This is a genomic window from Pseudomonas sp. P4_C4, assembly GCF_056402055.1.
Window position 1 is genome coordinate 1 of record NZ_JBFUID010000052.1, and the last position, 43506, is coordinate 43506.

Annotated in this window: 39 protein-coding genes and 2 pseudogenes; 20 read left to right on the plus strand and 21 right to left on the minus strand. The window is 56.1% G+C overall.

Features of this window, described 5'->3' with window-relative positions; genetic code table 11:
* The first annotated feature begins 545 nt into the window (after positions 1–545).
* Entirely contained in the window at positions 546–800 is a 255-nt protein-coding gene (locus tag AC1DXW_RS23460) for a DUF1652 domain-containing protein (RefSeq protein WP_477755228.1), read from the plus strand.
* A gap of 89 nt (positions 801–889) precedes the next feature.
* On the opposite strand, the gene AC1DXW_RS23465 is transcribed toward AC1DXW_RS23460, so the two are convergent.
* Both AC1DXW_RS23465 and AC1DXW_RS23470 read right to left on the minus strand, forming a co-directional pair.
* Complete coding sequence (locus AC1DXW_RS23465; protein ID WP_477755229.1) at positions 890–1798, minus strand: carbohydrate kinase family protein; 909 nt, start codon at positions 1796–1798, stop codon at positions 890–892.
* A 78-nt stretch (positions 1799–1876) separates the two neighbouring features.
* The gene (locus tag AC1DXW_RS23470; protein ID WP_477760515.1) at positions 1877–3442 is read right to left on the minus strand and encodes a carbohydrate porin; all 1566 of its coding nucleotides are present in this window, start codon (positions 3440–3442) and stop codon (positions 1877–1879) included.
* Between the two features lie 167 nt (positions 3443–3609).
* On the opposite strand from AC1DXW_RS23470, the gene AC1DXW_RS23475 reads away from it, so the two are divergent.
* The 6 genes from AC1DXW_RS23475 (at position 3610) to AC1DXW_RS23500 (ending at position 10464) form a co-directional block, all read left to right on the plus strand.
* Positions 3610–4884, plus strand: coding sequence for an ABC transporter substrate-binding protein (locus AC1DXW_RS23475; protein WP_477755236.1), 1275 nt, complete (start codon positions 3610–3612; stop codon positions 4882–4884).
* 21 nt (positions 4885–4905) lie between these two features.
* The gene (locus AC1DXW_RS23480) at positions 4906–5868 is read left to right on the plus strand and encodes a carbohydrate ABC transporter permease (RefSeq protein ID WP_477755231.1); all 963 of its coding nucleotides are present in this window, start codon (positions 4906–4908) and stop codon (positions 5866–5868) included.
* The gene (locus AC1DXW_RS23485; RefSeq protein WP_108228924.1) at positions 5865–6707 is read left to right on the plus strand and encodes a carbohydrate ABC transporter permease; all 843 of its coding nucleotides are present in this window, start codon (positions 5865–5867) and stop codon (positions 6705–6707) included. The genes AC1DXW_RS23480 and AC1DXW_RS23485 overlap by 4 nt, the downstream gene beginning before the upstream one ends.
* 27 nt (positions 6708–6734) lie before the next feature.
* A complete protein-coding gene (locus AC1DXW_RS23490) occupies positions 6735–7880 on the plus strand; it encodes an ABC transporter ATP-binding protein (protein WP_477755232.1) in 1146 nt (381 codons plus the stop codon).
* Positions 7877–9379: a glycoside hydrolase family 32 protein gene (locus AC1DXW_RS23495; protein ID WP_477755233.1), complete on the plus strand. Its 1503-nt coding sequence runs from the start codon at positions 7877–7879 to the stop codon at positions 9377–9379. Before AC1DXW_RS23490 ends, AC1DXW_RS23495 begins: the two co-directional genes overlap by 4 nt.
* 92 nt (positions 9380–9471) lie before the next feature.
* Positions 9472–10464, plus strand: a complete 993-nt coding sequence (locus tag AC1DXW_RS23500) for a LacI family DNA-binding transcriptional regulator (RefSeq protein ID WP_477755234.1) — start codon at positions 9472–9474, stop codon at positions 10462–10464.
* A gap of 261 nt (positions 10465–10725) precedes the next feature.
* Here AC1DXW_RS23500 and AC1DXW_RS23505 read toward each other — a convergent pair whose 3' ends face one another.
* Together AC1DXW_RS23505 and AC1DXW_RS23510 are read right to left on the minus strand one after the other, a co-directional pair.
* Positions 10726–12081, minus strand: a complete 1356-nt coding sequence (locus tag AC1DXW_RS23505) for a dicarboxylate/amino acid:cation symporter (RefSeq protein WP_477760516.1) — start codon at positions 12079–12081, stop codon at positions 10726–10728.
* 107 nt (positions 12082–12188) lie between these two features.
* Positions 12189–13244 carry a tartrate dehydrogenase gene (locus AC1DXW_RS23510; RefSeq protein WP_477756403.1) on the minus strand — a complete coding sequence of 352 codons (1056 nt, stop codon included), beginning with the start codon at positions 13242–13244 and terminating at the stop codon, positions 12189–12191.
* A gap of 136 nt (positions 13245–13380) precedes the next feature.
* Here AC1DXW_RS23510 and AC1DXW_RS23515 point away from each other — a divergent pair, with 136 nt between their 5' ends.
* Positions 13381–14304, plus strand: a complete 924-nt coding sequence (locus AC1DXW_RS23515; RefSeq protein ID WP_477756404.1) for a LysR family transcriptional regulator — start codon at positions 13381–13383, stop codon at positions 14302–14304.
* An 83-nt stretch (positions 14305–14387) separates the two neighbouring features.
* On the opposite strand, the gene AC1DXW_RS23520 is transcribed toward AC1DXW_RS23515, so the two are convergent.
* The 4 genes from AC1DXW_RS23520 to AC1DXW_RS23535 all read right to left on the minus strand — a co-directional run bounded on the left by AC1DXW_RS23520 (position 14388) and on the right by AC1DXW_RS23535 (position 17662).
* The gene (locus AC1DXW_RS23520) at positions 14388–15149 is read right to left on the minus strand and encodes an NADPH-dependent F420 reductase (RefSeq protein ID WP_477760517.1); all 762 of its coding nucleotides are present in this window, start codon (positions 15147–15149) and stop codon (positions 14388–14390) included.
* A gap of 108 nt (positions 15150–15257) precedes the next feature.
* Positions 15258–15974 carry a nitroreductase gene (locus AC1DXW_RS23525; RefSeq protein WP_477760518.1) on the minus strand — a complete coding sequence of 239 codons (717 nt, stop codon included), beginning with the start codon at positions 15972–15974 and terminating at the stop codon, positions 15258–15260.
* A 30-nt stretch (positions 15975–16004) separates the two neighbouring features.
* On the minus strand, positions 16005–16436 hold the full coding sequence (locus AC1DXW_RS23530) for a MarR family winged helix-turn-helix transcriptional regulator (protein WP_477756653.1): 432 nt from the start codon (positions 16434–16436) through the stop codon (positions 16005–16007).
* Between the two features lie 467 nt (positions 16437–16903).
* Positions 16904–17662, minus strand: a complete 759-nt coding sequence (locus AC1DXW_RS23535; protein WP_477756654.1) for an SDR family oxidoreductase — start codon at positions 17660–17662, stop codon at positions 16904–16906.
* Positions 17663–17762: 100 nt separating this feature from the next.
* On the opposite strand from AC1DXW_RS23535, the gene AC1DXW_RS23540 reads away from it, so the two are divergent.
* The 3 genes from AC1DXW_RS23540 to AC1DXW_RS23550 all read left to right on the plus strand — a co-directional run bounded on the left by AC1DXW_RS23540 (position 17763) and on the right by AC1DXW_RS23550 (position 19762).
* Positions 17763–18356 (plus strand): TetR/AcrR family transcriptional regulator, encoded by a 594-nt coding sequence (locus AC1DXW_RS23540; protein ID WP_477756655.1) that lies wholly within the window; start codon positions 17763–17765, stop codon positions 18354–18356.
* A gap of 319 nt (positions 18357–18675) precedes the next feature.
* Positions 18676–19206, plus strand: a complete 531-nt coding sequence (locus AC1DXW_RS23545; protein WP_477760519.1) for a cysteine hydrolase family protein — start codon at positions 18676–18678, stop codon at positions 19204–19206.
* A 319-nt stretch (positions 19207–19525) separates the two neighbouring features.
* Complete coding sequence (locus AC1DXW_RS23550) at positions 19526–19762, plus strand: DUF1059 domain-containing protein (protein ID WP_477757065.1); 237 nt, start codon at positions 19526–19528, stop codon at positions 19760–19762.
* A gap of 415 nt (positions 19763–20177) precedes the next feature.
* On the opposite strand, the gene AC1DXW_RS23555 is transcribed toward AC1DXW_RS23550, so the two are convergent.
* Positions 20178–20894: a class I SAM-dependent methyltransferase gene (locus AC1DXW_RS23555; RefSeq protein ID WP_477760520.1), complete on the minus strand. Its 717-nt coding sequence runs from the start codon at positions 20892–20894 to the stop codon at positions 20178–20180.
* Positions 20895–21134: 240 nt separating this feature from the next.
* Between AC1DXW_RS23555 and AC1DXW_RS23560 the strand changes: the two genes are divergently transcribed.
* A complete protein-coding gene (locus AC1DXW_RS23560; RefSeq protein ID WP_477760521.1) occupies positions 21135–21911 on the plus strand; it encodes a nucleotidyltransferase domain-containing protein in 777 nt (258 codons plus the stop codon).
* Between the two features lie 99 nt (positions 21912–22010).
* Here AC1DXW_RS23560 and AC1DXW_RS23565 read toward each other — a convergent pair whose 3' ends face one another.
* The gene (locus AC1DXW_RS23565; protein ID WP_477757120.1) at positions 22011–22286 is read right to left on the minus strand and encodes a DUF2798 domain-containing protein; all 276 of its coding nucleotides are present in this window, start codon (positions 22284–22286) and stop codon (positions 22011–22013) included.
* 131 nt (positions 22287–22417) lie between these two features.
* On the opposite strand from AC1DXW_RS23565, the gene AC1DXW_RS23570 reads away from it, so the two are divergent.
* Entirely contained in the window at positions 22418–23359 is a 942-nt protein-coding gene (locus tag AC1DXW_RS23570) for a LysR family transcriptional regulator (protein ID WP_477760522.1), read from the plus strand.
* Positions 23360–23539: 180 nt separating this feature from the next.
* Here AC1DXW_RS23570 and AC1DXW_RS23575 read toward each other — a convergent pair.
* The 4 genes and pseudogenes from AC1DXW_RS23575 to AC1DXW_RS23590 all read right to left on the minus strand — a co-directional run.
* Positions 23540–24385: pseudogene (locus AC1DXW_RS23575) on the minus strand (2-hydroxyacid dehydrogenase); the annotation flags it as partial.
* Between the two features lie 26 nt (positions 24386–24411).
* The gene (locus tag AC1DXW_RS23580; RefSeq protein WP_477760523.1) at positions 24412–25284 is read right to left on the minus strand and encodes an isocitrate lyase/PEP mutase family protein; all 873 of its coding nucleotides are present in this window, start codon (positions 25282–25284) and stop codon (positions 24412–24414) included.
* A 124-nt stretch (positions 25285–25408) separates the two neighbouring features.
* The gene (gene dctA, locus AC1DXW_RS23585; RefSeq protein WP_477760524.1) at positions 25409–26716 is read right to left on the minus strand and encodes a C4-dicarboxylate transporter DctA; all 1308 of its coding nucleotides are present in this window, start codon (positions 26714–26716) and stop codon (positions 25409–25411) included.
* 102 nt (positions 26717–26818) lie between these two features.
* On the minus strand, positions 26819–27988 hold the full coding sequence (locus AC1DXW_RS23590; RefSeq protein WP_477755766.1) for a mandelate racemase/muconate lactonizing enzyme family protein: 1170 nt from the start codon (positions 27986–27988) through the stop codon (positions 26819–26821).
* Positions 27989–28087: 99 nt separating this feature from the next.
* Between AC1DXW_RS23590 and AC1DXW_RS23595 the strand changes: the two genes are divergently transcribed.
* Positions 28088–28963: a LysR family transcriptional regulator gene (locus AC1DXW_RS23595; protein ID WP_477755767.1), complete on the plus strand. Its 876-nt coding sequence runs from the start codon at positions 28088–28090 to the stop codon at positions 28961–28963.
* 349 nt (positions 28964–29312) lie between these two features.
* Here AC1DXW_RS23595 and AC1DXW_RS23600 read toward each other — a convergent pair whose 3' ends face one another.
* Both AC1DXW_RS23600 and AC1DXW_RS23605 read right to left on the minus strand, forming a co-directional pair.
* Entirely contained in the window at positions 29313–30725 is a 1413-nt protein-coding gene (locus AC1DXW_RS23600) for an aldehyde dehydrogenase family protein (protein ID WP_477755768.1), read from the minus strand.
* A gap of 4 nt (positions 30726–30729) precedes the next feature.
* Complete coding sequence (locus AC1DXW_RS23605; RefSeq protein WP_477755769.1) at positions 30730–31779, minus strand: homoserine dehydrogenase; 1050 nt, start codon at positions 31777–31779, stop codon at positions 30730–30732.
* Positions 31780–32481: 702 nt separating this feature from the next.
* Here AC1DXW_RS23605 and AC1DXW_RS23610 point away from each other — a divergent pair.
* Together AC1DXW_RS23610 and AC1DXW_RS23615 are read left to right on the plus strand one after the other, a co-directional pair.
* Positions 32482–33504 (plus strand): IS110 family RNA-guided transposase, encoded by a 1023-nt coding sequence (locus AC1DXW_RS23610; RefSeq protein WP_477755770.1) that lies wholly within the window; start codon positions 32482–32484, stop codon positions 33502–33504.
* Positions 33505–33793: 289 nt separating this feature from the next.
* A complete protein-coding gene (locus tag AC1DXW_RS23615) occupies positions 33794–34156 on the plus strand; it encodes a DUF6124 family protein (RefSeq protein WP_477755771.1) in 363 nt (120 codons plus the stop codon).
* A gap of 329 nt (positions 34157–34485) precedes the next feature.
* On the opposite strand, the gene AC1DXW_RS23620 is transcribed toward AC1DXW_RS23615, so the two are convergent.
* From AC1DXW_RS23620 to AC1DXW_RS23640, 5 genes are all read right to left on the minus strand, one after another.
* Positions 34486–34923 (minus strand): Lrp/AsnC family transcriptional regulator, encoded by a 438-nt coding sequence (locus AC1DXW_RS23620; protein ID WP_008003746.1) that lies wholly within the window; start codon positions 34921–34923, stop codon positions 34486–34488.
* A 22-nt stretch (positions 34924–34945) separates the two neighbouring features.
* A complete protein-coding gene (gene thrC / locus AC1DXW_RS23625; protein WP_477760525.1) occupies positions 34946–36325 on the minus strand; it encodes a threonine synthase in 1380 nt (459 codons plus the stop codon).
* A 16-nt stretch (positions 36326–36341) separates the two neighbouring features.
* Positions 36342–37232 carry a LysR substrate-binding domain-containing protein gene (locus AC1DXW_RS23630; protein WP_477760526.1) on the minus strand — a complete coding sequence of 297 codons (891 nt, stop codon included), beginning with the start codon at positions 37230–37232 and terminating at the stop codon, positions 36342–36344.
* A 60-nt stretch (positions 37233–37292) separates the two neighbouring features.
* Complete coding sequence (locus AC1DXW_RS23635; protein WP_477755514.1) at positions 37293–38723, minus strand: amino acid permease; 1431 nt, start codon at positions 38721–38723, stop codon at positions 37293–37295.
* Positions 38724–38873: 150 nt separating this feature from the next.
* Positions 38874–40151, minus strand: coding sequence for a cystathionine gamma-synthase family protein (locus AC1DXW_RS23640; protein ID WP_477755515.1), 1278 nt, complete (start codon positions 40149–40151; stop codon positions 38874–38876).
* Between the two features lie 121 nt (positions 40152–40272).
* Between AC1DXW_RS23640 and AC1DXW_RS23645 the strand changes: the two genes are divergently transcribed.
* The 4 genes and pseudogenes from AC1DXW_RS23645 to AC1DXW_RS23660 all read left to right on the plus strand — a co-directional run.
* Positions 40273–40530 carry a hypothetical protein gene (locus AC1DXW_RS23645; protein WP_477755516.1) on the plus strand — a complete coding sequence of 86 codons (258 nt, stop codon included), beginning with the start codon at positions 40273–40275 and terminating at the stop codon, positions 40528–40530.
* Positions 40531–40649: 119 nt separating this feature from the next.
* Positions 40650–42050, plus strand: coding sequence for a GABA permease (gene gabP / locus AC1DXW_RS23650; RefSeq protein ID WP_477755517.1), 1401 nt, complete (start codon positions 40650–40652; stop codon positions 42048–42050).
* A 114-nt stretch (positions 42051–42164) separates the two neighbouring features.
* Complete coding sequence (gene gbdR, locus AC1DXW_RS23655) at positions 42165–43280, plus strand: choline metabolism transcriptional regulator GbdR (protein ID WP_477755518.1); 1116 nt, start codon at positions 42165–42167, stop codon at positions 43278–43280.
* A gap of 72 nt (positions 43281–43352) precedes the next feature.
* Positions 43353–43506: pseudogene (locus tag AC1DXW_RS23660) on the plus strand (NAD(P)(+) transhydrogenase (Re/Si-specific) subunit alpha); the annotation flags it as partial.

Consider the following 43506-nt stretch of genomic DNA (forward strand, 5'->3'; position numbering starts at 1 on the left):
ATGGTGGCCTGACTGGATAGATCCAGCGCAGACGCTACCCACTCAATCGGGATGTTTTGGGTGAAGGTGCTCAGGTCGCAAAAGTTGAAAAGGTCGCCGAGGTCGAGCAGGTCCTGTTGAACAGACATAAAAAATCCGATGCCAGAGGTCTGGCATCGGATTTTCGGGGAAGCCCGGCTGGGACTCAAATACTTAAGTGAACAGCATTACGCTCAGTGGCGGGCTTTCTGTACGGGGTCAAATCCTTTTGTTCGTTCAATCTGCACTCCATTCCGTGAGCGTTTCGTGAAAAGCATGTCGCAGATACGAAAAGCCCCGCGCGGGTGTGATCAGGCGCATATTGCACCCCCTGATGATTCTGTCTAGCCGATTGCAGGCTGCTGCCAAACGATCTAACGGTCGGTGCCGGATAAAGCATAGACTGAAAAGTAACCTTCTCCGCCAAGGTCAAGGGTAAGGTGATCTAGCGTGTAATCGTTACACGCTCCTGATTTTACGCGCTATAGCATGAGTCTCTTGGTTGGCTCCTGTTGAGGGTAGCCACCATGCTTTCCAGTCTAGAGCTTCGATACCTGGTCGAGAGAAGCTTTCTCCCGATGTATTGCGCATGCTCAGTTTCATCTGACAACTGTCTTACTGTTCGTATCTACAGTCCAGAGACAGGCCGGATAGATCTTTTCTCTACCGGCATCTCCTGTTCCGAGCTCAACAGCAATCGTGCAATAGAGAGTATGCTCGCCAACCTGCGCAATGATCTCAACGCACATACCGAGCAACTTTCGCTCGTGCGTAATCATTGAGCCCCAGAACCCCGAGCCAGCAACGCTTATGGTCAGGGGCGGTGCCGCGTCTTTTTACTTAGACAGCTCCTCGGCGCCGGCAACCATGGTCAAGTATGTTTCAGCAGCTGCAGCAAACCCTCCACATCAGCTAGCGCTGGAGCATGGGCTCCGGCATGGCGGCAAGATATGGATGCGCAAGCCGCTGAAAATTGCAGGCGTTCTCTCAAGTCCGCGATCCCCAGCAACTGCGCAGCCAGCCAACCAGCCATACAAGCGTCTCCTGCTCCAACCGTGTCTTCCACCTTCACGGCAATCGCCGGCTGATCGAGTTGGCTGTCCGGGGTGTGGAGAATCATCCCGTGTTCTCCTCGGGTAAAAAGGATCTGCGCCTGAGGATTAAGAGCGCGAAGCTCATCCATTGCCTGGTGTTCTGTCAGCCCTGGATAAATTTGCCGAAGGTCTTCATCGGAAAGCTTGATCATGTCAGCAAGGGTGGTCATCGTAGGGAAGGTCTGCTCCCGATAATGGCTATCCATTAAATTGCGCCAGTTCGGATCATAGCTAATCCGTTTACCGGCTTTTTTGGCCTGCTGAGCAATTTTAACCAGCTTGTCTGCGAGTGGCTGTCGGGCCAAACTGATGCAGCTGAAATGACACAGCTCTGCTTGGTTGATCCATCCTTCGGGCATCAGATCCGGATCAAAAAACAGATCGGCATCTCCAGCAAAAAAGTATCTTGGAGGACGGCTCGATGGAACGATGGCGACCAAAGGATCTCGGTCTACCCGTTGGATAAACCTCATATCCAATGCTGCCGCTTCCGACTGCGAAACTATCTCGTCACCCAGAGAATCCATACTCACCGCCCCAGCAAAAGCGCTGCTGACACCCAAGCGACTTAGCGCTCGTGCAACGTTCCAGGGAGCACCACCCGGGTAGCCCTTCCACTGTCCAGGAGTGCCTTGGACAAGATCGGTCAGGGCTTCGCCAAACACTACTGCGCGAGGCAATACCATCGTCATTTCCTCAATATTTTGTCGTAGGGAACTGCCGACAGGTGCGCTGAAGGCGTGTTGGCCGGACCCGTTCAAATATTAAAACCAGGTTTCCATCTGTATACCGTATTGCCATACACCTCCGGCTTTGAAGTCCGTCATGCCAAAGGAGTCTGTGGTACTGAACTTGTCCAGATCCGAAGACCAGTTCATGAAGCTTGCGAACACTCGCAATTCGGGACGTGTGAGAAGATCTCCAACGTCAGGTTTGAATGTCGGGGCGACAGTGAATTTCCAAAAGTTACCGTCGACCGCATTACGCTGTAGATAGTCCTTCGGGTCGAGGTTCATGGTTTGCCAGCTTATTTCGTAGGCCATCTCGAAGTTGCTGTTGATTTTATTGGCCAATCGCACGTTCAGGGTCAGCCAGCGGTAGTCGTCACCCTTGACGTATCTATCCTTGCTCTGTTCGGCCAGCAAGCTGGGGCCGATACGCCAGTCAGGCGCAAGGGGTGTCTCACCGTAAAGTGCCAGACGCAGAGCGCGGGCATCATCAATCAGTTCACCATCCGAGCCGACGTTCTTGACCTCGGCTCCCAGACCTTGCCCATAGAGCAGCGCCGTTTTGAAGAAGCCTTCTCTGCCGAAAAAGTTTTTCTGGTGATTGGCCAGCATGCTGTGCAAGCCGGAATCCGCAGGCGTCAAACCCGCCGCATTGGTGCGGGTAGCGAAATCGTTTTTCTTTGCGCCGATGGCATTGAACATCCACTGCCACTGACCATCCTCGAAGAACTGGTTGGAGGTCAGGATGTAGCTTTCCACATCGGCACTAAGATCGCCTTGACTGAAATCCCCGTAGTTACGCCCGATCAAAGAGTAGTTCGAACGCCAATTCTTGTTCATCTGCATATCGTAGATTCCACCCCCGGTGCCGGCCAGATAGACAACGTCCGAGTCCAGCCAGTGGATATCGAAATTATCTCTATCGAATCGCTTGCCTGCCCACAGGGTGGCGTTCTCGAACACTGAATTGCCCTTGAACGCAGCGACATGGTCAAGCGCTGTGAATACCTGGCGCACGTTCAGTTTGCTTTCGTCGGCCGTCCAGTCATTGGAACTTTCCACACCATCGGCGATGGAGACCGTGAATTTGGAACGGGTGCCGTTTTGCGCATAGATTTCTTTCGACAGGTCTATACGCATGTAGGTGTCGTCCTCGTTACCGAGTCGCCCGACTGCACCACCGACTGAACCGGCAGGAGTTTCATAAGGGCCGCCACGACCACCACCCAGCCGATCGTTGATCAGCAATCCGGAGCGGGCGTAGCCGTTGAAGCTGAACCCATCAGTGAGGTGTCCGGTACTGCCCTCTTTCTCCAGGCTTTGCTGACGGGCTTCGAGTTTTGCCACTCGGGTATCCAAAGCGGGCGCCGAAATTACTGCCGCAGTAGACGCGGCGGGCGGCAAGGGAGCAGTGGCGAGTTTGATCTGCTGCAATTCCCTGGCAAGTGCCTGGGTTTGCTGTTCGGCCGCGGCTGCACGCTTCTCCGCTGCGCTGGTACGGGCTTCAAACGCGGCCATGCGTTCTTCCAGAGTCGCGGCCTGAGAGGTTACCGCCGAGGTACCGAGCACGCCTGCGAGTAGCCAGCTTGATGCTTTCTGCATGTGGATTTCCTGTTTTGTTTTTATTGTCTAGTTTCCGCGACCGGCCATTTTTCTTGAGTTGCGAATTGTCGCAATCGACGAAAAAAAGGATGCCTCATCGCGAATACGCTGCTACATTTGGCGATGTTAACGTTAACTTTTCTAAAAACAAAAATAAAGAGGGCTTTATGAAACAGCTTAAATCTCTTCTTCCAGCAGCACTGCTCACCCTTTGTGCCGGGCTTCCATCCCTCTCGAACGCAGCTGATTTGACGATCTCCTGCGGCGCGGTGGGTGCGGAATTACAACTCTGCAAAGAGGCTGTCGAGGCGTGGTCGAAACAGACCGGCAACCACGTCGAGGTGGTCTCAACACCTAACTCGGCAACCGAGAGGTTGTCGTTCTACCAACAGATCCTCAGTGCGCAGTCCAGCGACATCGACATCATTCAAATCGACATGGTGTGGCCGGGGATGCTGGCCAAACATCTGATGGATCTGCGCGAGGTGCTTCCTGCCAATGCGACCCAGGGCTACTTCCAGGCACAGGTGGATAACGCCACGGTGAACGGACGGCTGGTGACGATGCCGTGGTTCACCGACTCGGGCCTGCTGTATTACCGCAAGGACTTGCTCGAGAAATACAACCAGCAGGTTCCCCAGACGTGGGAGGAAATGACCGCTACCGCCAGGAATATTCAACAGGCCGAGCGCACTGCCGGGAACCCCAATGCATGGGGTTACATCTTTCAAGGGCGCGCTTACGAAGGCCTGACGTGTAATGCGCTGGAGTGGATCAGCAGCCAACCGGAAGGTGGACTGGTCAATCCACGAGGCGACATCGTGGTCAACAGTCAGGCCTCAAGAACGGCTTTGACCCTGGCGAAAAGCTGGGTGGGAGACATCTCCCCGCGTGGGGTACTCAATTACACCGAGGAGGAAGGCCGTGGCGTATTCCAGTCGGGAAATGCGCTGTTCATGCGTAACTGGCCTTATGTCTGGGCCCTGGTTCAAAGCCAGGACAGTGCAGTAAAGGATAAGGTTGGGGTCGCCCCCCTGCCCCGCGGCGGCGAGACCGGCAGCCATGCATCCACCCTCGGTGGCTGGGGTCTGGCGGTATCGCGTTACAGCGCCCATCCAAAACTTGCCGCCGAGCTGGTGAGCTACCTGACCCGTGCCCAAGAGCAGAAACGTCGTGCCCTGATAGGCGCCTATAACCCGGTTATCGAGTCGCTGTATCAAGATCCCGAATTGCTCGCGGCAATGCCTTATTACGCTCAGCTGCACAGCATTCTCAACGATGGGGTCATGCGCCCCGCCTCAATCACTGCCGATCGCTATCCAAGGGTCTCCAATGCGTTCTTCGATCGAGTGCATGGCGTGCTGGCGGGCGAGTTGCCTGTCGATCAGGCGCTGGCCGAACTGGAAAGCGAACTCACGCGCATCAAACGCCGGAACTGGTAAGCCACAAGGAAGGAAATCACCATGTCTGTCTCTTCTACCCATGTCCCCTGTGAGGAGCTTCTGCTCACCAGGGAAACGCCCGTACAACGTCGCCGAGTACGCGCTGCCTGGCTGTTTTTGACACCGATGCTGTTGTGTCTGGCCCTGGTGGCAGCCTGGCCGCTGCTGCGCACATTCTGGTTCAGCCTGACCGACGCGAGCCTGTCGGATACGAGTGGCGGAGCCTTCGTCGGCTTGAGCAATTATCTGTTCCACAACGGTTCCAGCTGGTCGGGCATCCTGGTCGATCCTCAATGGTGGAACGCTGTGCGCAACACCTTGCATTTCACCGTGGTGTCGGTAGGACTGGAAGTCGTACTGGGACTGCTGGTGGCGTTGCTGCTGAACATCAAGTTCACCGGACGCTCTTTGGTGCGTGCGTTGATTCTGATTCCCTGGGCGATTCCGACGATTGTCTCGGCGAAGATCTGGTCATGGATGCTTAACGACCAGTTCGGCATCATCAATCACATGATGCTGAGCGTCGGCCTGATTGACGCGCCCCTGGCCTGGACGGCCGATGCGGACCTGTCGATGTGGGCGGTGATCATCGTCGATGTCTGGAAGACCGTCCCTTTTGTCACGCTGCTGATGCTGGCGGCCTTGCAGATGTTGCCGAGCGATTGCTATGAAGCCGCCAGGGTCGATGGCATTCATCCGCTGAAAGTGTTCTGGCGTGTCACCCTTCCCCTGCTGATGCCTGCATTGTTGGTGGCGGCGATCTTCCGCATCCTCGACTCGTTGCGGGTGTTCGACGTCATCTATGTGCTGACCTCGAACTCGTCGAGCACCATGAGCATGTCGGTCTATGCCCGCCAGCACCTGGTGGAGTTCCAGGACGTCGGTTACGGCAGCGCGGCGTCGACGCTGCTGTTTCTGGTGGTTGCGGTCATCGCCATGCTTTACCTCTACCTCGGACGCCGTCAACTGGAGGTCCGGTCATGAGCCCGCGTCTACTGAAAAAAGCGCTGTTGCGCCTCGGGTTCTGGTGTCTGATCGGGGTATTGCTGCTGTATGCGGTCTTCCCTTTCTACTACGCCATCGTGACTTCGCTGAAGCCGTCCAGCGCCTTGTTCGAGGTGAGCTACTGGATCGATAACCCCGACTTCTCCAATTACGCAGCGGTACTCCATCAAGCCTCATTCCTGCGGGCTATCGGTAACTCGCTGGTGGTTGCGCTGTGCGTGGTAACGCTGGCGCTGTTCCTCAGTGTGACCGCCGCCTATGCCTTGGGCCGGGTGAAGTTTCGTGGGCGTGGCACGGTGTTGATGATGGTTCTTGGTGTGTCGATGTTTCCTCAGGTCGCGGTGTTGTCGGGGCTGTTCGAGGTGATCCGCGCCCTGGGCCTGTACAACACGTCTTGGGCGTTGATCCTGAGCTACACGATTTTCACCCTGCCCTTCACCGTCTGGGTGCTGACCACCTTCATGGGGCAATTGCCTCATGAACTGGAAGAAGCGGCAATCATGGATGGCGCGTCCCCATGGGTCACGCTGACCCGCGTGCTGTTGCCGCTGCTCTGGCCCGCACTGGTCACTACGGGCTTATTGGCCTTCATCGCAGCGTGGAACGAGTTCCTGTTTGCCCTGACCTTCACCCTCACCGACACCCAACGCACGGTGCCGGTCGCCATCGCCTTGATTTCCGGCGGCAGCCCCCATGAGTTGCCTTGGGGATTGTTGATGGCCGCCTCGGTGCTGGTCACCGTCCCACTGGTGATTCTGGTGCTGATCTTCCAGCGCCGAATCGTTTCCGGCCTCACTGCCGGCGCGTTAAAGGGTTGATGCCCAACAAAGACAAGGAACAGCATCGTGATCAAATTGAAACTGGACAACGTGAACAAACAATTGGGCGGCGCACGGATTCTTCGCGACGTCAGCCTGGAAATCGCGGCGGGTGAATTCGTGGTGTTCGTTGGCCCTTCGGGCTGCGGAAAATCGACCCTGCTACGACTGATCGCCGGACTGGATTCGATCTGCGGCGGCGACCTGCTGATCGACGGGCGTCGGGTCAACGACCTGGAACCGCGCGAGCGTGGCGTCGGCATGGTGTTTCAGTCTTATGCGCTGTACCCGCACATGAGCGTCTACGACAACATCAGTTTTGGTCTCAAACTGGCCAAGACTGAAAAGACCAGCCTGCGCGAGCGCGTGCTGAAAACGGCGCAAATCCTGCAATTGGACAAACTGCTGCAACGCAAGCCAAAGGAACTGTCTGGAGGGCAGCGTCAGCGTGTGGCCATGGGCAGGGCCATGGCGCGGGAACCGGACATCTTGTTGTTCGATGAACCGCTCTCCAATCTGGATGCGTCCTTGCGGGTGCAGATGCGCAACGAAATCGCCCGGCTGCATGCCCGACTGGGCTCGACCATGATCTACGTCACCCACGATCAAGTGGAAGCGATGACCCTGGCCGATAAAATTGTTGTGCTCAATGGCGGTCGCGTAGAGCAGGTCGGCTCACCGCGCGAACTCTATGAGCGCCCGGCGAGCCGCTTTGTCGCCGGTTTTCTCGGTTCGCCCAGAATGAACTTTCTGGCGGCACGCCTGCATGTACCGGGTGAAACCAGCCTGGTCGATACTCCCGTCCTGGGTATGACTGCCCTGCCCTTCGACAGCTCGAACCTGGCGGTGGACGCCCCACTGAGCCTGGGGATTCGCCCGGAACACGTGTCGCTCAAGGCGGCGCAGGGAACTGCCGGCGTCGTCGTGACCGGGGTCGAATACCTGGGCAGTGAAACCTATGTGCACCTCGATACAGGTCAGGACGAGCCACTGATCTGTCGTTGTGAGGTCAACGCCGGATGGCAGGTGGGCGATCAGGTCGAGCTACAGCTGGAGCTCGGCAATCTGCACCTGTTCGACGCCGACGGCACGGCCTTGAAGCGCCACCCACACGCCATTGAAACCCTGCCGGATGGTGTCTCTCTAAGCCCGGCACGAGCACGCGCCCTATGACCTTGTCTTTGAATACCCTGAGCGATCCAATGCCTTCTTCCCTTGACCTTGCGCAGCGTGCGCTGAGTGACGGCCTGTCTCGCGTCATCCAGGATTATCGACCCGGCTATCATATTGCCCCCCAAGTGGGCTGGATGAACGACCCTAACGGGGTCGTGTACTTTCGTGGCGAGTATCACGTGTTCTATCAGCATTACCCCTTCGACGCGAAATGGGGCCCGATGTATTGGGGCCACGCCAAGAGTGCCGATCTGGTTCATTGGCAGCACCTGCCCATTGCGCTGGCACCCGGCGATGACTTCGACCGTGACGGATGTTTTTCCGGTAGCGCAGTGGTGTGTGGAGATACCTTGGCACTGATCTACACCGGCCACACCTGGCTGGGGGACGTGGGAGACGAACGCTCGATCCGTCAAGTCCAGTGCTTGGCCACCAGCAGCGACGGCATCCGGTTCGTCAAGCATGGCGCCGTCATCGAGACCGCGCCGCAAGACACTATCATGCACTTTCGTGACCCCAAGGTATGGAAGGAGGATGACTATTGGTACCTCATTGCCGGCGCACGTCTGGGCGATATGCCGCTGCTCCCGCTGTACCGTTCCACGGATCTGCACGCCTGGGAGTTCCTTAACTATGTGTCCGGCGGCAGGGAGGGTGATGGCTATATGTGGGAGTGCCCGGATCTGTTTCGACTGAACGGACGCGATGTGCTGCTGTACTCCCCCCAAGGCATGCCATCCCAAGGTTACGAACGGCTTAACAAGTACCAGACTGGTTACCGAGTGGGCCGACTCGACAACGAGTGGAACTTCACTGGCGGGCCTTTCGTCGAGTTGGATAACGGCCACGATTTCTATGCAGCGCAGACGCTATTGGCCGCCGATGGTCGGCGCCTTGTCTGGGCGTGGCTCGACATGTGGGAAAGCCCGATGCCGAGCCAGGCCCATCACTGGTGCGGCATGCTCGGATTGCCACGCGAACTTGAACTGTGCGCCGATCGCCTTTGCGTGTATCCGGCACGGGAGCTCACCGCTCTGCGCAAAGCGCCATTGCCTGGCACGCCGTGGTGGGATGAATCGGGAACCCGGTGGGTGCCGGAAGTGAATGGCGATATGCTCGAAATCCACGTGCACCTGGATTTACTCGGCTGCACCGATGGCCACCTGGGAATCGCGTTGCGCTGCAGCGACGATGGCCATGAACAAACCCTGCTCTACTACGATGCGGCGTTGCAGCGTCTGGTGCTTGACCGCAGCCGCTCTGGTGCGCAAGTCACAGGCCAGCGCAGCGTGTCGATAGACCCGACACAAGAGCGACTGGAACTGCGTGTGTTCCTCGATCGCTCGTCCATCGAGGTGTTCGACGAAAACGGGCGCTTCAGCCTCAGCAGTCGCCTCTATCCGCGGCCCGACAGTCTGGGCGTGAAGCTGTTTGCCAGCGGGAGTGGCGGGCGTGTCTCGATTCCCAAGGCATGGCCTCTCGATTCTGGATGGTTATGAGCGGCGGATGGCTATGAGCAGCGTCATTCGAGTCGCGAGAAGCCCGGGCCCTGTGTCATGATTCTGCGTCAACCTGACCGGGCTCGCCTCGCATGACTTCAGTGAAAGACGTTGCACAGCTGGCCGGCGTGTCCCTGATGACGGTTTCTCGAGCGCTCAATAATCCGGAAAAACTGAGCCCCGAAACCCTTCTACGGGTGCGTCGCGCCATTGATGAACTGCAATTCGTACCGAGCCTGTCGGCGCGCAAGATGCGCGGCGACAACCTCCAGTCGCGAACCATCGGTGTGTTCGCGCTGGACACCGCGACCACACCGTTCGCCGTCGAGTTGCTGCTGTCCATCGAACAGACCGCGCAGCAAGCCGGCTGGAATGTGTTCATCCTTAACCTGTTGAGCAACCCGCCCACCGACCAGAACATCGACCTGATGTTGTCGCACCGCCCCGACGGGTTGATCTTCAGTGCCATGGGGTTTCGCCAGGTGTGCATTCCCGAGCGATTGATGAGCAAACCCCTGGTACTCGCCAATTGCCTGGCCGATGACAGTCGCCTGGTGAGTTATGTGCCAGACGACGAAGCGGGGCAGTATCGAGCCGTACATCACGCGTTGAGCCAGGGCTATCGGCGTCCTCTGTGTATCAATCTGCCCAAACAGAGTCTGGCCTGGAACCTGCGACAAAAAGGTCTGCAACGTGCCTGTCAGGCATTCGGGCTGTTGCCTGACGCACTCCTGCAATACGACCTTTCCGATCATGACGCCTATGGTGAAACCGCAGCCATCCTCGACCGGCACATCATTGAGGGTCGTCCCCAATTCGACATTCTGATCTGTGGCAACGACCGCATTGCCTTTTGTGCCTATCAGCTGCTGTTGGGCCGTGGCCTGAAAATTCCCGACGATGTCGCCGTGCTCGGCTACGACAACATGATCGGTATTGCCGAGCTGTTCATCCCGCCGCTGACCACGGTGCAACTGCCGTACTACGAGATCGGTCGCAAGGCTGCCCGGCACCTGATCGAGACCCTCGACGTATCGGGAGCCCAGCCAGTTGATTGTCCATTGGTGGTTAGGGCATCGCTATAAGATTCAGTTAATTTGGTTGAAAGGTTTTTTTCCAGCACAAAAACAAACGCCCCGAACATGTCGGGGCGTTTGTTGGTGCCTTCGCCAGAGTGTGTTCACACAGCCTGTGAAGGGCCCTTTTGTACTCCAGCCGAAATCACTTGGTCAGCCAAGACTCGAGCGTTGCTGAGCCACGCGTGCAGCCGTGCCGGATTTAAAGGCGGCATATCTCTCTGAGCGAAATACTCGATCAAGTATGGCGTTAATTTCAGCGCCACATACTTACGCCCGAGAGGCCTTTTTGAGGCTGGACGGCAAGGGACTGCCCGTCACCGGTGAAGGGACATAGATAGTCTCCGCCTGCACAATTTCAGGCTTTTGTTCTTCGATCTCACCATTGAGCGCCTTGTGCATTTTCACCGTATCCAGCGCCCCTACCCATTTGGCGATGGCCATGGTGCCGACACCATTACCGATGGTGTTGGTAATGGCCCGCGCTTCCGACATGAACCGGTCGACACCCAGCAGCAACACCATGCCGGCCACCGGGATGGTGCCCAGGGAAGATAAGGTGGCGGCCAAAATGATGAACCCCGAACCGGTGACACCTGCCGAACCTTTGGAGGTAAACATCAACACCGCCAGTACGATCAACTGATCGGTCAGGGTCAGCGGCGTGTTGGTCGCTTGGGCGATGAAAATCGCGGCGATGGTGTAGTAGATCGCCTGCCCGTCGGGGTTGAAGGTCAATCCGGACGGAATGATCATCCCGGCGACGGGCTTGGACACCCCGGCCTTTTCCATCTTCGAGATCATCTGCGGCAGTACTGACTCCGAAGAGCTGGTGCCCAGTACGGTGAACAGCTCTTCCTTGATGAATTTCAAAAACTTCCAAAGGCTGAAACCGCTGTAGCGGCAGATCGGCCCTAGCACAAAGATCACGAACACGGCGCAGGTCAGGTAAACGCAAGCCATCAGCTTGCCCAGAGAGAACAGCGAGCCGAAGCCGTACTTGCCGATGGTGAAGGCGATGGCACCGAATGCACCGATCGGCGCCAGGCGCATGACCATGTTGACGATACGAAACATGCCCTGCATCAGGCTATCCAGCGTATCGACGAACGCTTTGCCGCGTGGCCCCACATGAGCCAAGGCGATTCCCAACAGGATGGAAAACAGCAGGATTTGCAGCACATTGCCCTTGGCGAAGGCATCCACGATGGTGTCGGGAATGATGTTCATGACGAAGTCCATGAACGATGCATGTTTCACGGCCGAGGTGTAGGTGGCCAGGCTGGAAGTGTCGAGGGTAGCAACATCGATGTTCATGCCGGCGCCGGGTTTGAACACATCGACCACCACCAGGCCGACCACCAGCGCCAGCGTCGACACGACTTCGAAATAGAGCAAGGCGCGAAAGCCGACTCGACCTAGTTCCTTCATGTTTTCCATGCGGGCGATCCCCGTGACTACGGTCAGGAAGATCACCGGAGCGAGGAGCATCTTGATCAATTTGATGAAGGCATCGCCCAAGGGTTTGAGCGCAGCGCCGGTTTCGGGAACGACCACGCCGACGATGGCGCCGATGATCACGGCGATCAGCACTTGCACATAGAGTTTGCCGAATATTCTTTTCATGACAGGGCCCTGATTTTTTATTGTTGTCAGGAAATGCCAAGGAGTCAGATCCAGCGATCTGCCCCTTGGGGTTGTGCCGCAGTACTACTTTGAATCGCTGGAAAATATCAGCGGTTGATCAATGCGATGACCGCATCCGTGATCTGGCGGGTGGTGGCTGTACCACCCAAATCAGGGGTATGCACACCGCTTTCGGTCACCGCTTCGATGGCTGACATCAGCTGTTTCGCCGCAGCGTCTTCGCCCAGGTGTTCGAGCATCATCGCCGCCGTCCAGAACGTAGCAATCGGGTTGGCCACACCTTTGCCGGTGATGTCGAAAGCCGAGCCGTGGATCGGTTCGAACATCGAGGGGAATTTGCGCGACGGGTTCAGGTTGGCGGTCGGTGCGATGCCCAGGCTGCCGGATAACGCGGCTGCCAGATCGGACAGAATGTCAGCGTGCAGGTTGGTGGCGACGATCACATCCAGCGTGGAGGGTTTGAGCACCATGCGCGTAGTCATCGCGTCGACCAGTTCCTTGTCAATTTTGACGTCCGGGAAATCCTTGGCCACTTCGTAGAAAATTTCGTCCCACAACACCATGCCATGACGTTGGGCGTTGGACTTGGTGACCATGGTCAGGTGTTTGCGTGGGCGGCTTTGCGCCAGTTCGAAGGCAAAGCGGTGAATACGTTCCACCCCGGCACGGGTGAATACCGACACTTCAGTGGCAACCTCTTCCGGCAGTCCCCGGTGCACACGACCGCCGTTGCCGGAGTACTCACCTTCGGAGTTTTCCCGCACCACCACCCAGTCGATCTGGTCACCATTGAGCAGCGGGCTTTTCACCCCAGGCAGCACGCGAGCCGGACGCACGTTGGCATACTGATCGAAGCCCTGGCAGATCGGCAGGCGCAAGCCCCACAGGGAAATGTGATCCGGTACGTTGAGTGCTCCCACGGCACCAAAAAAAATCGCGTCGAAGGTTTTCAGTTCTTCCAGACCCCCTTCAGGAATGTAGTAACCGTTTTTCAGGTAGTTATCCGAGTTCCAGTCGAAATGTTTGAAGTCCAGGTCGAAGCCAGATTTTTTCGACAGGGCTTGCAGCACCTCGACGCCAGCGGCGATCACTTCAACACCGATGCCATCACCTGGTACCGCTGCAATTTTGTATGCGCTCATGGTCAACTCCACTCTCGTAACGTTCTTGTTTTGCCTGTCGAACGGGCTGTTCAATCAGGGTGTGAGCGGAGTATATGTAGTGAACAAATAGGTGTGAGTTACTCAAAATCACTACATAAATAACTTTGAGTTACGAATGAACCCAACCTTGGATTTGTCATTTTTTTACCTTCTGGCCAACAAAGGCAGCCTCGCCGCGACCGCGCGAGAGCTGGGCATCACGCCACCGGCGGTGAGCAAGCGTCTCACCGCGCTGGAGGCTCGATTGGGCATCCGCCTGGTGAATCGCACCACGCGCTCAATGAGTCTGACCTCAGAAGGTGAACTGCTTTTTTCCCATGCCGCCCGGATCCTGACGCAGATCGATGAGGTCGAGCAGTTGATCAACAGCAGTCGGGCTACACCTAAAGGTCTGATCCGGGTCAACGCGTCGCTGGGCTTTGGCCGTCGTTACATCGGCCCGGCCCTCGGCGCGTTCTTCGCGCAGTACCCGGAGGTGGAAATACAGCTGGAAATCAGCGATCACCCGCTGGATCTGGCGACCCACGGTTTCGATCTGGGAATCCGTTTCGGCACCCTGCCCGACGCGGCATTCCACGCGCGCAAGATCGCCTCTAACCGTCGCCTGTTATGCGCCTCACCGCTCTACCTGGAAAAACACGGCGTGCCGCAACGCCTCACGGATTTACAGCTACACAACTGCATCTTTCTGCGGCAAAACGAAACGCCTTACGGGGTGTGGAGTTTTACTCACGGTGGGCGTACACAAAACATCAAAGTCCGTGGTGCATTGGGCTGCAATGACGGTGAGGTGGCCCTGAATTGGGCGTTGGAAGGCCACGGAATTCTGCTGCGAGCAGAATGGGATATCGCCCGCTATGTGCGCAGTGGCCGCTTGCGATTAGTGCTGGAAGACCAGACACCAACCCGCGCCGATGTTTTCGCGGTTTACCCGCAACAGTTACACCTGTCGGCGCGAGTGCGCAGCCTGATCGACTTTCTGGTTGAGCGCTTCAAGCACATCGATCACCTGGATGAAGCGGAATCCATGCATGACTGAATCGCGTTTGACGGCATCCACTTCAGTTATATCTATTGAGGGGTAGCTGGCGCTGAGATTGAGCGATTGCTAAAACTGCGTGATCAGGCCGTCATTGCACGATTCGTGGCAACAATTTGCTCATGTGTAAACTGACTGCCGGGAGCCATGAACCTGGCGATCAGTGCGTCGCGGTTTTGTGGCGCCCGTGCCTTGTCTGCCGCGTACAGCGCCAATTTCAGCTCCGGCAATGTCAACTCGGTACAGTAAGCAGGTGTACCTGGTTGCTGACGCCACGAATCTTCAAGGTTGCCAGCGGCAAGCGCGATAAAGCCCGTATCCTCGACAAGATCCTGCGCGATTGCCTCAGCGGTGGTGTCCCCCCCAGCTACAGGTAGGGCTATACGCGTTGAAGACCCGGCTGGTTGGCCTTTATCGGCAAGGGTAGCTGCGAGGACGGCATTCCATGCCTTAACGACCGGGCGGCCAATCTGCTCGCTTACCCAAACGCTCTCGGGCTTGCCGTCGTCAACTTCCTTGATCGCCCCGTCACGTCCCGGGTAGTAATTGGACGTGTCAATGACGACGGTTTTCTCGGGAACGTTACTCAACGTCTGCTTGAGATCAGGGTAGTTTGCGAAGGGGATCGAGAGGATCACAACGTCTACCTCGGACACAGCATCTTCCTTGGTCACGGCGTGTACGCCGATTTCGCTAGCAAGGTTCTGAATGGTCTGAGGGCTCTTCGAGTTTGCCAGTTTGACTTCATGGCCACACGCAGCGAGCTTACGGGCAAGGGTAGCCCCAATGTTGCCGGCGCCGATAATTCCGATTTTCATTTCAATAACCTCTTCACCTACAAACAATATTCAAGTTACTGCTTGGCTGGGTGTGCGAATGAATCAAGCGTGTCGCGAAGCCCCGGAGATCTGAGGTGTGCACGCATGTCGCCTGACTCAGGAAAATACGACTCTTCAAGAATGAAAGGTAACGCTGTCGGTAACCGGCACACGATCCATATGCATGCGGTTGCCTGGAGCGCTCTCGTTCGGGTAGCCGAATGACATCCCAAACAGCATTTTCATTTCTTCAGAAATACCTAGCGCCTCTCGGATCGTAGCTGCATAGAAACCAAGCGAGGTTTGCGGAATGCCGCCTAACCCTCGGGCAGCAAGCGACAGCAGGAAAGTCTGGCCATACATGCCAATGTCGCCAGCAGTTCGAACATTGTCACCAAACACCGGCATGAATAAAAAAACGGCCTGGGGGGCGTTGAAAAAGGACAAATTCAAGGCTGCCGCTCGCCGCCGTCCCTCCTTGTCTTCGCGCATAACGTTCATAGCCTCATAGTAGGCTTTGCCCTGTGCATTCTTGCGATCCCCATAGGGGCCGTAAAAAGCCCCCATATCGAACGAAAAGTCTGGGGTGAATTCGCCTGCAGTATTTTTCGCGTGGAGAATTTGCGAAAGCTCTTTCAATTTCTGGCCACGGACAACATGAACATCCCACGGCTGGGTGTTGCAGTTGGAGGGAGCGCACTGGGCATCCTTCAACACCTCCTGGATGATCTGATCGGGTACAGGAGTGTCTAAAAACCCACGAAAAGACCGCCGTGTACGGGCCGTCTTCTGAAATTGCAGGGTGTCATCCAGCGCTGTATCAGCATCGAACCTAGCCATTGAAGTGGTCATGATTTCCTCTTTGAGCACGTGTAAAAACGTTCAGTCGGTTGCTGGATGGCCGAGCGCATCGAGTGTTTGACGAAGCTCATCGATACCCCGCTCATCGAGCTGGCAAGCTGACTTGATTTTGCTAGTGATTCCCCGAATGTCGGCTTCCAACATGCGGCTATCAGGCGTCAGGTCGATCATCACGCGGCGCTCGTCGGCGGGATCCCGTGTGCGAGTGACGAGCCCGGCAGCCTCAAGCCGTTTCAGCAATGGCGTTATGGTTCCAGCGTCCATCGCCAAGCGGGTTCCAAGGGCACCCACAGAAAGTGGCGAGCCGTTTAAAAGCTCCAGGATGACCAGGTACTGCGGGAAGGTTAGGCCCAACGGTTCCAGATAAGGTTTGTGCAATCGCACCACCCGATTTGCCGCCGCATAAAGTGAAAAAGACAGCTGGGTACCCACCCGTTTCCGATTCGAGCTCATTAGATAGTTCGCTATTGTATAGTGCACTATATATTCCAGCTAGAAATGCCTACTGTCAACCGATGCCGTCTGCCCTCGACGAATGGCCAATCTGGCCAAGTAGACTATGCCTTACAGCCCCTGTGATTTGAGGCGGGCGCCGGGTCATGCGGCAGCGAGTCGGTCATCACATTTTTTAGTAATTTATCCGGTTGCCACCTATGCGCAAGCAACTGATCAATCCCACTCGCCCGCTGCGTCGCCGCCCGCTTTCCGCTCCGTAGCGATCCATCGAAGAGTCACCTCTTCCTTCCAGGCGACGAGGTGTCGCGACAGCGCCGGCCAGCGTTTCAGGCTCTAATAGAGTGCTCTGCTGGTAGCCAAACCCTCGGGCACGAGATTGCGCAGCGCAATCATCCAGGGGCTCGAGGCAGGCAGAAGCAATCTGCCTGCCTGGACGGCATAAGGTGATACCCACACGGTAAACGTCATTCTGCCGGTGGTTTGTATCCTGCAAGCATTTTCAGCACCTCATCATGTGAACCGCTCGCTTCAGCAAACCGTAGTGGTTTGGCGCGCTCGACGACAAGTTCGCGTGGGGTCGGAGAGGTCTCGAGCAGTTCGAAGATCTCATCCAAAAACGCCTCCAAGGGCATGGCGTGTTCGTCGTTTTCCTGCCCAAGCAACGTGGTTCGTACCCCCGGCGGCGCAAGTTCGATAACCTCAACTGACGAGGCTTCTAGCTGAACTCGAAGACTTTGAGTGAACGAATGAACTGCGGCTTTGGTTGCGCTGTAGGTCGGTGTTGCAGGCAGCGGAACGAATGCCAACGCTGAACTGACGTTCATGATCGTGGCGCTGGGCTGCTTGATCAGCTGGGGAGTAAATGCATACACCATGCGAATCGTGCCAAGCAAGTTCGTTGTCACGATATCTTCGGCAGTGCTCAGGTTTTCCGGATCAGTCAGATCCTCCCAATGCATGATGCCTGCGTTGTTTATGAGAACGTTCAGATTCGGGTGGCTGATCGCCAGCGCTTCGCTGTTGCGCTGGATGGATTGTGGATCGCAGACGTCCAGCAACACTGATTCAAGACCTGGATGTTCCGACACGATCTTGTCGAGCAGAGACTTGCGACGTCCCGCGATGATTACTTTGTTGCCCGCCTTGTGAAGCCTGAGTGCCAGACCAAGGCCGATGCCTGAGGTGCCGCCAGTAACCAGAATCGTGTTGCCAGTGCCGTTCATAGTAAACTCCAGAAACGATGCGTAAGCGGACAATTGTCCACTTTAAAAACGTACCGGACAACTGTCCGCTTAGCAATAGAATGAAGGGAAAACTTTGCTCATGACTGACGAGTTGGTGATGCGTTCTGACGCCAGGAAAAACCGGGAACGGATACTGGAGGTCGCGGTGGTAGAGCTGACTAGCGATCCTGCGGTTCCGCTGAGTACGATTGCGAAGAAGGCTGGGGTAGGACAGGGAACGTTTTATCGCCACTTCCCTACCAGAGAGAACCTGGTATTCGAGGTCTATCAATTCGAAATGCAGCAAGTGGCCTCGTTGGCGGAATATCTGCTCGCGACAAAACCACCTAAGGAGGCCCTTCGAGAATGGATGGACTGCCTCGCTGAATATGCAATGACAAAGGCAGGACTCGCGACTGCGATACAGCAAGCTGCGTCTATTTACGAGTTCCCGGGGAAGTCGGGATACGCTCCAGTCCAGGCAGCTGCCGAGTCGCTTTTGAGGGCTAATGAAAAGGCCGGAACGATTCGTAGCGGGATTACTAACGACGACTTTTTTCTAGCCATCGCTGGAATATGGCAAATGGATTCCCAGAGTGAATGGCGCTCACGTCTCGCCAGATTGATGAACCTGGTGATGGATGGTCTATGCGCTGGCAGCCCCGAAAGCCTGAAGAAGAACGTGCAGCATTAAAATCAGGTACCGCGTTAAACGGCTACAGGAACGCTTGCTTCGTGGCCATGGCCGGCAGAGAAGCCAATAGCGGACGTTGCTGCCCCATGAAATCACTTTCATTCTCGGGATGTTCACTTGCACGGCCGGCGCCCCAAAGATATGGTCAACGCCATGACTAAGCCATGCATCAAATCGACCACAACTTTCACGACCGCTCGAGGCGGGTCGTGAGAGGTTGTGCGAGTTGAAACAACGCATAACCCCCAAAGACCCGCCAGCAATGACCGGGTCTTTTTTTTGCCCCGGCGTTTCTGGCTCAAACGTAAGGAAACGCACAATGTACGCACTCTTGATCCTCGACATGCAGGTAGGACTCGTTCACGGCCCGGATAAACCTTGGGGCAGTGAATCTCTGGTCGACACGTTAAATCGCCTGATGAGCAAGGCCCGGGAAATGGGCGCGCCCATATTTCTCGCCCGCCATTTGGGCCCAGCCGGGTCGCCGATAGAACGTGGTAGCCCGCTGACCGAGTTTGTCCAGGAATTGGATTTGAGAGGTGACGAAGTGATATTTGAAAAATATCGACCCAACGCGTTTACCCAGACAGATCTGGCTGCTCAACTACGCCTGCGTAACTGCGATGGCATCGTCGTTACAGGAATGAAAACTCAATACTGTGTAGATAGTACTTGCCGGGCTGCCCGCGATTGTGGATTCGATGCTGTGCTGATCGCCGATGGACATACTTGCTCTGACACCCCTTCACTCGAAGCAAAGGCCATCATTGCCCACCACAATGCGACGTTGGCAGGGCCATTCTGCCGAGTCGTCCAAGCCGAGGACTGGAGTTTCCAAGCCCTCGCCTGATCGACTCTGTCCAGGGTCGATTGCAGCCCTTCACTACAGGCAGCAATCGGCCATGTGAAGTCATTAGTAGTTGCCACGTAACCAGCATAAAAAGGGACAGAGCACGATTTCAGGTAAATGCCGAGCCATCGTGATCTGTTCCCTGTTTCCGCGCGGCCGTTTTCCATGTCTGGCACAACTACCCTGACATCGGTGGGCCTATACTTTAACGATCGGCACACTCGATGTGGCATGCAGTCGTGTTTGATGTATGGGAGACGCGTCGAGCGATCGTTCACGCAGGCCACGGCCTGCCTTCGTCGTAGGGAGGAAAACATTCATGGCGCGTAAATACATCGACTGCCGCGAGTTTCCGAGCGATTCCCACTGCTCAATCGCACTGTCCGCAGACTCTGAAAACGAACTGCTCGAGGCCGCCGCGCAGCATGCGGTCAGTGTTCACAAGCACACCGACTCACCAGAACTGCGTGCTCAACTGAAGACGATGTTTCACGACGGAACCCCGCCTGTTGAAGCACCGCGTCCTGCTTGGCACCCAGGGGTTTCAGAGGAGTGAATGTCATCGATAAGCACCTATCAGGCTCATTTCGATGAGTTGCGCAGGCCTGAGGGTAGTTTTTTATGCCTGGCACAATCTGAATGACAAAGGAGATCCCCAAGGAGCTGCCGATGGCTGCTCCTTGGGGGGCTTTGGAGAGCTTGTTTAATGTGACTGCGTGTTCATTCAAGCTAAGCTCAAGCTGATTCGACAGACTGCTATCGGCCGATTCTGTTGAAAAAGTCGGCCCGCCCAAATGGCCTGAATATTGAGTGGTGAAAACACCTTTTTACACGCTGCTACGTGAAATCCGAGCCCGGAAGCCTCTGCCCAAAAGTAAAGATTTCAATCTCAGGCGCGTATTTTTCTGCCGTGGAAACCATGGCCGACTTTTTCAACAGAATCGGCCAATAGCTGCCTGTCGCGTCCAGCTTCAAACCATTTTGAACGTCAACCAAGCCCCCCAGAACAAGCTGCTGAAGAAACGTGTGGCGTCCCCGAATCCCGCGTCGTYTAACAGTTTTTGAACCGCCGCCTCAGAATGTGGCGGATCAGCGCCCTGGAGGATTTTCCCCAGTTTGGCCTTCACTTCATCCGGGCTGGCACCTTGCTGCCGCCATCGCTGGCCCCAAGCAGCCAGCAATAGCGGTTGGCTGGCATAAGCGTACTGATTTCCTGCGACAATCAGCGGCGCACCCGGCTTCAGATGAGCCCGAATGGAATGCAGAAGTTGGCGCTTGGCATCATCACCCTCGAGATGATGCAGGACGCCGATCAAAGTGGCTGCGTCGTAGGACTGGTCTGCTACCAGATCTTCAATATGTCCAAGATGCATGTCCGTTCTTTCAAGCAAGTCGTTCGTCTTTAACTGGTGCTTCGCAGCCGCCAGCATTGGCTCGGATGGATCAACGGCAGTGAAGCGCCAACTGGGCTCCAAGGTTGCCATTGCAATGATTTCCTGCGCCGTCCCACCAGCGCCAACTACCAGTATCTTCGCCGAGCCTGTAGTGCTGAGGCTTGCCGCCAGCATGCATGCAGCAAGATCGTGACAGGCGTCATACCCTGCTAATGCAATACGGCTCTGTCGTCCGTACTCATTGGCCCGTGTGGTATCAAATTTTTCAGCTGGGTTGAGAGGTAATGATTTCAAGGCGGTTCTCCATGTCCTTGAATCAAGTTAGGTCATAAATAGCGATAATAAAAATTCATTATCTTTATGTATTGCATTCCTGAAAGGAATACAACCTCCCCCTCCCCCGCACGGAGCTTGAATAGTCAACCGTCTATAATGGGTCGGTTTTTACCGGTCGTGGAAGGCAGAAACCGGCCAAAAGCGGACACTATTGGCTCTGTTAAAGTACCTCTCTGAACACAACTAACGGACGGCTTCATGGAACGATTCCATCCTAGTGGCATTGATGCAGAGGGTTATATCCTCACCGTGCCCAATGTCGAGGTGCAGTCACAGTTTCAGGATTTGCTGGCGGATGTTTGCATGACGCTCACTCGGTCGGAACCTCTGCTGGACGGGATTTATCTTTATGGCAGCGTCGCTAGAGGCGACGCCGTGCCGGGGGTTTCCGACCTGGACCTGACCCTTGTCCTGCACAGCCCTCCTGCGTCGCAGGATCTGGAAATGTTGGAGTCGAAACGGCGCACGCTGGAAAGTCAGCATTCCGAAGTCATCAAGATCGATTTCGACATCGGTAGTCGTTCTGAAGTATTGGCGGCTGACAAACGATTGAGCTGGGGGTATTGGCTCAAGCATCACTGTCGTTGCTTGTGGGGGAATGATCTGACTAAGCGCTTCGACCGGTTCAAGCCGTCGCGTGATATCGCCATTGCCGTGAATGGTGACTTCGAATCTGTACTGACCCGGTATGCCGATCTTATCGATCAGGCGGCGACATCGACGCAATCGCTACGCTTGCAACGCGAAGCCTCGCGCAAGCTCATCTGCTCAACTCAAGTACTTCGCTCTGAACAGGACCTGATGTGGCCGCAAACACTGGAAGAGCATGTCGAGCTGTTTGTTCAGCATTACCCGTGTATGAGAATGCAGATCTCTTTTTTCTTGTCCCAGGCAAGGAACCCGTACGCTAAGCCAAAAGAGTTTACGACTCAGCTGCATAATTTTTTGACCTGGATGGCTTCAGAAACCGGTTAGGTCCGCTTTGGGTCGACTCCGACCTGTGACGGCCGGCGACAGTCGACCCAATAGGGTTGTCCACAACACCCCATCAATTGGGCCGCTGAGCGGCCGCCCTTAATGATGTGGGTGTACAGTCAAAGACACCAGTTTGAGCACAACGGGGCGAACGACGAGTATGCACAGGAATGCCACTGGCATAGCCAATTTATAGGCGTGCAGCGCATTACTTAGGTAATCAATCTCAATACCGGAGTTTGCCGCAGTGATCACGAGTGACATCAAGAACGCCATAATTGTGGCCATATACAGCGCGAAAACATAAGGAGTAGCGCGAGCCGAGAGCTTACGCTGGTTGAAAAATAGGGCTTTAGAGGATGCTTTGGGATTCATATCAGACCTTTTTGATCTTCGATTGATAGGTGATGAACATCATAGCAAGATCAAAAATTAGCAACTAGACGGGTAGCTGTGGTTGCTTTATAAAGAAAATCTTATGAATAACTCTTCTCGCTGGGCCCAAGATGAACCTGTTAGGGGCGATTGCTAGCTTTATCAAGGTGGTTGAAGCGGGCTCCATCGTGGGCGCGGCCAAAACCCTGGGCATCAGTGCGGCAGCCGTTAGCCAGACCATAAATCGCTTGGAAACCCACCYAGGCACACGTCTTCTCCAGCGCACCACACGTAGCATGGCGTTAACTGAAAGCGGCGTGGTGTACTACGAAAAAGTGAAACGCATAGCGCATGATCTCGAATCGGCGCAAAGCGCGATCATCAGTACGCAGACTCAACTCCAAGGGCGACTGTGCATCGCTTCTACCTCCGCTTTCGGGCGGCATGTGTTGGCATCACTAATCGCCGGCTTCGCTGCACGTTACCCACACCTGATACTTGAACTTTCAACCACAGATCGCAAAATTAATCATATTCAAGAAGGCATTGATCTGAGCCTGCGGATCAAACCACAACTAGAAGAGGGGATCGTCGCTCGCAAGATCGTTTCAGTCCCTTTTATCATCTGCGCGTCGCCCACCTATTTGGAACGAGTGGGCTGGCCACGCTCCCCTGAAGAACTCCAACACCACGCCTGTCTAGCGTTTCGCTACCCGCTAGACGGACGCTTTCTACGTTGGGGTTTTATCCGGGATGGGCAACGTTACGACGCTAATCTCAATGCGACCACAATCAGCGACGATATTGATGCTCTAGCCCAAATGGCCATCCACGGCGCGGGAATTACCCGCTTGGCAGAGTTCGTGGCGGCGCCCTATATCGAAAGGGGCCAACTCGTTCCTCTGTTTGAACATCGCCACGCTTCAACTTATGCCTACGCTGAACCGCTCGATATTTATGTATGCGTCCAGGAGCGCGCCGCCATCACACCCAAGGTCAAAGCTTTTATGAATTATTTGACTGAATATCTGGAAATGCGCTGGCCGATGGAAAATACCTTTACTGCGTCCTGATAGGGTGCTTTGCAGMCTTCATAATTTCAATGGCCGAGCTTCGCATGGGGATACAGTTACGAACCGCTGCTTGCAGGTGACTACGGCCGGTTGCAGTCTGATTCTACGGGCAGCTATGGGCAGTTCTCTGCCGGTCGTCACTACAGCGTGTGCTGGTCAAGTCGAATGCAAACAGTTGGTCAAGTCCATGCAATTACTCAATTTGAAAAGCCTTGAACTCGCCAGCGGCTCTTTCACATAAACATCTAAACCAGCTGCTCGTATCGTCTTTTCTTCAAGCGCTTGAATGAGTGCGTCCTGATCAACCACAGGGCCACTAGAAACGTTGATCAAAATACTCTCCGCGCCCATCAACGCTAGCTCTCTGCGTCCGATGAGGTTTCTCGTTTCGTCCGTCAAGGGCACGACCGGGCAAACAAAATCAGACTCGCTTAAAAGCGTTTCTTACGAGACGAACCTCGCACCGAGCTCTTGTTCCAGCTTTGGTTTACGACTGTTGCCGCTGTACAAGATGTTCATGCCGAAACCAAACCAACCTCTGCGGGCGATGGCCTCTCCGATTTTGCCCAGGCCGATAATGCCCAAGGTCTTTCCATGCACGTCACTCCCAAAATGGGATGCGTCGATGGTATTCGTCCAGTTCCCCTCTTTCGTCCACGCATCAAGCTCAGGAATGCGTCTCGCTGTGGCGAGGATCAGGGCGAAAGCCAGATCAGCCGTGGTTTCGTTCAAGACATCCGGCGTGTTGGTCAACATGATCCCTCGGCCATTGAGAAAGCTGAGGTCATAGTTGTCGTAGCCAACCGATATGCTCGAGATGATCTCAAGGTTTTCAGCCGAAGCCAGCTCAGCTTCACCCAGACGACGATTGCCGCCGATCAGTGCGTGGGCGCTGGAAATGGCAGCTTCGAACTAGGCATCCATGTCACCAAGCTCGGGACTCATGATGATGACGTTGTATTTATCTTTATAAGGTTCAAGCAGGCTGGGTGAGACGCGGCTGAAGGCCAGGATGGTCTTTTTCATGATGCTTTATTTCGCCTGTTTCAAGCTCAATTCGAATCGTGTTCTGACTTCAAGTAGGTCTTCGCCCACTCACGGTAATTATCCGAGAGCGTGTATTTTGAAAGCAGCTCAGGGAGGGAAAGCTCGCGCCCCTCCATACCGCTTTGTTCGCGTAGCGCCTCGTAGGACGCTTTGATTGCGGACAAATAGGGGGCATGCCCATTGACCACAACTCGCACATTGGCTGCGCTCAGCTTCTGAACATCGCTCAGTGCAGGGTTTCCATAATTAATCAGCATGATTGGCACGCAAAGATGCGAGGTGAGCGCCTCCAAGTGTTGGAAATCCTTTACTCCGACAAGGCAAATCGCATCGGCCCCAGCCTTTTGATAGGCCGTAGTGCGTGCGATGGAATCTTCCAAAGTGGAAACGGCTACATTCGTACGGGCGATGATGCTGAGGGCATCATCTGACCGGGCAAATCGCGCAGCGTAAATCTTGCTTGCGGCCTCTTCCATTTCGATAAGCACGTGCGCTTGCTCGTCGTATTTGGCCGGCAGGTGAGTATCTTCTAGCGTAAGAGCGGCAACACCGGCCTTCTGCAACTCGGTGACCGTTCGCATTACATTGAGCGCGTTGCCGAACCCATGATCAGCGTCTCCAATGATTGGGATTTGGCTGGCCCGTCCGACCCTGGAAACTTGCTCCGCATATTCATCAAGAGTGAGCAACGAGATATCCGGGGCACCGAGCACTTGAAGCGAGGCGACGGATCCACCCTGGATGGCGACCTCAAAGCCAAGGTCAGAGGCCATTCGAACCGAGATCGGATCGAACACTGATGCGGCAAATTTACAGACTGTTCCATGAAGTAAATCACCGAACGCCTTGCGTAGTTCGTGATGGGATCGCTCAATCATTTTTTCGGCTCCATCGCAATTCAACTGAGAACTTCGCTTGAATGGTTCTATGTGAACGAGGCATCGAATAGCTACCGGTCATTGCGCCCTATCCGAAGAGGAATGACCGGGTAAGCGATGTTGATTACTTTTGCGTTGCTAACGCTCTACGCTCCGCCTTTGCGTTTTTCATCGCGGCAATTTCACGCTCACAGGTTTCTACATCGAACGAGTTGTCCCACTTGGCAATGGCGATGGTGCCGATACCGTTGCCAATCAGGTTGGTAACAGCTCGCGCTTCATTGAGGAACCGGTCGATGCCCAAAAGCAGTACAAGGCCTACCAACGGAATGGAGTGGATGGTTGTAAGCGTTGCCGCGAGTGTTATGAACCCGGCACCCGCCACGCCAGCCGAGCCTTTCGAGGTCAGCAGGAAAACACCCAACAGAATCATCTGATCCATAAACGTCAGCGGCGTATTGGTTGCCTGTGCGATAAAAATCGCCGCCATGGTGAGGTAAATGCAGGTGCCATCCGCATTGAAGGTGTATCCAGTTGGCAGCACCATGCCCACCACCGACTTCTTGCAGCCCAGCTTTTCAAGTTTCACCATCATTCGCGGAAGCACAGCCTCAGTCGAGCAGGTTCCGAGCGTGATGAGGATCTCGTCCTTGAAGTACCGGAGAAACTGTAACAAAGGCATTCCTGACCATCGAGCAACCGTTCCAAGCACCACCACAATGAAGATCAGGGTGGTGACGTAGAGCGCAATCAGCAACTGGCCGAGCGACAGTAGCGTACCGATCCCGTACTTGCCGATAGTGAAAGCCATACCGGCACCGGCACCAATTGGAGCCAGCCGCATGACCATTGCCACGATTTTGAACAGCCCTTGCAGGAACAGGTCGATCGTATTGATCAGCGGCTTGCTGGTTTCACCCATTTGAACCAGGGCAACCCCCATCAAGACCGAAAGCAGGATGACCTGGAGCATGACGCCATTCGAGAACGCACCGATAAAAGTTTGCGGGATGATGTTCATGAAAAAATCGACGGTGCCACCCTGCTCACTGGCAGCTTGGCTGTACTTGGCGATGGCACTGCCATCCAGTGCGTCAACATTGATGTTCATCCCTACGCCTGGCTTTACGACGTTAACCACAATAAGGCCGATGACCAGGGCGATGGTTGAAAGAATTTCGAAGTAGAGCAGCGATTTAACGCCAATTCTCCCTACCTCTTTGATGCTGCCCATCTTGGCGATACCGACAACCACGGTGCCAAAAATAATAGGGGCCAACAGCATTTTGATGAGTCTGATAAAGCCGTCTGCAAAAGGTTGAAGCCTGGCTCCGAATTGCGGTTCAAAGTGACCAATTGCTGCACCGATTACGATACCGATCAGCACCTGCACATACAGCTGGCTGTACCAGCGGGTCTTGGAGATTTCCACGGAAGCACCTCATTTTATTTTTGTGATGGGCATGTGGCGTGACGTCAGTGGGTGACGCCTGATAACTGCGGCCTCTTGAAAAAAGCCGCAGTTCAAGGGCTATCAGCCTTCGCCCAACTCACGCATCACTGCGTACAAGGCTGACTTGGCTTCGAAGCCGACACCTGGAATATCCGGCAGACCGACATAGCCGTTCTCCACCCGAATCCCGTCAGCGAACCCGCCGAAAGGCTGGAACACATCCGGGTACGATTCGTTACCGCCCAGGTGTAGACCCGCTGCGATGTTCAGGGACATCTGGTGACCACCATGCGGAACTACGCGGCGGGAAGACCAACCCATTTCTTCCATCACCTTCAGGGTGCGCATGTACTCCACGAGTCCGTAAGACAGGGCGCAGTCGAACTGGAGGTAATCGCGATCAGGGCGCATACCACCGTGGCGTAGCAGGTTACGAGCATCCTGATGGGAGAACAGGTTTTCACCAGTCGCCATGGGCAGTTCATAGTGGTTTGCAAGCTCGGCCTGCAGTTCATAGTCCAGCGGATCGCCAACTTCTTCGTACCAGAAGAGGTTGTACTTTTTGATGGCTTCCGCGTACGCAATACCTGTTTTCAAATCGAAACGGCCATTGGCATCGACCGCTAGGCGACGCCCGTCCCCTACTACTTCAAGCACCGCTTCGATGCGACGAATATCTTCGTCCAGTGGCACCGCACCAATCTTCATCTTGACGACGTCGTAGCCACGATCCAGATAGCTCTGCATCTCAGCCTTGAGCTTGGTCTGGTCTTTGCCCGGGTAGTAGTAGCCGCCCGCCGCGTAGACCCAGACCTTGTCATCTGCCACGCCGTCACGATAACGGTCGGCCAGCAGGCGATACAGAGGCTTGCCTTCAATCTTGGCAACGGCATCCCATACAGCCATATCAATGGTGCCGACAGCGACTGAGCGTTCGCCGTGGCCACCTGGCTTTTCGTTGGTCATCAGGGCTTTCCAGATGGCAAACGGATCCAGGTTGTTGTTCTCGTGGTCGATGAGAGTATCTGGATCAGCTTCCGTGATACGCGCCAGGAAGCGATCACGCATCAGAGCGCCTTGTCCATAGCGACCATTGGAGTTGAAACCGTAACCGATGACAGGTTTACCATCGCGAATCACATCCGTGACAACAGCGACAACCGAGCAGGTCATTTTCGAAAAATCGATGTAGGCATTGGCGATTGGAGAGGCGATGGAGACGGTTTTTTCACGGATGTCTACGATACGCATGACGGGTTCCTCTTGTTGTTGGTGGCCCCACGTTATGCTTTGCGATGACACCCGCCCAATGCTATTAATGCCGCGCCCTATGCACAGGAGGCATTGCCCTTGGAACTCGTCTGGCTTGAAGATTTTTCAGCGCTTGCGGAATACGGCAGCTTTGTTCGTGCCGCTGAAGCGCGCCACGTCACTCAGCCGGCCTTCAGCCGCAGAGTCCGTTCACTGGAGAATTGGATGGGCGTGGAGTTGTTTGTGCGAACGCCTCAGGGCGCAACGCTGACCGAGGCTGGGAGGCAGATTTTGCCCAGTGCTCAGGAGGCTGCACGACGCTTGTACAGGATGCGCACAGAGGCACAGGAGGTGGCTGGGATGGCCGCCAAAACGCTGCAATTCGCAGCCACTCACTCCCTGTCATTCACCTTCTTTCCGAGATGGCTGAGAAGTACGGAAAATGGCGCCCCGATAGATGCTGTACGACTGCACTCAGATAGCATGGCTGTCTGTGAGCAGATGCTGATTCACGGCCAGGTTCAGTTCCTGCTTTGCCATCGCCATCCCGACGTCCCCCCCTTGCTAGCCCCTGATCAGTTCATTGGGAAGAAAGTTGGAGAGGATGTACTCGTGCCATTGGCGAGTGCCTCTGCCAATTTTGGTACCTCACCAGAAACACTGCCCTACTTGGCATACACCCACGAATCGGGTCTAGGCCGCATCGTCGCTCACCGACTCCACGGCAAGGAAGACTACCTTAACCTCAAGCCTCTTTTTAGTAGCCACCTTGCAGCAGTGCTGATGTCCATGGCCTTGGAAAGCAAGGGTGTCGCGTGGTTACCCAAAAGCCTGACAGAACAGGAAATGGCTGACGGTCGGCTTGTCAGGGCGCTCGACGAAAGCTGGGATATTCCCTTGGAGATTCATCTCACGCGTCCCACAGCCCCAATCAACCCATCTGCCGAAGAATTCTGGGCCAAGCTGGGCGGCTAGATCCATTTGGCCGCCTCCAGTTTTCATTTACCAATGGCGTTCCGGGGCCGAAGAAACTCCAATACGTCACGATTCGTGAAGTGTTTGATCACTGAATCGCCATTGCTTGAAGCCAGTAACCTGATTTCGCTCGTGGCCGCGAATTTCCCCAACAACAGCTAGTGCGGCCTGGCAGCGAGGGCTTCTTGTTTAATGTTGTATCTTCGGGCCAATGGCCTGCGGGCTATCTGATCAATCCAAACGTGGAACCTCTGGATCAGAAATGGCTGAAGGCGTTCAGCAAAACGCATTGGGCCGGTGACCAAACCGACCCAATGCCATACGAGCTGATCCATTTACCGCGAATCGACTAACCCAAGGTGTTAAGGCACACCACCTTGGGTTGGGTCATTTCCTCGTAGGCAAAACGTACGCCTTCCCGGCCCAGGCTACCGTACTTGGAACCGCCAAACGGCATCGCATCGAAGCGGTAGTCGGAAGAGTCGTTGATCATCACTCCCCCGGCTTCGATTCTCCGTGCGGCGCTCATCGCGGTTGCCAGATCATTGGTGAAGATCCCGGCATGCAGGCTGTATTCGGGTTCATTGGCCAACGCGATGGCTTCATCGAAGCTCTCGAAGCATTGCAGTACCACCACCGGAGCGAAGACTTCATTGCGCCAGAGTCGACTGGCGTGATCGACGTTTTCCAACACAGTGGCGGCGTAGCACGATCCTTCACGCCGATGGCCGCAGAGCAACGTGGCGCCCTCTTGCAAGGCCTCGTTCACCACTTGCTCGGCATTCTGCGCGGCTTGCGCAGTAATCATGGGGCCGATATCGGTAACGGCCAGCAATGGATCGCCGACCACAAGCGCACGGGCCTGGCTGACGAATTGCTCTCGGAACGCGTCATAAATCGACGCCTGAATCAGCAAGCGCTGAGTGCCTACGCAGTTCTGCCCCGCTGCCCAAAAGGCTCCGGACACGCAACTCTCGACAGCGGCCTCAAGGTTGCAGTCGCCCATGACGATTACCGGCGCATTGCCGCCCAGGTCCATGGCGAGTTTCTTCAACCCGGCCGTGCGGGCAATCTGCTCTGCGGTGACGAAACCGCCGGTGAAGGAAATCATCCGCACTTCACGGGCGGCGACCAACGCCTTGCCCAGTTCCGCGCCGCCGGTGGCGACTGTGACCACTGATTCAGGCAAGCCTGCTGCGACCAGATAAGACACCAGTTTAATGGCCGACAATGGCGCGAGCTCGGAGGGTTTGAGAATCACCGCGTTACCGCCCGCAATGGCCGGACCGAGTTTATGCGCCACCAGGTTCAACGGATCGTTGTACGGCGTGATCGCAACGATCAGACCCAGAGGTTCACGGGAAAACCAGCCCTGACGCGATTCGGAACCTTCATAAGCGTCGAAAGGCACCACCTCCCCGGCATTGCGCCTGGCCTCCTCGGCCGACAGCTTGAGGGTGTTGACGCAGCGTTTGACCTCCTTTTCCGCCTGTTTGAGGGTCTTTCCGGCCTCGTCGACGATCAGCCTGGCAAACACACCGGCATCACGTTCGATGTTGATTGCGGCTTGCTCAAGAATACGAGCCCGACGATGACGCGCTAACGCCGCGCACGCTCGTGCACCACTGCGCCCAGTCTCCAACAACTGCGGAACTTGCGACGCACAGACATTCGTTACGCTACCGATGACGGAACCGTCATAGGCGTTAAAGACTTCAATGGGCGACTCCACGATATCCAGAACCAGGCGCGATAATTTCACAGTCTTACTCCTGGTTGCGTGCAATGGATTGATGGATGCTGACGATGTCCGAGAGCAGCGCAAACGCTGTTTCCGTACGCCCGGCTCCCGGCCCCGAAACCGTTACCGCACCGAGCAGTTGCGAGGTAAACGACACCGCGTTGGTTGCGCCGCCAACACTGGCCAGCGGATGATCGTTGTGCAACAGCCGCGGTTCGACACTGGCACTGATCGAGCCGTCGGCATTGCGCATCGCCGACCCGATCAGCTTCCAGCGAGCGCCGTCCTGCCGGGCTTTTTCGATGTCGCCAAGGCTCAGGGACGAAATGCCGCTGCACGTGACGTCACTGACCGTCAGCTTTGCGTCCAGCAGTTCATTCGCCAGGATCACCACCTTGAGGCGTACGTCATGCCCCTCGACATCCGCCGTCGGATCGGCTTCGGCGTAGCCCAGTTCCTGAGCCTTGGCAACGGCCTCGGCAAACCCCAGGCCGCCTTCCATGCTGGTGAGCACGAAGTTGGACGTGCCGTTGAGAATCCCTTCAAAACCGACAATGGAGCTGCCTGCCAGCGCCTGCCGGGCCAGGCGAATAACCGGCGTGCCGCTCATGACCGAGCCTTCGTATTCAAAGGCGACATGCTTGCGTCGAGCCAGCGCCTTGAGCTCCGCGCCGTGCAAGGCGATGGGGCCCTTGTTGGTGGTGACGACATGCTGGCCGCCCTCCAGTGCCCAACGGCAGAACGACGTCGCCGGTTCACCGTCCACCGGGTTGGTGAAGGTGGCTTCAACAATAATGTCCGCGCCGCAATCCTTGATCACCGCTTCGTTGAGGGCTGCGACGTCGCCACCCGACAGTTGCGCCAATGCACCTTTGACTGCCGGCAATTGGGCCAGCACATGGGCGTCCAGCCCTTCGCGACCAATCACCGAACCGAGAAACAAGTCGGTCACACCGACGATTTTCAGGGTGAAACCCAGTTCTGTTTTCCACTGTTCGTTACGTTCGGCAATCAGCTGAGCCAATGCCCGGTTAACACCACCAAAGCCAACCAGCGCCAATTTGTATTCAGTCATTTTGTTATGCCCTTGATCCGGGTGATGGGTTGTTGGGCACTAGGTTAGGGCTGGGCCCAGGGCAGTGAAATAGGCCAATTTGCTCTATTTTATGGGCGTTTTGACCAGTGTCAGGACAGAGCTTCAGAATCGGGTAGGAGGCGGACCAATCTTGACCACCACATCCCCCCTGTAGGAGCGAGCTTGCTCGCGAAAAACCGGAGAACGCCGCGGGGTGTCAGGCTTTCAGCGTTATCGTTGACGACCATCGTCGGAACGCCGCCCGGAGCAAGCTCGCTCCTACAGGCTATTGCGCAAGCTCGCGCCACCGATTTGGCCTTTGAACAGTGCCTGTTTAACGGCTGTCAGTGTTACTCGATGAAAGCTACAACGCCTTGCGTCGTTGCCTACAGGTACGCCAGAATCCGCCGGCTTGTGCGCATTGGGGCCGCTCGGTAACTTGATTCGCGTCACTGCCCATCAGTGATCGGGTTTAGCAGCCCGTGGTGATTTGAAACGCATTTGCATTCCAGACAGTCAGGTCATTTCATGCCTGCACTTCATGGTAGCTGTGTGCAGGGCGCCTTCGGGCGCGCCGGTTTCAGGTCTCCCCGGTCTGCTAACCTGCGCACAGCTGCCACCCTAATGAGATGGTCAGCCCAGTACGGGAACCCCGTTAAATCTAAACTTACCGGGCTTCTCACTGATTTGCGGAGACCTCTCATGGATATCTTGGACTTGCTCGGCCTGGATATTGGAAAAAGCACCTTTCATCTCATAGGGCACGACGCCAAAGGCAAGGAAGTATTGCGCAAGAAATTCAATCGCAACCGCTTGCTTGAGTTTGCCGCAAGGCTGAAGCCCTGCACCATAGCGATGGAGTCTTGTGGCGGTTCACACTGGCTTGCTAGGAAGCTCTTGTCCTTCGGTCATCAAGTGAAATTGATCGCGCCGCAGCATGTGAAACCTTACGTCACCGGGAATAAAAACGACTACATCGACGCTGAGGCAATCTGCGAAGCCGCATCCCGTCCTAAAACACGTTATGTCGCCATCAAAACCGTGGAACAGCAAGTGCTATCGACACAGCACCGTCTTCGGGAGGCGTTGGTAGTCCATCGGACTCAAACGATAAATCGCATTCACGGGTTCTTGCTTGAGTTCGGGATCGCGTTGCCTGCAACAAAAGCGGCTATGAGTCAGGTTCACCAAATTATGGACGACCCTGCCGCAGAGTTACCGCAACAGCTGAAATCCTTCATTGAACATCTGCTAGAAGAGATGAGACGGCTCACCGACGAAATTAAGGCGATTGACCGGAGTATCAAAGAGCAAGTGGACGCTGATGATGCGGGAACACGCCTGATGAGCATCCCCGGCATCGGCCCTATCATCGCTAGCGCGTTGCTGGCCGACGTCGGCGACGCTTCCAATTTTCACTCATCGCGAGACTTCGCCGCTTCGCTGGGACTGGTGCCGAGGCAGTATTCAACAGGTGGCCAAACCGTTCTTTTGAACATCAGCAAGCGCGGTGATAAATACCTTCGAAAGCTTATGATTCAAGGCTCGCGTGCAGTTCTGGTGCACATAGATAAACGTACCGATGCTTTGGGGACTTGGTGCAGAGACCTGTTGATACGAAAGCACCCGAACAAAGTCGCCTGCGCCTTGGCCAATAAATTGGCAAGGATCGTATGGGCTGTTTTAGCTCGCGGAGTTAGCTACAACGCACAATCCATGGCTTGATCGAAATTCACTACCGGCTTTTGCGACGACAAGATGATGACGATAAACAGCTCAACTCCTGCATGAAAACCTGGCAAACGAGACAGCTCTCGAAGCTGGCACCCTTTTTAAGGACAGGCAGGAGCGATTACTCATCAAGGGCCAGGCGGCAAAACTGCCGACCACGAGCCCGGATACATTAGCGCAAGCATGCTTTACCGCTCATCGCTCGTGGTTGCAGGAGGTGGGCTGACCATACATTCGTTTAGCAGCGATTCGGTGACGGCTCCAAATTGTTGGAGACTGAAATATGTTCAAGGTCACACCAAACCCGCCAGACGCCGATCCCGCCTCGCCCTACGAAAGCCCCGATTCAAAAAAACTCAACGAGGCCGCCGAGCGTGCCCTCGCTTACCACTTCCCCTCAACCGCCGACATCAAAGCTACCCCCAGAACAATCAGCACGCTGTTTACCGTCGCCCCTGAAGTCACGACTGAAACCCTGATGGTCTATCTGGTCGAGACCCTGGCCTCGGTCGATGTGATGGTGCATCAACAGGTGGATCATCTGGAGGGTGGTGACCGCAATGCCCTGCTGGGCATTTCCAACAGCGTGATGCTCGCCGAAATCACCGCGAACCGCGTGCTCGATCAAATCGAACCGGTCGCATAAACCCGCAATACCACATACCCCTGTGGGAGCGAGCTTGGTCCGGGCGGCGTTCCGACGATGAGGCCCTGTCATCCAACATCTCTATTGACTGTCACGCCGCCATCGTCGGAACGCCGCCCGGASCAAGCTCGCTCCCACAGGGATTGTGGCCGACCGTGGGATTGGCGGTCACTGAAGATCAAAACTGTAGGAGCGAGCCTGCTCGCGATAGCGGTGGGGACATGGTTGCTTTTGCCCTGGCAACATTGGGATGAAACGGGTGAGAGTGCCATGCCTGGCGCACGCATAAAAGCCAACACACGTTGGCTTTCAGCGGTAAGAAAAATGGGCTATACGACAGACGACAGCACAAAGGAGGTCACGGTATTTTCCACCCCGGGCAACGCGGCAATTTCAGTCCAGACCTTGTGCACCCGCTGCGGACTCGCAGCACCCACCCGCAGCATCAGGTCGAATTCACCGCTCATGACATCGCACTGAATGACTTCCGGAATGGCCCGCAGCGCTTGCAGCACTTCCGCACCCCGCATCCGGTCGTAGCGGTAAACGAAAATCACCGCGTTGATGTTCGAAGTGGCTTGTCGCCCCTCCCCCGTGCGTACCGTATATCCCTGTATTACCCCGTCGCGTTCAAGTCTTTCTATACGTTGGCGCACCGCATTGCGTGACAGATTGACCTTGGCTGCCAGCTCGGCATGTGCAGCCCTGGCATTGAGCTGTAGCTCCGCGATGATGTGTTCATCGAGGGGGTCCAGAATTCGCTTCACTTGGCCTCCTGTTGCCGCGCCTTCACAGCGCGCTGAGCAGCTCATGGATGGTGTCGAGATCGTCCGGTTGAATCCGGTAAACCTGCGCCTGTCCTTGCGTCGCGACCTCAGGTTGCGATCCCGCCAAACTGATGCCCAACTCGCCAAGCAGTGCCGCCGACTTGACCGGTGAGATTTCCCCCAGGGTCACCATGGGCGCCACCAGGCTTCGCCGATACAACCGGGCGGCCAGCACACCAGTGGCTGTATGCGGGTCGATGACGTATCCAGTGTCACGATACAGCGAGGTGATTTCCGTCAGCGTCTGCTCATCACTGACCGCATAGGAGTCGATGATCATCCGCGCCTGCAACCAGAACTCGTTGGCGATGACCATCTCGCCGCTGGACTCGAACCCCTCCATCAGGGCACACACCGCCTGGTCGTCACGCCCGTAGAGCTCCCAGAGAAACCGTTCCAGATTGGAAAAGATCGACAGGTCCATGGCAGGCGAAAGCGTCTTGTTGGCTCGTGACCTGCTGTAGTGGTTCTTCTGAAACAACTGATGCAACGCGTCATTCTGGTTGGTCGCAACAATCATCTGGGTGATCGGCAGGCCCATTTTTTGCGCGATGTAGCCTGCGTACACCTCGGCAAAACTCGCCGCCGGCACACTGAAACCGATCGGACGTTGACCACCCCCCAGTTGCAACACGGCGTGGAAATAAAACACCAGTTGCGCCAACACACTGACCCAGTTACTCGAGTTGAAACTGATCGCCTCGTGCTGCGCATACGGCCATTGTCGGAACAGCCGGGTGACGATGGTCTGGCAATCGTCGAAGCTGCCATTCACCGCAAACTGATGAACCCTTGGGTGCGCCGCTGCTCGCAGATGCTGGAGTTGGTCCAGGGGTACGCCCTTCTCTGGGTAAAACACCACCACGGGGGTGTCCTCACAGTGCTTGAACGCCTCGATGGCCGCCAGCCCGGTATCGCCGTTTGTGGCACCGATCACCACCCCACGACGCCCGCGCTTGTGCAGAAAATACGGCACCAGCCGCGCCTGCAACTGCGCGGCAAAATCCTTTGAGGAACGAGTCGGCCCGTGGAACAGTTCCAGCACCCACTCGTTACGATCGACCTGATGCAAAGGCGCCAGGGAACGATGGCTGAATTGACTGCCAGCCTCTTTGAGCATGCGCTTGAGGTCTGTCTCGGGGATCGCCTCGCCCACAAACGGACTGATCACCCTGTAGGCCAGTTCGTCATAGGGCAAGGTCGACCAGTTGGCGATATCCTGCGATTCAAACAGCGGCAGTTCGAGCGGTACGAACAGCCCACCGTCCTCGGCAATGCCAGACAATACGACCTGTTCGAAGTCGACCTGCACGGCCGAATTTCGGGTACTCACATAACGCATGGTTGGCTCCGGCCATTCATTTGAAACGATGTGCCTGCTCGACCAGCCAGGTGGAAAACATCACCGCGTCGGGGTGCTGCTCGGCCCCGGAACCGCGCACAAGGTAAAAAGACTCGCTGGCTTCGATACGCTGGGTAAAGGGTTCGACCAATCGTCCATCCTGAAGCATCTCCTCCACCATCGAGGACCGCGCCAGGGCGATCCCCTGCCCTAACTCGGCCATGCGCAAAGTGCAGATCAATGTGTCGAACTGCATGCCGGTCGAGAAATCGACGGTGTCCGCACCGACCATGTTCAACCAGTAACCCCAACCCTCTTCGTAGCCCAGGACATGCAACAGCGAATGGTGCGACACGTCCGCAGGTACCGTCAGCGGCGACCTTGCCATCAGGTCCGGCGAGCAGACCGGGAACAACGTGTCCCAGGTCAGGCGCTGCGACACCAGGCCGGGCCATTGACCGTGGCCCCAGCGAATCTCCATGTCATCCTCCCCGTCCAGTTCCTTGACCCAGATATTGCTGATGTAGCGGATATCGACATGCGGATGCGCCTGGCTGAACCCTGCCAGCTTGGGCGCCAGCCAATGCACGAAGAACGCCAGGCTGCCACGCACCTTGATCGGCCGACGTTTGTGCTGGCCAAAAATTTCGTTGGTCCCCACTGCCAGTCGCGTGATCGCATCCTGCACCACCGGCAGATACGCCTGGCCTTCCTCGGTCAGTCCCAAGCCACGGGGCAAGCGCTTGAACAGTGCCACTCCAAGATGGCTTTCCAGTTGGCGGATCTGCTGACTGACTGCCCCCTGGGTCAAAAACAGCTCTTCGGCAGCATGGGTGAAGTTCAAACAGCGGGCAGACACCTCGAATGCCCGCAGCCAGTTCAATGGGGGTAGCGTCTTTTGCTTCATGGCTTGAACCTCTTGGACGCCCCCTCCACCGAGCACGCTTGCCCATCCCGTCGACGCTGACTAGAACGCGTCGGACGGTTGTGCCAAGGGGGCAACCGACAAGCGTCGCTCGCGGCTTTTGCGGGTAATGTAATACACGAAATAGCACCAGGCGATGAAAGGCAAACCGAAGTACAACGCCACTCGCTGCTCCGGATCGAACGCAATCCCGACACACGCCAGACTGCAGCAGACCAGCGCTCCCAGCGGCACCCATGGATAACCCCGGACACGGAATTTCAAGTCGCGGATGTCACCGCCGTTGGCCACATAGTGACGGCGAAAAGCAATCTGGCTCGCAGCGATGCTCATCCAGACCACCACGACCGCCAATCCGGAGATCGACACCAGCGCCAGATAGATGGTGTCGGCGGCAAACACGCTACTGAGCAACGAGGCAGCCCCACCCGCCATGCTGACGATAATGGCGTTGAGCGGCGTACCCATGCGAGTCAGGGCCGAGAACCGCTTGGGCAGGTGACCCTGGTCACTCAGCGTCCAGAGCATCCGTGACGCGGCATACAAACCGGAGTTGGCGGCCGACAGCAAGGCACTGATGATCACGAAGTTCATGATGTCTGCCGAATAGGGAATCCCGATGTAGGTAAATACAGTGACGAATGGACTCTCTACCAGGCCGGCCTGCTCTCGAGGCAATAGCGTCGCCAGGACGAAAATGGTCCCCACGAAAAAGATCGCCAGGCGCAGCACCGTCGTACGAATGGCACGCGGCACGTTGCGCTGCGGGTCCTTGGTTTCCCCAGCGGCAATACCGATCAACTCAGTGCCGGAGAACGCAAAAGACACCGCCAGTAACGTCATTGCTATAGGCATGACTCCGGTAGGAAAAAGTCCTTCGCGAGTGAAGTTGCTCAGCCCGATACTGTGGCCCTGATCGATGTGCAGCAGACCGAGAATCGCGCCACCGCCGATCATCAGAAACACGATGACGGTCACCACTTTAACCAGAGACAACCAGAACTCGGTCTCCGCGAACAAACGCACCGAAATCACATTGGTCAGAAACACCAGGCCCGCAAATAGCGCACTCCAGATCCATACCGGTGTATCCGGGAACCAACGCGCCATCAAGATACCGGCGGCGGTGAATTCAGAACCGATGGCCACCGTCCAGGTCAGCCAATACAGCCAAGCCACGGTATAGCCGGTACCAGGCCCGAGAAAACGGGTGGCGTACGTACTGAATGAACCGGTTTCCGGCATCTGTACCGCCAGTTCGCCCAGGCACATCATCACCATGTAAACCATGAGCGCGCCGATGATGTAAGCGATCACCGCGCCCAAGGGACCGGCCTGGTTAACCGTGTACCCGGACGTGAGAAACAGTCCGGTGCCGATGACGCCGCCCAATGCCAACATGACAATATGCCGTGTTTGCATCTCCTGTTTAAAACCGGAACGCGAATGAAGTTGTTCTTCTTTTATGGACATGGTTGTTCTCATGAAAGTTATTAGGGCTCGAATTAACGTCTGCGATGACTGACTGGGCAGAGAAAAAACAGATCGCCACTAAGTTTTATTATTATTCCACTTCATGAACGCCCCACTCACATCCTTGCAGTGAGGTTTAACGCTAACGCTTCAGTTTGCAACTTCGGCGCAACTTTCATTGATTGAAAGCTGCGTGTTTGCTTGTGCGGGTCCGTTGCCCGCCTCCCTGACAAATGCGAACGCCTGTTTCAGGTCGTCGAGCAGATCGTCGGTGTCTTCAATGCCGACAGAGATCCGCACCAGCCCTTCGGAAATACCCAGGGCCAGGCGTTCCTCCAGCGTGTTCTCGACATGGCTGGTGGTACGGGCCGGACCGTAGATGGTTTCCACCGCACCGAGATTGCCCGCGCAGTGGGCGAATTGCAGTCGTGGCAAGAGCACCTTGACCGTGTCCATGCCGCCCACCACGACAAAACTGACGATTGCACCGAAACCGGACATTTGCGCGCACGCCACCGCATGATTCGGATGGCCGGGCAAGCCGGGATAATTGACCGACTCCACCAAGGGTTCGACGCAAAGATACTCTGCCAGAGCACGGGCACTGCGTTGCTGCTGACGCATGCGCAGCACCAACGTTTTCATGCCGCGAATGATCATGTAGGCGGAGAACGGGTCGAGCGTCGCACCGTTGATTTCCCGGTAATGACGCACCTTGCCCATCAGTGATTCACTACCGCACACCAGGCCGCCAAGCACGTCGCCGTGGCCGCTGAGAAACTTGGTGGCACTGTGAATGACCACGTCCACACCCAGCGCCAGCGGGTTCTGATTCAATGGCGTGGCGAAGGTGTTATCCGCCACCACAATGGCACCGACGCGCTTGGCCGCAGCCACCAGACGCTCGATATCGAGTATTTTCAGCGTCGGGTTGGTCGGTGTTTCCAGATACACCAACTGGCAACCTTTGGCGATTTCGCATTCGATTTCTTCGTGATCGAACGTCTCGCACAACGTCACGTTCACACCGGTGCGCGGCAGGAACTCTTCGAAAATCTTGTTGGTGCCACCATAGCTGTCCCTGGTCGACACCACCCGATCGCCATGGGCCAGGAAGGTGTAAAGCACACTGCTGATCGCTGCCATCCCGCTGCTGAACGCCACGGCAGATTCGGCCTGCTCCAACTCGCGAATCTTTGCCTCGAGGGTCTCGACTGTCGGGTTGCTCATGCGGCTGTAAATAAAGCCGGGCGCCTTGCCCAACGCAACGTCGTACCAGACATCGATGTCGTCATAACCATAGGCGGCACTGACCACGATGGGCGTTTGAGTGGCGTTGTAGGGATGCCTGACTTGCTCCCCGCCCCACACTGCACGGGTTCCCGCACCCGCATTAACAAACCCTGCGCTGCCTGGTTTTTTATTCATAAAGACTACTCGCACTGAGGGTGGCGAATGTTGAGTCACTCACCGGATCTGGCGGCCAATATAGTGAAAAGCAGCGCCGCCGAGAAACGATGTTATCGGTGCCAAAGGGCCGCTTTTTTTAATGGCTGCGATTGCGCAGATTCAGGTCAGTTGCGGCAGCGAAACGATCTCTTTCAGGAGCGACATCGGCATTCAATACTCCGATAACGTGAGTTTTTCCTTGATCGCGCGCGGCTGCCAAAACCTCGGCATCAACGACGAGTGCAAAGTTTTCCCGTGTCGATATCAGGCACGGAGGTGGCGCGATCAGGTATCTGGATTGTCGGACAAGCCGGGTAAGGTGGCGCAACTTTTCACTGCGGTGGCCACATCGCGGTGACAGAGCTTATAGAACAGTAGCGTTGAGGACTGTCGCTTTCAGGAGGGGCAACAGCAAGCCCCTGATCGCCTACCCCTCACTCAGAACGCTTGAATGTCGATCGCCAAAGAGTAAAACCAATGATTAGCCCGAGCTCCAAGGATTCGTATGGCCAATTGGCGCAGGGCTTCAAGCCTCGTCACGTCACAATGCTGTCAATCGCCGGTATCATCGGCGCCGGTTTATTCGTTGGCTCAGGACATGCCATTGCCGCTGCCGGGCCGGCCGTCCTCCTGGCCTATCTATTCTCAGGCCTGCTCGTCGTTCTGGTCATGCGCATGCTCGGTGAAATGGCGGTGGCCAACCCGGACACCGGTTCGTTCTCCACCTATGCCGACCAGGCAATAGGTCGTTGGGCAGGCTTCACCATCGGTTGGCTCTACTGGTGGTTCTGGGTGCTGGTGATCCCTATTGAAGCACTGGCCGCCGGCCATGTGTTGAACCAATGGTTTCCCCAGATCGATGCCTGGCTGTTCGCCCTGGTGTCGATCATTGCGTTGGTGATCACCAATCTGTTCAGTGTCTCCAAGTACGGCGAATTCGAATTCTGGTTCGCCATGGCCAAGGTGGTGGCGATCATCGGTTTCATCGGCGTGGGTTTTGCCGTGCTGATGGGCTGGGTGCCCGATCGGGAAGTCAGCGGATTGAGCGGACTGATGGCCGAGCATGGCGGATTTGCCCCCAACGGCCTGTCGGCGGTAGTCGGCGCTTTCATCACCATCATGTTCAGCTTCATTGGTACTGAAGCGGTCACCATCGCCGCCGCCGAATCCGACAACCCGTCGCAGAACATTGCCAAAGCCACGCGTTCGGTGATCTGGCGCATCGGCGTGTTCTACCTGTTGTCGATTTTCGTGGTCATCTCCGTGGTGCCCTGGAACGATCCGCTGCTGGCCCAGGTAGGCTCCTACCAGCGGGCACTGGAAATCATGAACATTCCGCACGCCAAGTTCATGGTGGACGTAGTGGTGCTGATCGCCGTGGCCAGTTGCATGAACTCCTCGATCTACATTGCCTCGCGAATGCTGTACTCGCTGGGCCGTCGTGGCGATGCGCCGAAGGCGCTGAAGGCGACCTCCTCCGAAGGCGTGCCGCGGGCAGCAGTCATCGCCAGCACCGTGCTGGGCGCAGCGATCACCGTGTGGAGCTACTTCATGCCCGCCGGGCTGTTTGACTTCCTGCTGGCCAGCTCCGGTGCGATTGCCTTGCTGGTGTACCTGGCCATTGCGGTGTCGCAGCTGCGTATGCGCCGGATGCTACATCGGCAGAATGTCGAACTGGCCTTTCGCATGTGGCTATTCCCGTGGCTCACATGGCTGGTGATCGCGTTCATTTGCGCAGCGTTGGCGGTCATGATGATCACCCCAGAACACCGTAGCGAAGTGAGCTCGACCATTGGCCTGGCGCTGGCGATTTCCTTTATCGGTCTGGTGACATCGCGTCAGCCTGCGCGGGATGCAAGGGCGACGTCGGTGGGATAAACCCAGGGAGGTAATTGCGCCGAACCTGATACTCCCTACGCCGAGGCTGGGGGGGGGTATTACAAGCGCCTGTGTCTGCGGCCGTAATCGCTCTTTGTGAGGACATGACCTCCGATGTCATCGAACTCCACCGTTTCTGACGGTACCACTACAAAATCAGTTGGTTTTCTGCTGCTGGATAAATTCACACTGATTTCCCTGGCGTCAGCCGTAGAGCCACTGCGCATGGCCAATCAGTTGTCGGGGCGAGAGCTATATCGCTGGCATACGTTCAGCCCCGGTGGAGAGCCTGTCTGGGCCAGTGACGGCGTGCCGATTACGCCGGACGGTTCGTGGAGCAATCCATTAGTGGCGGACACTGTAATCGTGTGCGGCGGTGTTGGAATCCAGAGCGTGATTACCCGCGAGCACATTACCTGGCTGCAAGCCCTTGCGCGTCAATCCAGACGGCTGGGAGGCGTGTGCACGGGCAGTTGGGCACTGGCCAAAGCCGGGCTGCTCGATGGTTATGAGTGCAGTGTGCACTGGGAGTTTCTGGCCGCCATGCAGGAAGCATTTCCGCGAGTCAGCATCAGTGCGAGTCTGTTCACCCTCGACCGAAACCGCTTCACAAGCTCCGGCGGAACGGCCCCTATGGACATGATGTTGCACCTGATCGGTCGCGATCATGGTCGTGAATTATCTGCTGCCATTTCGGAAATGTTTGTCTACGAGCGCATACGCAACGAACAGGACCATCAGCGCGTCCCCCTCAGACATGTGCTGGGAACTCAGCAGCCCAAGCTGCAGGAGATCGTTGCGTTGATGGAGGCCAACCTCGAGGAACCGCTCGACCTGGATAACCTTGCAGAATACGTTGATCTGTCACGTCGACAGCTAGAGCGGCTATTTCAGAAATACCTTCACTGTACGCCGTCGCGCTACTACATGAGGTTACGTCTTGTTCGAGCGCGACAACTGCTTAAGCAAACATCATTGTCGATCATTGAGTTGGCGTATGTATGCGGTTTCGTGTCCACACCCCACTTTTCCAAATGCTATCGCGAGTACTTTGGTGTTCCACCCAGCGACGAGCGTTCCGGCTCTGAAATGAGTCGCATAGCGGCAACGCTTGCGACTACGCAGCAGTCATCGACCAGACCACTGACAGCGCTCGACCAGGCACGAAACGAATCGACTTTTGCCAGTGTTCGAATGATTGATCGTTCCGATTTGGCGCAATCGTGCTGATCGGCCGTCCCTGCCGCCCCATTCATCCGTAGTGCATGGGTTTACTCAATAAGATCACGCAGGAGATTTGACGTGCACATTGGTGTTCCTCTCGAAACCCAGACCGGTGAAACACGGGTTGCTGCAACCCCGGAAACCATCAAAAAGCTGATCAGCCAGGGTCATAAGGTCACTGTACAAAGCGGCGCCGGCGTCAATGCCAGCGTAGTCGACAGTGCCTATGAAG

What these genes read in the sequence shown, in the direction of transcription:
- AC1DXW_RS23460 (WP_477755228.1), top strand. Translation starts at nt 546, where the DNA reads ATGCTTTCCAGTCTAGAGCTTCGATACCTGGTCGAGAGAAGCTTTCTC.
- AC1DXW_RS23465 (WP_477755229.1), bottom strand. Translation starts at nt 1,798, where the DNA reads ATGGTATTGCCTCGCGCAGTAGTGTTTGGCGAAGCCCTGACCGATCTT.
- AC1DXW_RS23470 (WP_477760515.1), bottom strand. Translation starts at nt 3,442, where the DNA reads ATGCAGAAAGCATCAAGCTGGCTACTCGCAGGCGTGCTCGGTACCTCG.
- AC1DXW_RS23475 (WP_477755236.1), top strand. Translation starts at nt 3,610, where the DNA reads ATGAAACAGCTTAAATCTCTTCTTCCAGCAGCACTGCTCACCCTTTGT.
- AC1DXW_RS23480 (WP_477755231.1), top strand. Translation starts at nt 4,906, where the DNA reads ATGTCTGTCTCTTCTACCCATGTCCCCTGTGAGGAGCTTCTGCTCACC.
- AC1DXW_RS23485 (WP_108228924.1), top strand. Translation starts at nt 5,865, where the DNA reads ATGAGCCCGCGTCTACTGAAAAAAGCGCTGTTGCGCCTCGGGTTCTGG.
- AC1DXW_RS23495 (WP_477755233.1), top strand. Translation starts at nt 7,877, where the DNA reads ATGACCTTGTCTTTGAATACCCTGAGCGATCCAATGCCTTCTTCCCTT.
- AC1DXW_RS23500 (WP_477755234.1), top strand. Translation starts at nt 9,472, where the DNA reads ATGACTTCAGTGAAAGACGTTGCACAGCTGGCCGGCGTGTCCCTGATG.
- AC1DXW_RS23505 (WP_477760516.1), bottom strand. Translation starts at nt 12,081, where the DNA reads ATGAAAAGAATATTCGGCAAACTCTATGTGCAAGTGCTGATCGCCGTG.
- AC1DXW_RS23510 (WP_477756403.1), bottom strand. Translation starts at nt 13,244, where the DNA reads ATGAGCGCATACAAAATTGCAGCGGTACCAGGTGATGGCATCGGTGTT.
- AC1DXW_RS23515 (WP_477756404.1), top strand. Translation starts at nt 13,381, where the DNA reads ATGAACCCAACCTTGGATTTGTCATTTTTTTACCTTCTGGCCAACAAA.
- AC1DXW_RS23525 (WP_477760518.1), bottom strand. Translation starts at nt 15,974, where the DNA reads ATGACCACTTCAATGGCTAGGTTCGATGCTGATACAGCGCTGGATGAC.
- AC1DXW_RS23530 (WP_477756653.1), bottom strand. Translation starts at nt 16,436, where the DNA reads ATGAGCTCGAATCGGAAACGGGTGGGTACCCAGCTGTCTTTTTCACTT.
- AC1DXW_RS23535 (WP_477756654.1), bottom strand. Translation starts at nt 17,662, where the DNA reads ATGAACGGCACTGGCAACACGATTCTGGTTACTGGCGGCACCTCAGGC.
- AC1DXW_RS23540 (WP_477756655.1), top strand. Translation starts at nt 17,763, where the DNA reads ATGACTGACGAGTTGGTGATGCGTTCTGACGCCAGGAAAAACCGGGAA.
- AC1DXW_RS23545 (WP_477760519.1), top strand. Translation starts at nt 18,676, where the DNA reads ATGTACGCACTCTTGATCCTCGACATGCAGGTAGGACTCGTTCACGGC.
- AC1DXW_RS23550 (WP_477757065.1), top strand. Translation starts at nt 19,526, where the DNA reads ATGGCGCGTAAATACATCGACTGCCGCGAGTTTCCGAGCGATTCCCAC.
- AC1DXW_RS23560 (WP_477760521.1), top strand. Translation starts at nt 21,135, where the DNA reads ATGGAACGATTCCATCCTAGTGGCATTGATGCAGAGGGTTATATCCTC.
- AC1DXW_RS23565 (WP_477757120.1), bottom strand. Translation starts at nt 22,286, where the DNA reads ATGAATCCCAAAGCATCCTCTAAAGCCCTATTTTTCAACCAGCGTAAG.
- AC1DXW_RS23580 (WP_477760523.1), bottom strand. Translation starts at nt 25,284, where the DNA reads ATGATTGAGCGATCCCATCACGAACTACGCAAGGCGTTCGGTGATTTA.
- AC1DXW_RS23590 (WP_477755766.1), bottom strand. Translation starts at nt 27,988, where the DNA reads ATGCGTATCGTAGACATCCGTGAAAAAACCGTCTCCATCGCCTCTCCA.
- AC1DXW_RS23605 (WP_477755769.1), bottom strand. Translation starts at nt 31,779, where the DNA reads ATGACTGAATACAAATTGGCGCTGGTTGGCTTTGGTGGTGTTAACCGG.
- AC1DXW_RS23610 (WP_477755770.1), top strand. Translation starts at nt 32,482, where the DNA reads ATGGATATCTTGGACTTGCTCGGCCTGGATATTGGAAAAAGCACCTTT.
- AC1DXW_RS23615 (WP_477755771.1), top strand. Translation starts at nt 33,794, where the DNA reads ATGTTCAAGGTCACACCAAACCCGCCAGACGCCGATCCCGCCTCGCCC.
- thrC (WP_477760525.1), bottom strand. Translation starts at nt 36,325, where the DNA reads ATGCGTTATGTGAGTACCCGAAATTCGGCCGTGCAGGTCGACTTCGAA.
- AC1DXW_RS23630 (WP_477760526.1), bottom strand. Translation starts at nt 37,232, where the DNA reads ATGAAGCAAAAGACGCTACCCCCATTGAACTGGCTGCGGGCATTCGAG.
- AC1DXW_RS23635 (WP_477755514.1), bottom strand. Translation starts at nt 38,723, where the DNA reads ATGTCCATAAAAGAAGAACAACTTCATTCGCGTTCCGGTTTTAAACAG.
- AC1DXW_RS23640 (WP_477755515.1), bottom strand. Translation starts at nt 40,151, where the DNA reads ATGAATAAAAAACCAGGCAGCGCAGGGTTTGTTAATGCGGGTGCGGGA.
- AC1DXW_RS23645 (WP_477755516.1), top strand. Translation starts at nt 40,273, where the DNA reads ATGGCTGCGATTGCGCAGATTCAGGTCAGTTGCGGCAGCGAAACGATC.
- gabP (WP_477755517.1), top strand. Translation starts at nt 40,650, where the DNA reads ATGATTAGCCCGAGCTCCAAGGATTCGTATGGCCAATTGGCGCAGGGC.
- gbdR (WP_477755518.1), top strand. Translation starts at nt 42,165, where the DNA reads ATGTCATCGAACTCCACCGTTTCTGACGGTACCACTACAAAATCAGTT.